The sequence below is a fragment of the Pseudodesulfovibrio nedwellii genome (assembly GCF_027923765.1).
Taxonomy (GTDB): Bacteria; Desulfobacterota; Desulfovibrionia; order Desulfovibrionales; family Desulfovibrionaceae; genus Pseudodesulfovibrio; species Pseudodesulfovibrio nedwellii.
In genome coordinates, this window is sequence record NZ_AP026709.1 from 3315858 (window position 1) to 3372373 (window position 56516).

55 protein-coding genes (1 of these 55 only partly in view) are annotated in these 56516 nt (G+C 50.1%); 25 read left to right on the top strand and 30 right to left on the bottom strand.

All coding sequences use genetic code 11. The features are described from left to right. The 3 genes in view from SYK_RS15455 to wtpA are tightly spaced (at most 5 nt apart) and all read right to left on the bottom strand, a layout consistent with a single transcriptional unit that may run on beyond the window. Window positions 1-520, bottom strand: partial view of an ABC transporter ATP-binding protein gene (locus tag SYK_RS15455; protein ID WP_281761167.1) — the start only. It extends 536 nt beyond the left edge of the window; 520 of the gene's 1056 nt are visible here — the first part of the coding sequence; it begins with the start codon at window positions 518-520; the stop codon falls past the left edge of the window. Then, entirely contained in the window at window positions 517-1347 is an 831-nt protein-coding gene (locus SYK_RS15460; RefSeq protein ID WP_281761168.1) for an ABC transporter permease, read from the bottom strand. The genes SYK_RS15455 and SYK_RS15460 overlap by 4 nt, the downstream gene beginning before the upstream one ends. Before the next feature lie 5 nt (window positions 1348-1352). Continuing rightward, the gene (gene wtpA / locus SYK_RS15465) at window positions 1353-2333 is read right to left on the bottom strand and encodes a tungstate ABC transporter substrate-binding protein WtpA (RefSeq protein ID WP_281761169.1); all 981 of its coding nucleotides are present in this window, start codon (window positions 2331-2333) and stop codon (window positions 1353-1355) included. A gap of 258 nt (window positions 2334-2591) precedes the next feature. Between wtpA and SYK_RS15470 the strand changes: the two genes are divergently transcribed. Together SYK_RS15470 and SYK_RS15475 are read left to right on the top strand one after the other, a co-directional pair. Then, complete coding sequence (locus SYK_RS15470) at window positions 2592-3125, top strand: peroxiredoxin family protein (protein ID WP_281761170.1); 534 nt, start codon at window positions 2592-2594, stop codon at window positions 3123-3125. Between the two features lie 13 nt (window positions 3126-3138). Beyond that, window positions 3139-3720, top strand: coding sequence for a peroxiredoxin (locus SYK_RS15475; RefSeq protein WP_281761171.1), 582 nt, complete (start codon window positions 3139-3141; stop codon window positions 3718-3720). 5 nt (window positions 3721-3725) lie between these two features. Here SYK_RS15475 and SYK_RS15480 read toward each other — a convergent pair whose 3' ends face one another. The 8 genes from SYK_RS15480 to fdhD all read right to left on the bottom strand — a co-directional run bounded on the left by SYK_RS15480 (window position 3726) and on the right by fdhD (window position 15119). Then, window positions 3726-4442: a response regulator gene (locus SYK_RS15480; RefSeq protein WP_281761172.1), complete on the bottom strand. Its 717-nt coding sequence runs from the start codon at window positions 4440-4442 to the stop codon at window positions 3726-3728. Continuing rightward, window positions 4439-6454 (bottom strand): ATP-binding protein, encoded by a 2016-nt coding sequence (locus SYK_RS15485; RefSeq protein WP_281761173.1) that lies wholly within the window; start codon window positions 6452-6454, stop codon window positions 4439-4441. The genes SYK_RS15480 and SYK_RS15485 overlap by 4 nt, the downstream gene beginning before the upstream one ends. Then, on the bottom strand, window positions 6451-7683 hold the full coding sequence (locus SYK_RS15490) for an ABC transporter substrate-binding protein (protein WP_281761174.1): 1233 nt from the start codon (window positions 7681-7683) through the stop codon (window positions 6451-6453). The genes SYK_RS15485 and SYK_RS15490 overlap by 4 nt, the downstream gene beginning before the upstream one ends. Before the next feature lie 270 nt (window positions 7684-7953). Beyond that, on the bottom strand, window positions 7954-8682 hold the full coding sequence (locus SYK_RS15495) for a 4Fe-4S dicluster domain-containing protein (RefSeq protein ID WP_281761175.1): 729 nt from the start codon (window positions 8680-8682) through the stop codon (window positions 7954-7956). 14 nt (window positions 8683-8696) lie between these two features. Next, window positions 8697-11723 carry a formate dehydrogenase-N subunit alpha gene (fdnG, locus tag SYK_RS15500; RefSeq protein WP_281761176.1) on the bottom strand — a complete coding sequence of 1009 codons (3027 nt, stop codon included), beginning with the start codon at window positions 11721-11723 and terminating at the stop codon, window positions 8697-8699. Window positions 11724-12179: 456 nt separating this feature from the next. Continuing rightward, on the bottom strand, window positions 12180-13085 hold the full coding sequence (locus tag SYK_RS15505) for a transposase (RefSeq protein WP_431194136.1): 906 nt from the start codon (window positions 13083-13085) through the stop codon (window positions 12180-12182). A 37-nt stretch (window positions 13086-13122) separates the two neighbouring features. Beyond that, complete coding sequence (locus SYK_RS15510; RefSeq protein ID WP_281761178.1) at window positions 13123-14010, bottom strand: formate dehydrogenase accessory protein FdhE; 888 nt, start codon at window positions 14008-14010, stop codon at window positions 13123-13125. Window positions 14011-14339: 329 nt separating this feature from the next. Continuing rightward, entirely contained in the window at window positions 14340-15119 is a 780-nt protein-coding gene (fdhD, locus tag SYK_RS15515) for a formate dehydrogenase accessory sulfurtransferase FdhD (RefSeq protein WP_281761179.1), read from the bottom strand. A 313-nt stretch (window positions 15120-15432) separates the two neighbouring features. Between fdhD and rbsD the strand changes: the two genes are divergently transcribed. The 6 genes from rbsD to SYK_RS15545 all read left to right on the top strand — a co-directional run bounded on the left by rbsD (window position 15433) and on the right by SYK_RS15545 (window position 21241). Continuing rightward, window positions 15433-15852, top strand: a complete 420-nt coding sequence (gene rbsD, locus SYK_RS15520; protein ID WP_281761180.1) for a D-ribose pyranase — start codon at window positions 15433-15435, stop codon at window positions 15850-15852. Between the two features lie 11 nt (window positions 15853-15863). Then, window positions 15864-17366: a ribose ABC transporter ATP-binding protein RbsA gene (gene rbsA / locus SYK_RS15525; protein ID WP_281761181.1), complete on the top strand. Its 1503-nt coding sequence runs from the start codon at window positions 15864-15866 to the stop codon at window positions 17364-17366. Further along, window positions 17363-18343: a ribose ABC transporter permease gene (gene rbsC / locus SYK_RS15530; RefSeq protein ID WP_281761182.1), complete on the top strand. Its 981-nt coding sequence runs from the start codon at window positions 17363-17365 to the stop codon at window positions 18341-18343. Before rbsA ends, rbsC begins: the two co-directional genes overlap by 4 nt. A 19-nt stretch (window positions 18344-18362) precedes the next feature. Next, on the top strand, window positions 18363-19238 hold the full coding sequence (gene rbsB, locus SYK_RS15535; RefSeq protein WP_281761183.1) for a ribose ABC transporter substrate-binding protein RbsB: 876 nt from the start codon (window positions 18363-18365) through the stop codon (window positions 19236-19238). A gap of 65 nt (window positions 19239-19303) precedes the next feature. Beyond that, window positions 19304-20230: a ribokinase gene (gene rbsK / locus SYK_RS15540; RefSeq protein ID WP_281761184.1), complete on the top strand. Its 927-nt coding sequence runs from the start codon at window positions 19304-19306 to the stop codon at window positions 20228-20230. 6 nt (window positions 20231-20236) lie between these two features. Beyond that, window positions 20237-21241 (top strand): substrate-binding domain-containing protein, encoded by a 1005-nt coding sequence (locus tag SYK_RS15545; RefSeq protein ID WP_281761185.1) that lies wholly within the window; start codon window positions 20237-20239, stop codon window positions 21239-21241. Between the two features lie 192 nt (window positions 21242-21433). On the opposite strand, the gene larB is transcribed toward SYK_RS15545, so the two are convergent. The 7 genes from larB to SYK_RS15580 all read right to left on the bottom strand — a co-directional run bounded on the left by larB (window position 21434) and on the right by SYK_RS15580 (window position 28129). After that, entirely contained in the window at window positions 21434-22186 is a 753-nt protein-coding gene (gene larB / locus SYK_RS15550) for a nickel pincer cofactor biosynthesis protein LarB (protein WP_281761186.1), read from the bottom strand. 9 nt (window positions 22187-22195) lie between these two features. Next, on the bottom strand, window positions 22196-23014 hold the full coding sequence (gene larE / locus SYK_RS15555) for an ATP-dependent sacrificial sulfur transferase LarE (RefSeq protein ID WP_281761187.1): 819 nt from the start codon (window positions 23012-23014) through the stop codon (window positions 22196-22198). Beyond that, a complete protein-coding gene (gene larC, locus SYK_RS15560) occupies window positions 23011-24186 on the bottom strand; it encodes a nickel pincer cofactor biosynthesis protein LarC (protein WP_281761188.1) in 1176 nt (391 codons plus the stop codon). The genes larE and larC overlap by 4 nt, the downstream gene beginning before the upstream one ends. Window positions 24187-24368: 182 nt before the next feature. After that, complete coding sequence (locus SYK_RS15565; protein WP_281761189.1) at window positions 24369-25133, bottom strand: amino acid ABC transporter ATP-binding protein; 765 nt, start codon at window positions 25131-25133, stop codon at window positions 24369-24371. Beyond that, window positions 25133-26146, bottom strand: coding sequence for an ABC transporter permease subunit (locus SYK_RS15570; protein WP_281761190.1), 1014 nt, complete (start codon window positions 26144-26146; stop codon window positions 25133-25135). Before SYK_RS15570 ends, SYK_RS15565 begins: the two co-directional genes overlap by 1 nt. Window positions 26147-26179: 33 nt before the next feature. Next, on the bottom strand, window positions 26180-26971 hold the full coding sequence (locus SYK_RS15575; protein WP_281761191.1) for an amino acid ABC transporter substrate-binding protein: 792 nt from the start codon (window positions 26969-26971) through the stop codon (window positions 26180-26182). Window positions 26972-27115: 144 nt separating this feature from the next. Then, window positions 27116-28129, bottom strand: coding sequence for an AraC family transcriptional regulator (locus SYK_RS15580; RefSeq protein WP_488663689.1), 1014 nt, complete (start codon window positions 28127-28129; stop codon window positions 27116-27118). Window positions 28130-28421: 292 nt separating this feature from the next. Between SYK_RS15580 and SYK_RS15585 the strand changes: the two genes are divergently transcribed. Further along, on the top strand, window positions 28422-30515 hold the full coding sequence (locus tag SYK_RS15585) for a TonB-dependent receptor (RefSeq protein ID WP_281761193.1): 2094 nt from the start codon (window positions 28422-28424) through the stop codon (window positions 30513-30515). 23 nt (window positions 30516-30538) lie between these two features. Then, window positions 30539-31426 (top strand): DUF4198 domain-containing protein, encoded by an 888-nt coding sequence (locus SYK_RS15590; RefSeq protein ID WP_281761194.1) that lies wholly within the window; start codon window positions 30539-30541, stop codon window positions 31424-31426. A gap of 82 nt (window positions 31427-31508) precedes the next feature. Here SYK_RS15590 and SYK_RS15595 read toward each other — a convergent pair whose 3' ends face one another. The 4 genes from SYK_RS15595 to SYK_RS15610 all read right to left on the bottom strand — a co-directional run bounded on the left by SYK_RS15595 (window position 31509) and on the right by SYK_RS15610 (window position 34852). Continuing rightward, window positions 31509-32078: a manganese efflux pump MntP gene (locus SYK_RS15595; protein WP_281761195.1), complete on the bottom strand. Its 570-nt coding sequence runs from the start codon at window positions 32076-32078 to the stop codon at window positions 31509-31511. Window positions 32079-32152: 74 nt separating this feature from the next. After that, on the bottom strand, window positions 32153-32425 hold the full coding sequence (locus SYK_RS15600; protein ID WP_281761196.1) for a hypothetical protein: 273 nt from the start codon (window positions 32423-32425) through the stop codon (window positions 32153-32155). A gap of 289 nt (window positions 32426-32714) precedes the next feature. Further along, on the bottom strand, window positions 32715-33773 hold the full coding sequence (locus tag SYK_RS15605) for an alanine/ornithine racemase family PLP-dependent enzyme (RefSeq protein ID WP_281761197.1): 1059 nt from the start codon (window positions 33771-33773) through the stop codon (window positions 32715-32717). Further along, window positions 33773-34852: an N-acetyltransferase DgcN family protein gene (locus tag SYK_RS15610; protein WP_281761198.1), complete on the bottom strand. Its 1080-nt coding sequence runs from the start codon at window positions 34850-34852 to the stop codon at window positions 33773-33775. Before SYK_RS15610 ends, SYK_RS15605 begins: the two co-directional genes overlap by 1 nt. 514 nt (window positions 34853-35366) lie before the next feature. Here SYK_RS15610 and rbp point away from each other — a divergent pair. Further along, complete coding sequence (rbp, locus tag SYK_RS15615) at window positions 35367-35630, top strand: RNA-binding regulator (RefSeq protein WP_281761199.1); 264 nt, start codon at window positions 35367-35369, stop codon at window positions 35628-35630. Between the two features lie 143 nt (window positions 35631-35773). Here the strand turns inward: rbp and SYK_RS15620 are convergent, their stop codons facing one another. Beyond that, window positions 35774-36292, bottom strand: coding sequence for a Fur family transcriptional regulator (locus tag SYK_RS15620; RefSeq protein ID WP_281761200.1), 519 nt, complete (start codon window positions 36290-36292; stop codon window positions 35774-35776). A 152-nt stretch (window positions 36293-36444) separates the two neighbouring features. Here SYK_RS15620 and SYK_RS15625 point away from each other — a divergent pair, with 152 nt between their 5' ends. The 13 genes from SYK_RS15625 to SYK_RS15685 all read left to right on the top strand — a co-directional run bounded on the left by SYK_RS15625 (window position 36445) and on the right by SYK_RS15685 (window position 48557). Then, the gene (locus tag SYK_RS15625) at window positions 36445-36669 is read left to right on the top strand and encodes a FeoA family protein (protein WP_281761201.1); all 225 of its coding nucleotides are present in this window, start codon (window positions 36445-36447) and stop codon (window positions 36667-36669) included. A 46-nt stretch (window positions 36670-36715) separates the two neighbouring features. Next, window positions 36716-36937 carry a FeoA family protein gene (locus SYK_RS15630; protein WP_281761202.1) on the top strand — a complete coding sequence of 74 codons (222 nt, stop codon included), beginning with the start codon at window positions 36716-36718 and terminating at the stop codon, window positions 36935-36937. Then, window positions 36937-39438 (top strand): ferrous iron transport protein B, encoded by a 2502-nt coding sequence (gene feoB, locus SYK_RS15635; protein ID WP_281761203.1) that lies wholly within the window; start codon window positions 36937-36939, stop codon window positions 39436-39438. Before SYK_RS15630 ends, feoB begins: the two co-directional genes overlap by 1 nt. A 14-nt stretch (window positions 39439-39452) precedes the next feature. Continuing rightward, window positions 39453-39770: a hypothetical protein gene (locus SYK_RS15640; RefSeq protein ID WP_281761204.1), complete on the top strand. Its 318-nt coding sequence runs from the start codon at window positions 39453-39455 to the stop codon at window positions 39768-39770. Window positions 39771-39865: 95 nt separating this feature from the next. After that, the gene (locus SYK_RS15645) at window positions 39866-40693 is read left to right on the top strand and encodes a DUF4198 domain-containing protein (protein WP_281761205.1); all 828 of its coding nucleotides are present in this window, start codon (window positions 39866-39868) and stop codon (window positions 40691-40693) included. A gap of 144 nt (window positions 40694-40837) precedes the next feature. Further along, window positions 40838-41494, top strand: a complete 657-nt coding sequence (locus tag SYK_RS15650; protein ID WP_281761206.1) for a DUF6162 family protein — start codon at window positions 40838-40840, stop codon at window positions 41492-41494. After that, entirely contained in the window at window positions 41494-42408 is a 915-nt protein-coding gene (locus SYK_RS15655) for a metal ABC transporter solute-binding protein, Zn/Mn family (RefSeq protein WP_281761207.1), read from the top strand. Before SYK_RS15650 ends, SYK_RS15655 begins: the two co-directional genes overlap by 1 nt. Window position 42409: 1 nt before the next feature. Further along, window positions 42410-43135, top strand: coding sequence for a metal ABC transporter ATP-binding protein (locus SYK_RS15660; RefSeq protein ID WP_281761208.1), 726 nt, complete (start codon window positions 42410-42412; stop codon window positions 43133-43135). Between the two features lie 4 nt (window positions 43136-43139). Beyond that, window positions 43140-44045: a metal ABC transporter permease gene (locus SYK_RS15665; protein WP_281761209.1), complete on the top strand. Its 906-nt coding sequence runs from the start codon at window positions 43140-43142 to the stop codon at window positions 44043-44045. Further along, window positions 44042-44956 carry a metal ABC transporter substrate-binding protein gene (locus SYK_RS15670; protein ID WP_281761210.1) on the top strand — a complete coding sequence of 305 codons (915 nt, stop codon included), beginning with the start codon at window positions 44042-44044 and terminating at the stop codon, window positions 44954-44956. The genes SYK_RS15665 and SYK_RS15670 overlap by 4 nt, the downstream gene beginning before the upstream one ends. A gap of 219 nt (window positions 44957-45175) precedes the next feature. Continuing rightward, window positions 45176-46039: a DUF4198 domain-containing protein gene (locus SYK_RS15675; RefSeq protein ID WP_281761211.1), complete on the top strand. Its 864-nt coding sequence runs from the start codon at window positions 45176-45178 to the stop codon at window positions 46037-46039. Between the two features lie 426 nt (window positions 46040-46465). Beyond that, entirely contained in the window at window positions 46466-47578 is a 1113-nt protein-coding gene (locus SYK_RS15680) for a transporter (protein WP_281761212.1), read from the top strand. 16 nt (window positions 47579-47594) lie between these two features. Beyond that, a complete protein-coding gene (locus tag SYK_RS15685) occupies window positions 47595-48557 on the top strand; it encodes an ABC transporter substrate-binding protein (RefSeq protein ID WP_281761213.1) in 963 nt (320 codons plus the stop codon). Window positions 48558-48637: 80 nt separating this feature from the next. Here SYK_RS15685 and hydF read toward each other — a convergent pair whose 3' ends face one another. From hydF to SYK_RS15720, 7 genes are all read right to left on the bottom strand, one after another. After that, entirely contained in the window at window positions 48638-49840 is a 1203-nt protein-coding gene (hydF, locus tag SYK_RS15690) for a [FeFe] hydrogenase H-cluster maturation GTPase HydF (RefSeq protein WP_281761214.1), read from the bottom strand. Beyond that, window positions 49758-50837 (bottom strand): [FeFe] hydrogenase H-cluster radical SAM maturase HydE, encoded by a 1080-nt coding sequence (gene hydE, locus SYK_RS15695; protein ID WP_281761215.1) that lies wholly within the window; start codon window positions 50835-50837, stop codon window positions 49758-49760. The genes hydF and hydE overlap by 83 nt, the downstream gene beginning before the upstream one ends. Continuing rightward, window positions 50825-51418: a hypothetical protein gene (locus SYK_RS15700; RefSeq protein ID WP_281761216.1), complete on the bottom strand. Its 594-nt coding sequence runs from the start codon at window positions 51416-51418 to the stop codon at window positions 50825-50827. The genes hydE and SYK_RS15700 overlap by 13 nt, the downstream gene beginning before the upstream one ends. A gap of 233 nt (window positions 51419-51651) precedes the next feature. Beyond that, the gene (hydG, locus tag SYK_RS15705) at window positions 51652-53076 is read right to left on the bottom strand and encodes a [FeFe] hydrogenase H-cluster radical SAM maturase HydG (RefSeq protein ID WP_281761217.1); all 1425 of its coding nucleotides are present in this window, start codon (window positions 53074-53076) and stop codon (window positions 51652-51654) included. 17 nt (window positions 53077-53093) lie between these two features. Then, on the bottom strand, window positions 53094-53357 hold the full coding sequence (locus SYK_RS15710) for a TM1266 family iron-only hydrogenase system putative regulator (protein WP_281761218.1): 264 nt from the start codon (window positions 53355-53357) through the stop codon (window positions 53094-53096). 404 nt (window positions 53358-53761) lie between these two features. Next, window positions 53762-54100 carry an iron hydrogenase small subunit gene (locus SYK_RS15715; RefSeq protein ID WP_281761219.1) on the bottom strand — a complete coding sequence of 113 codons (339 nt, stop codon included), beginning with the start codon at window positions 54098-54100 and terminating at the stop codon, window positions 53762-53764. A gap of 13 nt (window positions 54101-54113) precedes the next feature. Then, complete coding sequence (locus SYK_RS15720) at window positions 54114-55373, bottom strand: [FeFe] hydrogenase, group A (RefSeq protein WP_281761220.1); 1260 nt, start codon at window positions 55371-55373, stop codon at window positions 54114-54116. 459 nt (window positions 55374-55832) lie between these two features. Here SYK_RS15720 and SYK_RS15725 point away from each other — a divergent pair, with 459 nt between their 5' ends. Then, window positions 55833-56489, top strand: a complete 657-nt coding sequence (locus tag SYK_RS15725; RefSeq protein ID WP_281761221.1) for a nitrite/sulfite reductase domain-containing protein — start codon at window positions 55833-55835, stop codon at window positions 56487-56489. Window positions 56490-56516 lie beyond the last annotated feature (27 nt).

The following is a 56516-nucleotide window of genomic DNA, read 5'->3' on the forward strand; positions in this document are numbered from 1 at the left end:
TGAGAGTCTGTCGCAATTCGGCTCTGAATTGGGGGTCCAACGATGACATAGGCTCGTCGAGCAAGAGTACGCGTGGGTGACAGGCAAGGGCGCGGGCAATGGAAACGCGTTGTTTTTCGCCACCGGACAGCTTGTCTGGTTTTCGGTTGACCACGCGGGACAGGCCGAGGCGTTCTAGTAGTTCAAGCGCTTCCCTTTTACCTGTCCGGGCATCGACGCCGTGATACCGTTGACCATAGGTGACATTATCCAAGACGGTCAGGTGCGGAAACAGGGAGTGGTCCTGATAGACAAGGCTGACTTTGCGGCGTTCCGGTGGGAGTTTGGCAACGTCTCGACCATGAACGAGTAAATTACCCGTGCCTTGGGGAGCCAGTCCGGCCAGACTTTCCAGCACAAGGGTTTTGCCAGATCCGGTGGGGCCTATCAATGTGAAAAATTCACCGCGTCGCACATGCAGGTTGATGTCGGTGACGGCAAATCCGGGCAATTGGATGGTCAAGTTACGAATATCAATCATATTCCGCTCCTTTTGGGCAGAGAAAAGGCCCGCAGGAGCAGGAAAAAGAGCATGCTTACCAGAATCAGGATAACGGCTACCGGTTGTGACCAGCCAAGTCCATATGCCGTGAAGCGTTCGTACATGAGTACAGGAGCGGTCATGGGGTGGTAGGCCACGATGATGATTGCGCCGAATTCACTGATGGCGCGGGCCATGCACATGATCATGCCCACGAGCATGTATCGCCATGACAGCGGGAGTGTGATGCGGAAAAATGTGTGTCCACGACCGGCACCCAGAGAGCGGGAAACATTTTCGAGCCGTGGCGGAATGGATTCAATGCCACCCTTAACGGTGTTGACGTAGAAGGGCAGTCCCACGAAAACCAATACCGAGACAATTCCTGTGGTCGTCCCCATGATTTCCACGCCGAGGTCCGAGATGAATGTACCGAACCACGTGTCGCGGCCTGTCAGGCTGAGCAAGGATATACCGACCACCGGATGGGGGATCATGATGGGCAGGTCGATGATACTTTCCACCACGTTTTTCCCCGGAAATTCGTGTCTGGCGAGAATGTAAGCCAGAGGGGTTCCGAAAATGAGAGCAATGAGTGCTGCCATGCCCGAAGTGGACATGGAAAGCCAGATCGACTGGATTACGGCAGGATCGACGAGTGTTTCGACAAGTCGTTCCCAAGTGGGAGCGGCAATAGTCGAGGCCAGCGGTGCCGCAATGAACAACAGGATCAGGACAGACGAGCCCAGAAACCAGAGCTGGAAGAGTGAGCCGGGGAGGCCCCGTAAAACGGAGCCTCCCTGGTATGCGGTGCTGGGTGAAGCCATGGTTATTAGTTGACTTCCACGAGAGTTTTGAGGTTGGCTGGCAGTTTTGCCATGCCGGCTTCGTCAGTGCGAACAGGCTCGAAAGGTGGTTGGCCCATATCCTTCAGGATTTTGAGGCCACCTTCAGGATCGAACATGTATGCCAGGAAAGCCTCGGCGGCTTCCGGGTTCTTGGCGGTATCGAGCATGGTGATGCCGTAAGTGATGGATTTGCCGACGCGTTCGATGAAAGTGCCGGGCTTTTTGCCGGTGACTTTGACACGGGCCTGAGAATAGAAGTCGGTCAACGTGTAGTTGCTCAAGTTCATGTGGTTGTCGATGGTGATGTATTTGAGGCCGTGCTGGACAGCGACAGAAAGGTATTCCCATGCGTAATCCATATGACCGGACTGGAGCAGTGAAATGAGCTCGACAGACTTGGGACGGACATTCTTTTCAGGACGGTTGGCGATGAGAGCATCAGCCAGACCTGGCTTTTTGTAGAATTTCTCAGCCAGTTGCAGGACCATGATGGAACGGTAACCGCATGGGTCGAGGTTGGGATCTGAATGTCCCCAGACAACGCCTTTTTTCTGCAAAATGTCAGTCCAGTTGTCGCTGTTGATTTCTTTGGCGAACTTGGAGTTGTCAGTGTAGCAGAGCACCATCTGGTTGGTGGCGAAGCGCACGTTCCAGGATGCGTACTTGGGCATCAGGTTCTTGTTGATGACCACGTAGTCGGCGGAAGCCATGATATCAGCAGGTTTGCCGACTTCGGAGATAAGGCGGGCCATTTTTGTGGAGCCGCCGGATTCCCGTTGAACATCAACACCGGGGTATTTGGCTTCAAAAGCCTTTTCCATGGCGTCGAAGGGTACGGACAGGCTGCCCGCATGAAAAATAACCAGTTTGCCGGTAGGCTCGGCTGAGGCAGGACTCCACGTACAGAGGACGACTGCTAAACAGACACACAGGGCCAAGGCACATTGATGAGAGAGAGAATGCATAAAACCTCCTAGACATATAGTCATATATTCAATTGATGAGGCTTATATGCTCTCTCTAACATAATTCGTCAACAGAGGAGAAACGGTCCATGGTTTGACACTATAGGCGCGGGAATTCTGTGGGCGGTGTGGAATCATTGCACAGTTTGAAAAAATTGCTTTGGCCTGCCTTTTCGGGCATATTTGAGAGTAGGATAAAGTTATGAAAAAGAGCAGATGAATTGTCTGCATACACACCAGATATCATGAGGAAGACCTATGAAAAAAATGACACTGATCGCTCTGGCTTGGGTGCTTCTGATCGCTGTTCCGGCGCAGGCAGCTGAAACTTTTCCCGATTTGTCCATGACCGCCAAGATGTCTCCAGCCCATATGAAATATCTTTCAGTGACTGGAAGTGAGTTTAAAATATCGGATATCAAGGCGGATTTCGTTCTGCTTGAAGTTTACAGCATGTATTGCCCCATCTGCCAACGTGATGCTCCCAAAATGAATACTTTGTATCAGGAATTGGCCAAGACCGGGCAGGACAAACAGATCAAGGTCCTCGGTGTTGCAGCAGGGAATACGCCGTATGAAGTCGAATTCTATCGCAAGAAGTTCAAGGTAGAGTACCCGCTCGTGGAAGATCCTGATTACGTGCAGCACAAAGCGGTCGGTGAAGTGGGGACCCCGGCGTTTTATCTGTTGGACCTGCGGGAAGGGCGACTGCTTATTCTTTTTTCACAGATTGGTGAGATTGAGGACGTTGACGAATTTGTGAAGATCGTCGTGGAGACGACAGAGAAATAAGCGAGAATAGGATATGAAAAAGAGATTTGTTTTAGTATTTTTTGTGGTGTGTCTTTTGGCTTCGCCTGTCATGGCGGAGAAGATGACGACCTATTCCGCCGGGAAGCTCAAACCGGTGGATTCCGTACTCAAGGTTTCTGAAGGCGATATGGCCCCGGATTTTGAATTGCCGTCCATTGCGGATGCAAAAGTGCGGTTGAGCGATTACCGTGGAAAAAAGAACGTGGTGCTGACCTTTGTCCCTGCGGCATGGACGCCGGTCTGCTCAGATCAGTGGCCAGGATATCGTCTTGCCATGGATTTGTTCAAGGCGAACAATGCGGAACTTATCGGTATCACCGTGGACAATACCCCAACCCAGAAAGCGTGGGTTGATGCCATGGGAGGACTCAATTTCCCTGTGTTGTCCGATTTCTGGCCTCATGGCAAGGTGGCGTCGGAGTATGGTGTGTTGCGCTCGGAAGGTTTTACGGAACGCGCTTTGTTCGTGATTGATATCACAGGCGTGATTCGTTTTATTCATGTAGGCGACATCAACAAGCGCCCGGATTTGGGCATGCTCATGCAGGCTTTGGAAAAGATGAACGCCGAGTAGTCTTTCTACTGTGCAGCTAGTGCTTCTTCCCCATTGTCGAAGAGTTCTGCATAGCGGGTGATGCCCACAGCTTCGAAGACCGACTTGAAATTGCTGGACAGTCCAGCCAGCACGATACGAACGCCTTGCTCCCGGTTTTCCTTGAGCAATTCGGTCAGGCCGGTGATTCCAGCTCCGTTGATGGATGCGTTTTCTTCGAAATCGATGAGCATCACAGGCTTATCAAGAGCTTTGGCTTTGGTCAGGGCGTCTGCCAGGTGCGGAATGGTGTGTGTGGAGACATTGCCACGCACGCCAATGACCACGGCTCCGGGGCGGTCCTCCAGCGAGACCTGACTTTCCTCGTTTTTGGTGATGGCGAGCCTTTCGCCTGCGCGAGTCAGGGCCTTTTCCAATGCCTCGCGTTGGAGTGGCTTGTTGATGAAGTCCGTGGCATCAAGGTTTAGGGCTTGAATGGCCAAATCCATGTCGCCGTGACCGGTTATGACAATAACTTCGGTGTGCGGATTGATTTTCTTTATTTCCTTGAGAGCCTCAATGCCATCCATGATGGGCATTTTGATGTCGGTCATGACCAGACCGGGGCTTTTTTCCTTGAAAATCCTGACCCCTTCCTGTCCGTTTTCCGCTGTGAGAACTTCATACCCGTAAGCTGAAAGCAGGAGTGTGAACATTTTTAGGGTGGGTTGTTCGTCGTCTATGACCAGTACTTTTTCTTTCATGACTTGGTTTCTCCTCGCGTGTTGGCTATCGGGAATTCCATGCGGAAAACCGTGCCTTTGTCGCGTTTACTGTCAATGCGGATGTCTCCACCATAATCCTTGACGATACCATACGTGATGGCCAGACCGAGTCCCATGCCCTGTCCGGCTTCCTTGGTGGTGAAGAACGGTTCGAAAATCTTTCGTTTGTCTTTTTCATCAATACCGGAGCCAGTGTCTTCGACTTCGACATAGACGGTTTTTCCTTCGGCTCCGGTGCGGATCATGATGCGTCGGTTTTCAGCGCCATCAGCCGGGGAAGAAATATCGTTTAGAGCATCCCGGGCATTGGTCACCAGATTGAAGATGACCTGTTGCAATCTGTTCGAATGGGCCATTATTGGTGGCAAATCTTCATCCAGATCAAGGGTGAAACGGATATTGTCCAGCTCGAATTGTCGACGTAGAATGGATAGAACCGCATTGACGGTTTGATTGAGATTGACACGTTCCTCAATGAGGTCGGATTTGCGTCCGAAAGATCGCAATGTGTTGATGATTTCGGCAGCACGGTCAACTTGGGTCGAGATTTCCTTTACGACTTGCAGGAAGTCTTCTCTGGGAACTTCGACGCCTTCTTCTTGCATCATGGAGAGGAATTCACTGCCCATTTTGATGGCATTGAGCGGCTGGTTGACCTCATGGGCCACACCCGCAGACATTTCACCCAAGGATTTCATCTTTCCTGCCTGAATAAGTTGGGCATCCTTTTCAATGAGTTCCGTGATGTCTGTGACCGCGATGATGATAGCGTGCCGTCCTCGATATGAAATGGGGCAGGCGTGCATGTTTACGAAGAACGGTTCGCCACCCTGTTTGTAGTGGAGTAGTTTCGGGAAGTAGACACATCCCCCGCCTCCCTCAACGAAATATTCCAGACAGCCGAGGTTGTGTTCAGGGCCAAGCTTTAGGAATTTCATTCCGATGAGATCTTCCATGGAATATTCATAGAGTTCGACGGTGCGTGGGTTGGCATCTCGGATGATACCGGATTCGCATTCCACGACAAAGATTGGGTCCGGACCGGAGTCGAACAATGACCGATATTTTTCTTCTGATTCGCGCAGTCTGCGACGATAGAGTTTGATGGACCAGACCATGTTGCGGAATGAATCGCCGAGTTGGATGACTTCATCGCCGAGGGAATGCTTGCGATAGAAGGCACAGTCCGCGCATTTGCGATGAGCTTCACCGGGTTTTTCGCCACTTCTTGATTGGTCGAAGTGCCAGCATGGGAGGTCTGTGTTGGTGAAAGCTGGACATCGGGATGTATCCCAGTCTTCGTTCGGCGCGAGGTGTTGGGGAATTTCAAAGTTGCCTCGACTTATTTCGTCGGACAGTCGAGTCAGGTCAGAAATGGGTTTGGTGATGTACTTGGAGAGCCAGGAACTGAGAAAAATGGTGATCAGGACCACGGCGGAGATGAAGCCGAGAAAGGCTACGCGTAATTTACCCACCAAAGAGTCAATGTGACTCTTATTTAGCCCTACGTGGACCGTGCCAATGCGATATAACCCTTCATTGATGGCAGCGGCGAGATCATAGACTTCCAGTCCACCCAGATCGAGTCGTTTGATGGAATCGTGTTTGTCCTTGGGCAGTGTGTTTCCGCGCAGGGTGTCTGGGAGTTTTCGTGTCAACGTGTGGGCCAGAATTTTACCGTTTTGATCTTCGATGAAGATGTAGGCGACCAGATTCTTGCGTTGACGAAGGCGTCCTTCATCGAAAATCAGGGCCAACAACTTGGGCACATCGTTATCCAACAGGTATGAGCCTCCGCGTTCTGCCACAGAGTGGGCAATGGCGAAACCTCGCATTTCCAGTTCGTGGGTCAGGGAACTGACCAGGATATATCTGGAAACTAGTGCAATCGTGATGGAAATGAACAGAATAGCCGCAAGCATTGAAAACAGCAGCTTTTCTCGCAAGCCGATGTTATCGAATCGAGTAGCCAGCTTCTTGGCCATGGTCATGGCTTGACCCCCAATTCTTGTTTCAATCCCTTCCAGTCGGAAAATGGCATGAACTGACCATCTTGAAGGCGGGTGAAGTGGATGGCTTCAAGTCCTTGCCTGTCATATGGTCCATAGGTGATCGACATGCCCGGTCCGAGTTTGAAATCGCGGATGGATTCAATGGCATCGATGAATTTTTCGCGGGTTAGGAATCGTCCGGCCTTTTGCAAACCTTCCACCATGATTCTGGCATTGAGGAATCCTTCCAATCCGACAAAGCTTGGAGTGTCATTGGGGAAATATTGATTCAGGAGCGTTACATATTCGCTGGCAGCGTCAATGTCGTTGTTCAGGTTGATGATCGGCGGTGGCACAACTTGCGACATGAGTACTTTGGCGGGGGCGTTGGTTTTTATGCGTCGGGCCAACTCTTCAGCTCCCACAAAGGAGACCGTGTAAAATGTTGGAGTATAGTCGCGTTCGCCAGCCTTGTTGATGAACCGGGCGCAGGCATCATAAGTGCCGATCATGACAACGGCTTCAGCTTTTGATTTGCGAATTTTTTCCAACCCCTCATCAATATCCTCGGTGCCTCTGATATACCAACCGCGGGCCACAGGTTCGAGATTGAACTCCTTGAGTGTCAATTCCGCGCCGATGAGTCCGTCAAATCCGTAGGTGTCATATTGATAGAAAACTGCGATTTTTTGCAGTCCGAGATCCTTGATCATGTGTCGCACGGCATCTTTTGTTTCTTGATAGTAGGAAGCCCTGATGTTGACGACGTACCGGTTGAAAGGCTGACGCAGGGCGTTGGCTCCTGTGAACATTCCCACAAGAGGTATACGCGCTTCTTCAACCAGTGGCAGGGCTTTGACTGTGGTCGGTGTGCCTACATAGCAGAACAGGGCGAAGACATCGTTGTCGATGATGAATCTTTGCGTATTGGCAAGGCATTTGGGTGGATCATAGGAATCGTCCACGGCCTTGATCTTGATGGAACGACCATGCACGCCGCCGTTGGCGTTGACGGAGCGGATATAGGCTTCAGCCCCGCGTAGGGTTTGTGTGCCGAGATATCCTGCATGACCGGTTAGAGCCAGTGATGAACCGAGAACGATCTGGTTGTTGGTCACTCCGGGAGAAGTCGCTCCCGTGGTTGCGGATTCGTCCGAGGAGTTGCATCCGCTCATGCCCAGAACCAGGGGCAGGCAGAGAAATATGAGTGTCCATAGTCGGGTTTGCATGATTCGGCTCCGTGCTCGACGCTTGTAACAACGTATTGCCACTCTTCGTTACTGGCTTGGCTCCGAAAAGACAAGAAATCCTCATAACCCCACGAAACTGCATCTGTCAGCAGTGTCTTGGAACGGAGTGACCCCGACGCACGGTGAACGTCGGGGCCTGAAAAACTCCGTGCATTGTGTGCCGCAGGTCCGAGCGACATTCTTACGGAGGTGTTCTCCATGAGAGGAGTCCCGGCGCGGGCGTGCAACCCGCGCCGGGGTGGTATGGTGTTATCCGTTCATCCGTTTGAGAGGGCTGGCCAGTTTTGCCAGGAACTGCTTCCTGGACAAGGGGCCCTTTTTTTGGATGGAGGAAGCGTCAGCGGACAGGGACTCATAGTAGCTGTCCGGGTCGGTCTGCACCAGATAGATGACGCGTACGCTGTCTATGTCGACAAGTTCTGCATCAGGGTACTTTTTCAGTGCTTTCTCAAGGTGTTTGTCTGCCAGGGCGAGCATTTCATCCCGATCGCCGAAGTTCATGGCCCCGGTGGGGCAGGTCTGCACGCAGGCGGGCAGCATGCCGGCTTTGACGCGGTCAACGCACATGTCGCATTTGACTACTTGGCCGGTTTCTTCGTTGATGCGGGGGATGTCGTAGGGACAGGACATGCCAAAGGCTTCCTTGTCCGGTTCCTGAGCGGTCAGTTCGGTGTAGATGACTGCACCGGTTTCCTGGTCGTGCACGATGGAGCCGGGAATAGTCATAGCATCCAGACACGGCGGATCGATACAATGGCGGCATTGCTCGGGGAAGAACAGCCAGTCCATGTTGCCGTCGGTTTCTACTTCTTCGAAGCGAACCAGTTTCAGGGTGACGCCCGACAGATCTTTGGGATTCTGGTGGGAACCCCAGTTTTCTGTCTTTTCAGCGGGCAGTTTTTTCCATTGCTTACAGGCAACCTGGCAACCACGGCAGGCCGTACATTTGGTCAGGTCGATGAAGAATGTCTTACTCATGTGTCATTCCTCCTTTACGCCTTGCGGACGTTGACCATAAAGGCCTTGGTTTCAGGGATGCCGGTGTTTGGATCGCCGACGGACGGAGTCAGGATGTTGGCTGTATCGCCGCCGTCCTTGGGCCATGTCCAACCGAAGTGCCAAGGCAGGCCAACCTGATGGATGGTCGTTCCTTGAACTTCGAACGGTTTCAGTCGCTTGGTCACGATAGCTTTGGCCCAGATGGAACCACGGATAGAATCGACCATGACCTTTTCGCCGTTTTCAATACCTCTGAGTTCCGCAAGTTCCGGGCTCATTTCAACGAACACCTGTGGTTCACACTCTGTGAGCCATGCGCAGTTTCTGGTCATCAGACCGGTCTGCCAGTGTTCGGTGACACGATATGTGGTGCCGACGAACGGGTATTTGGGATCGCAGACAGCCTTTTCTTCGGAATCGAAGGTAAGGGCCGTCGGGTTATGCAGTGTGCCGGAGAATGGGTGTGTTTTGACCGGACATTCCAGCGGTTCGTAGTATTCGGGCAGCGGGCCGTCTGCGCGGCCGGGTCCGTACAGCTGGCCGAAGCCATGCTTGCGCATGATGAAGGCGTACTTGGAGCCGGGGGCCCATCCGCCATCAGGCACATCGCCAACCCATTTCTTGCCGTCCCATTCGATAACGGGCTTTTCCGGGTTGTACGGCTTGCCCTGAAGGTCAACGGAAGCGCGGTTGTACAGCACGCGGCGGTTAACCGGCCAGCACCAGGAGAAGTTCGGGTACAAACCGACTTTCGCTTGTTCCGGGGTTTGCGCCAAACTGCGACGAGCGGCCATGTTGCCCTTGTCGGTGTACGAGTTACAGTACAGCCAGTTGCCTGAGGCGGTTGAACCATCGGCCTGGAGGTATGCGAAACTCGGTACGAGGTCGCCTTTCTTGAACTGCTTCCCCTTGACTTCGATGTCACGGGTGAAGTGTCCGTTGATGAGTTTGGCGGTCTTATGCGGATCGAATTCGCCGTCAGTGGCGATGCCGTCCCAAGTGAGTCGAGTGATCGGCTCGGGGTATGCGCCGCCGTCTTTTTTGTAGAGAGCCTGAATTTCATGCATCAATTCATACATGAGGTCGCCGTCTGGCTTGAGGCCATGCGGTGCATCAGGTCCTTTGTAACGCCACTGCATCCAGCGGCCTGAATTGGTGATGGAGCCTTCTTTTTCGATGGAGACTGCGCAGGGCAGGAAGAAGACTTCAGTCTTGATTTCTTCGGGCTTCATGTCGGGACCTTCCCAAAACCAACCGGTTTCATTAGGGAAGATGTTGACATTGACCATCCAGTCGAGGTTGCCCAAGGCACGGCGGCTTTTGTTGGCATTTGCGCCGGAACAAGCCGGATTCATGCCCCATGCGAACAGACCTTTGAACTGTCCCTTTTCCATTTTGTCGAACAGGGTGAGCCAAGAGTATTCGCTGGCAGAACCGGAGTCCAAACGGGGGAGGAATTGGTATGCGTCTGCTGGAGTGTCATCCTGCCACATGGATTTGAGCAGAGATGCGGAGTATTTCGGGTAGTTTTGCCACCAGTTGGCAGACATGGGATCGTTGGAGACCGGAGTGTATGCCTTGTCATATGCTGCCAGCGTATCCTGACCCGCTTTGGGTGTCTTCAGGTAGCCGGGCAGGATGTGGAACAGCAGACAGTGGTCAGTGGAACCCTGAACGTTGGATTCGCCGCGCAGGGCGTTAACGCCGCCACCAGCTATACCAATGTTACCGAGCAGCAACTGGATCATGGCCATGGAGCGGATGTTCTGTACACCAACGGTGTGCTGAGTCCAGCCCATGGCGTACATGATGGTACCGGCCTTGTTGCCTACGCCGGTTGCAGCATAGGTCTCGTACAGGGCGATCAGGTCTTCCTTCTTCATACCGGAGATGGAAGTGACTTGGTCCATGTTGTAGCGTTCATAGTGCTTCTTGAGCATCTGGTAAACGCATTTGGGGTCTTTGAGAGTGGGGTCTTTTTTGGGATTGCCTTCGGCATCCATTGCAAAGGCCCATTTGGATTTGTCGTAGGTCCTGGTTTCCGGGTCGTAACCGGCGAAGATACCATCGTCGAATTTGTAGTCGTCGCCGACGATGAAGGAAGCGTTGGTGTAGTTAACAACGTATTCTTTGAAGATCAGGTCTTTGTCCAGGATGTATTTAATCATGCCACCGAGTACGGCGATATCGGAGCCGGAACGGAGATTGGCATGCATGTCGGCCTTGGCCGAGGTCCTGGTGAAACGGGGATCGACGTGGATCAGGGTTGCACCCTTTTCCTGCGCCTTGGTCACCCACTTGAAAGAGATGGGGTGGTTTTCGGCAGCGTTACTGCCCATTATAAGAATGCAATCGGAGTTCTGGATATCAATCCAGTGATTGGTCATCGCACCGCGTCCGAACGACTCTGCCAGAGCCGCAACAGTTGCGCTGTGTCAAATACGAGCCTGGTGTTCCACATACACCAGACCAAGGCTGCGGAGCATTGTCTGGTAAGCCCAGCACTCCTCGTTGTCGAGAGCGGCGGAACCGACTGAAGCAATACCGTCGCAGCGATTGACCATTTGTCCTTTCGCATTCTTGTAGGTGAAAGTTTCGTCGCGGCTCTTCTTGACGTTGTGGGCGATTTTTTCCAGTGCCCAGCTCAAGGAGACTTTGGTGAATTCTTTGGAATAGGGAGCTCTGTACAGGACGGAATCCGGGCGGCGGTCGTTTTCAGCCAACTGCCAGATGGATGCGCCCTTGGCACACAGAGAACCTTCATTGATGGGATGATCCGGGTCACCTTCAACGTTGATGGCCCGTTTGTCCTTGAGGGACGTGTTGACGACGAGACCGCAACCCACTGCACAGTAGCAGCAGATAGTCGTTGTCTGTTTGCTCCACTTGGGCTTCATGGCTTCGGCGCGATCGGCAATGGGTGCCTTTTTCGCGGTACAGCCAAGCCCGAGTCCGCCAAAAGCCGTGGCCGTGGCCGCGACAGCGGAGAGCTTGAGGAAGTTCCTTCGGTTAGTATGCATTCGACCTCCTAAAGTTGAGTGCGAGTCATCGCCCGCGAATCTCGCAACCTAAAGTCACGAGTAACTCATAGCCGCTTGGCTGCGTGATTTGGTCCGGGGCGGGCAGGTTGGTTCCTGATCTGTCGCGATGACAGAGAGGTGTCAGGACCATTTCCTGCGCCGCCGCATGGACATTGTCCGCGGCAAATCCAAGGCCGTCGAAGGGCATTGGACTTGTCGCGTTTGCAGCCGACGAATGGTTGTGTGAAAAACGCATAAGCGTACCTCTCCCAGTTAATTCCGTTATCCCTGTTATGGGGGATTGGAGGGAACTGTTCAAAGAAAGGATACTTTTCAGAGTTTTCACACAGGGTGAAATGGGGTGTTTTTTACAAACCCACTGGGGTTAGGGCGATTGCGTTATGTCAAAATGGACATAAAATGATATCTGCCCCATGGTTCTGCACCAAAAGGGCATTATTCTTGGGTGGGCACTAGCGCACAAAGGTATGCGGCCAGCATTTCGGCGATGGATTTGTCCCGGTTGTTGAACCGGAATTCGAGTTCTTTCATATAGAGGGGGAACCGCTGGCAGGAGATGCCACGGAATTTCTTGATCCGGGACTGGGCGTAATCCCAGAATTCGTCCTGCACTGCGTCGATGTGCGGCGGCTCGTCATAGCGGCGAATGATTTCATATGGGAGTGAATCGTTGCCACAGAAAATGAGCGTGTCGTAATCCTTGTATCTGTCCGTGTAGACGAGATTACCGGTGCGGATGAGCTTCAGGTGGAAGTTCATGTGGAAATGGAACAACGTTTCTGCTTGAAAGCCCGGCACGAGGTCGATGAACACTATATCGTCACGACGCAGGATGCCGTAGACTGGGATGGTGTCCATGTGCATGTCACGTGGGCCGCCTGTTAGTCGATTGCCCTTGAGGTATGAATCAAGCCCTGTGGCCGAGCTGATGAGTTGCCGTGCATCCAGTGCGTGGCCGAGGATGGCGAACCTGATGGCGGTCAGGGCTTTGTATACCGTATTATAGGACAGGCCGAGCTGGTCCTTCATCTGATGGACCGAACATTCCTGCACGAATAGGACGATGAGTCGTAGCCATTCGGAAGGACTGAGTGCTCCGTTGTTGATCCATCGGCCTGAGAATGGCTGGAAGGTGTATTTGCAACTGGCGCACCGCAGGCGTTCGCCGGACAGGGTGTAGACCTTGCGATGACCACACCGCGGGCAGAAAGGGTCGCCCGTGGGCCATGTCAGCTCAAGCAGGTAGTCACGTGCTTTTTTGTCGTCATGCAGGAGCGCATCGAATCCACCGGCAATGTCCGGCGCACAGTCTGCGGGTATGATATGCGATGTCTTGTGCATGCTGTTTCGGTTCAAGGCTGACATGGTCACCTCTTTGTTAGAATCCCCAGGCGGAGAGTGTTGCGCGCTTGTATCCCTGACCAGCGGCTACATAGTCGAGTGCTAAAGAGTCCAGATCATCAAGAACAGGTACGGCTACGCGGTCCAGATTACGAAAGTCAATGGTCTTGATATACGTTTTGCAGGATTCGCAGACGTCCACGCGGAATCCCGGCTCTTCATCAACGGTAAAGAATGTCAGCTTTTTCTGGTCGTCTTCGCCGCAAACCGGGCAGGCAATGCGCTTGATCCGGTACTCATGGCGACAGAATGAGCAGGTGGCGTGCCGGTATCCTTCTTTTTCTTTGAGACAAGAAATGAGCGGCAGACTGCCACAAATGGGACAGGTGCCTACTTCTGGGACTTTCATGTCAGGTAGTTTTTCAGCCAGAATATCGGCGGCCGCTTCGATGGACGGGCTGAGCGATGCAAAAGCGAGGAACGCAATGGTTTTGGGTGCATCTGGCATGCGTTCAGTCCAGGAAGCGAAAAATTTCGTATCGTCGTTCAAGAATTTATCGAACAACTCTGCCGGGGTGAATTCGTCGTCTTTCATGGCCTTGGCAACAGTTTTGGCTCCGTCGCCCAAGGGACCGCCTGCCTTTTTGAGCAGGGTAATAAGGTCGAACAGCAAATTTGCAGCTTGAGTACTGTCGTGTGGAAAGTTTTCTCGGCCGATCAGAGACATTCCCTGAAACACTGCTTCGGGCGGAGCAAGTTCGCTGTCGTCCGGTAACACCACGGTTGCGTCAATGCGTGCCGTCAGTTGCAGTCGTGCCACGTCGGCCAGCAAGTTCACGAGTTCTTCGGAAATATAGGACTTGCCTTTCAACTGGGTGATCTTCTTTTCAAGCCGTCGTTGATATTGTTCCACATTAAATTCCATGGTGCGTCCTTTTTGATTGTTCGATTACAAAAACAGTATGGACGCCTGTCTATGATGCCAAAGGCTTGAGACTTACTCAAGCTTTGACACAAGAAAGACGCATTGTCATGAAATTATTATTTAATTTCAGTATAATATTATGTCTTTTTGAGCATAAAGCGAGATGAAAAGGTCTACAATTCAGTATGTTCCGAAGAAATGAAAAAAGTCGATAGAAAGGCGGTCTTTCTATAGATTTACCCTATTTCGGGGAAAAATAAGCCCGGAGCACAGTGTGCTGGCAATCAATTTTGAGCCGTTTTTGTCTATAGATGTTCGGTATGAGATGTTTAAAACCCGATAATCCGTTTATTATCATTATACACCCAGAAGCTGTCGTCTTTGATGTTGCCAATAAGCGTAATGCCGGTTTTGCGTGCAAGTTCCACGGAAAAACTCGTGGCTACGGCCGTGGAAGCGAGAATGGGGACGCCGATTCGGATGACCTTGAGCAGAATTTCAGAGGCGATGCGTCCGGTGGACACGATGAGTTTGTCATCCACTGATACATCGTCCAGAAAACACTGGCCGCAGATCATGTCGATGGCATTGTGACGGCCGATATCTTCTCGAAAAAGCAGCATTTCATCCGGTGTGCACAGTGATGAATTGTGGCAGCCACGCGTGGCGTTGTACAGGGTAGAGCGTTCGTGCAGTTGTTTTGCCAGAGAGAGAATCTGTTCAGGTGTGACTTTGACGTTACCGTTTACACGACGTTTGGAAATAGTGGCCGTGTTGCGTCCGAAATTAGTACCTTTGCCACAACCGGAAGTGATGGAACGCTCCAGCACTCGGTTTTTCCACGGGTCGTGACAGGTCTCCACCTCAGCCAGGAGGCGGTCGCCTAGATCTCGTACGGTCATGTCGGTAATCTGGTCCGGGCTGGACAGAAATGCATCGGATTTGAGAAATCCGATAGCCAGGTATTCAGGATGCTTGGCCGTGCACAGCAATGTCACGACCTCTTTTCCGTTGAGGTGAATTGTCAGCGGTACCTCACGGATGGACTTGATTGGTGTCCGAGCAAAGCCCGCTTTGTATTCGTGTATTTCGTAATTGAAAGAATCCATGATTGTTCCTCCCGGTGTTGCGGTATGGGAGCCGCACATCGTTTCCCTTGTATCCTTTCTTTACGGAGGCAATTCGCATGAATCAAATCAATCGCATTTCCCCCGGTTTTCACACTGCTTTCATGGGATCATTTTCACTTTTGAATGAGTATAGTTCAATTTTCAAAAGTGTTTTTTGGGTTTTTTCAAGCAAATCAAGCCGTCACAGATGTGTATTGCTGTCGCCATCGAAACGTTTGCGCAAACGTTTCGATTCGTGTTACAAGCGGGTGACTTTGCACGGCAACCGGCGCATAGGCGCCACGGTGGAAAAATGAAAAATTCAAAACTTATTAACGCCGAAGTATCATATGTCGTGGCCAGTCTCGGTCATTTTGACGGATTGACCATCTGCGACGCAGGGTTACCCATTCCCTCAGACGTACAGCGCATTGACCTGGCGGTGACCGAAGGGGTTCCGTCTTTTATGGATGTGGTCAAAACCATTATTTCTGAAATGGAAGTTCAGGAAGTGGAATTTGCCGAAGAATTTAAGAGCGTCAGTCCTGATTTACATAGGGAATTACTTTATTTTTTGCGTTCTGTTGAGACGGAGCGTGGCAAACCCATTCCTGTGAGTTATGTGAGTCATGAAGTATTCAAGGAAAATACGCGTGAGAGTGTGGCCGTGGTGCGGACGGGAGAGTTTACCCCGTATGCCAATGTCACCATCAAGGCAGGCGTCGCTTTCTAGCGGAGAGAATCATGGACGAATTGCTCAGGCTTGAGAATATCGAAAAGAGTTTTCCCGGCGTCAAGGCCCTGGATGGCGTCAATCTGCGGGTGACTCCCGGCAAGGTTATGGGGCTGGTTGGCGAAAATGGCGCGGGCAAGTCAACGCTCATGAAAGTGCTGACCGGCATCTACAAACGTGACGCTGGCACGCTTCGATATCTGGGTGAAGAATGTACTTTCAGTGGGCCTCGTGCGTCGCAGGCAGCGGGCATTAGTATCATCCATCAGGAACTTAACCTGTTGCCGGAACTCTCCATTGCTGAGAATATATTTTTGGGTCGTGAAAAGGTCGGCTTTCTAGGACATATCCGTTGGAAGGAAATGTTTCGGATGGCGAACGAACTGCTCGCTAAACTCGGGGTGACACGGACTTCGCACACACGGCTTGGTGCGCTGGGGATTGGCGAACAACAGATGGTAGAGATCGCCAAGGCCCTGTCTTTCGAGTCCCGTGTTATCATTATGGATGAGCCAACCGACACTCTGACAGACACCGAAACAAAAGCGTTGTTTTCCGTCATTCGCGAGTTGAGCGAGTCCGGTCATGGCGTGGTCTACATTTCTCACCGTCTCAAGGAAATCTTTGAAATTTGTGATGACGTGACCGTCCTGCGTGACGGGCAGTTTATCGGTGAAAGTTCCGTGGTGGATATCACCGAAGACGAACTCATCGAGATGATGGTTGGACGTCGGTTGGAAGAGCAGTATCCGCGTGTTGATGTGGAATTGGGAGCGGTCAGTCTGGAGGTAAAAGACCTCATCGGACCTCGCCTCGAAGGGCTGTCATTTTCTGTGCGAGAAGGTGAAATCCTTGGAATATCTGGTCTTATGGGCGCAGGGCGTACCGAGCTGATGAAGGCTATTTATGGAGCTTATCCCATGGATGGTGGTCAAATCTTCATGGGCGGAAAGCAACTTGATATTAAGACTCCCGGCGATGCCCTTCACGCTGGCATTGCCTATATCAGTGAAGATCGAAAGGCGGACGGTTTGATTCTTGGCCTGTCGGTCAAGGAGAATATGACATTGACTGCGCTGACGGGGTTTTGTTCCGGCATAGGTCATATCGACCAAATCAATGAACGTCGGGCCGCAGACGAGTATATCAAAGCTTTCAATATCAGAACGCCTTCCCGTAGGCAGGAGGTTGGCAATTTATCCGGCGGCAACCAGCAGAAGGTCGCCATTGCCAAGGGACTCATGGACCGCCCCAAGGTGCTTATTCTCGATGAGCCGACACGGGGTGTGGACGTAGGTGCCAAAAAGGAAATTTATCAGTTGATTAATTCCTTCAAGTCGGAAGGTATGAGTATTATTCTTATTTCATCAGAAATGCCGGAAATTCTCGGTATGAGTGATCGTATTGCCGTCATGCACGAAGGCCGTTTCTGCGGTGAATTCACGGCGCAGGAAGCGGATCAGGAAAAACTTATGGCCTGTGCTATCGGCAGGGCGCGCAAGGAGGCTGCATGAGCGCAGCAAAAAACATGTCAAATGGACAGGAGCAATCCGTATCCATCAAGGAACGGTTGATTCAGCAGAAATCTCTCATTGCGCTTGTTGTGATGATTGTCATTGTTTCCTTTTTGAATCCCAATTTTTTTACCACGGGCAATATCCTTAACATTCTGCGGCAGACGGCCATCAACGCCATTATGGCCGTGGGTATGACGCTGGTCATTTTGACGGCTGGCATTGATCTGTCCGTCGGGTCGGTGTTGGCCCTGTGCGGAGCCATCGGGGCGAGTCTTATCGCCGCAGAAATGCCTGTCGTATTGGCCGTGGGAGTGGCTCTTGGAGCCGGTGCGCTGCTCGGCGCAGCCAGTGGCATTATCATAGCCAAGGGTAAGGTGCAGGCGTTTATCGCTACATTGGTTTCCATGACCATGGTTCGAGGGCTGACGCTTGTCTATACTGATGGTCGACCCATATCCACTGGGTTCACTGATGTTGCTGACGCTTTCGCCTACATTGGAACCGGCTATTTGTTCGGCATTCCCGTCCCCATTTGGATTATGGCCGTCACGTTTGCCGGAGCGTGGTACCTGCTCAATCACACCCGTCTGGGCCGGTATATCTATGCCCTTGGTGGGAATGAATCCGCTACTCGTTTGTCTGGTATCAACGTGGATACCATCAAGATCACGGTTTATGCCATCGCCGGTTTTCTTTCGGCATTGTCTGGTCTGATCGTGACCTCCCGTCTTTCGTCCGCCCAGCCCACAGCAGGGTATGGATATGAACTCGACGCCATCGCGGCGGTTGTGCTTGGTGGCACCAGCCTTATGGGCGGCAAGGGAACCATTATGGGAACCCTGCTCGGTGCTCTTATTATTGGATTTCTCAATAATGCATTGAACTTGCTTGATGTATCTTCCTATTATCAGATGATCGCCAAGGCGCTGGTCATCCTGTTAGCGGTCCTGGTTGATACGAAAAGCAAGGAGTAAACAACATAAGGAGTGTATGATGAAAAAACTTTTGACCCTCGCCTTGGCCTTGGTGTTGACCATGGCTCTTGGTGTCTCTGCTCAGGCAAAGGACACCATCGCCCTGGTGGTTTCCACGCTGAACAACCCATTTTTCGTGACCCTGAAAGACGGTGCAGTGAAGAAAGCCAATGAGATGGGCTACGAGCTGATCGTTTTGGATTCCCAGAATGACCCGTCCAAAGAGCTTGCCAATGTAGAAGATCTGACCGTTCGTGGCGTCAAGGCTATTCTGATCAATCCCACTGATTCCGATGCTGTTTCCAACGCCATTCGTTTGATCAACACTGCCGGTATTCCGGTCTTGACCCTTGATCGCGGCGCTTCTCATGGTAAAGTGGCTTCTCACATCGCTTCCGATAACGTCGCAGGTGGTAAGATGGCCGGTGATTTCATGGCTGAAAAGCTTGGCAAGGGTGCCATGGTTATTCAGCTCGAAGGTCTGCCTGGTACTTCCGCCGCCCGTGATCGTGGTGCTGGTTTCGAACAGGCTGTCAAGGCCAATGGTTTTAAGGTTCTGGCTTCCCAGCCTGCCGACTTTGACCGTACCAAGGGCTTGAACGTTATGGAAAACCTGCTTGCCAACTACGGTGATGTGCAGGGTGTCTTCGCCCAGAACGATGAAATGGCCCTCGGTGCCATGCGTGCTCTTCAGGCCGCAGGCAAGAAGGTCGTTATTGTTGGTTTTGACGGCACAGATGATGGCGTTGCCGCTGTCAAGCGTGGCGACATGGCCGGTACCATTGCCCAGCAGCCTGCTTTGATCGGTTCTCTCGGTGTTGAGACAGCCGACAAGGTCCTCAAAGGCCAGAAGGTTGAAGCAAATATTCCCGTTCCCCTGATGGTTGTCCAATAACTCGATATGTCTGGCGCACTGAGCAGTCTCGGTGCGCCTTTTTTCGAATTAAGAGAGTATTTTTTATGGCTTCACCGAAACTGATTGTCCTCGGCAGTGTTAATGCCGACCACGTCCTGCAAGTGGATGATTTCCCCCGTCCCGGTGAAACCGTCACGGGACACGGGTATCAGGTTATTCCCGGCGGCAAGGGTGCGAATCAGGCCGTGGCAGCCGCACGTCTTGGCGCGAATGTCGGTTTTATTGCCTGTGTCGGTGATGATGATTTTGGCCGTTACATGATCGATAGATTTCAGGCGGACGGCATGGATACCACTGGTGTTATGACTGTGGATGACACGCCTACTGGCATCGCGCTTATTCAGATTGCGGCCAGTGGTGAGAATTCCATTTCCATATCTCCTGAAGCTAATGCGGCGTTGACCCCTGCACGACTTGAGCCGCACCTGTCTCTTTTGCAGGCGGCAGATACTTTGCTCATGCAATTGGAAAGCCCGTTGGAAAGCGTGCTTCTGGCTGCCCGAAAAGCCTGTGCGGCTGGGATACGTGTGATTTTGAACCCGGCTCCGGCCTGTGCCTTGCCGGATTCTTTGCTTGCTGATCTTGCCATGATTACCCCCAATGAGACAGAGGCCGAGGTTTTGACCGGTATCACGGTCAACTTAGAAAGTGATGCACGTAAAGTGGCAGAAATTTTACATGACAAAGGCGTTGAAACCGTCTTAATTACGCTCGGGAGTCAAGGTGCTTATTTGAGTTCCCCAGATGCTTCCGAGTTGATTCCCGGTTATCAAGTCGATCCTGTGGATACCACGGCAGCGGGTGATACTTTCAATGGCGCATTGGTCGCGGCCCTTCAAGAAGGGCAGGACATGCGTTCGGCAATCAAATTTTCCCATGCGGCGGCGGCCCTGTCTGTGACACGGTTGGGCGCACAAACATCCATACCGACCCTTAAAGAGGTCCACGCGTTTATGAAAGCGAACGCATAAAATACTATGGCAACGATCAAAGACGTAGCAAAGCTTGCTGGAGTGTCGACATCAACCGTGTCGCATGTCTTGAATAAGACTCGGTTTGTCAGGGAAGATACCTGCGATCGGGTGAAGAAGGCCGTGCGAGAGTTGAACTATCGGCCGTCTTCCATCGCGCGCAGTCTCAAGGGGCAGAAGACCCGAACGCTCGGGATGCTCGTTACGACCAGTCGAAATCCGTTTTTTGCTGAAGTTGTACATGGTGTAGAGCGGCGATGTTACGAGCGTGGTTACACTTTATTTCTCTGCAATACAGAAGGGGACATCCATCGAATGGAGACCAACCTCGACGCTTTGGAAGAAAAGCGCGTGGATGGGCTGCTTTTGTTGTGCAGCGAGGTCAACGATGACGTGATCAAGTTGCTTGAAGCCGAGCGCAGTGTACCCATTGTGGTTTTTGATTGGGGACCGGAATCCGACAACGTGGATCGTATTTACGACAACTCTCCCTATGGAGCGCGATTGGCGACTGAACATCTCATTTCCATGGGGCACACGGCCATTGGATGCGTGACCGGGCCCATGGGCAGGCGGTCTGCCGAAGAACGGTTGGAAGGATTTCGGAGTTCCATGCATGATGCCGGATTGGTTGTGCGAGAAGAGTGGATTGTGGAAGGAGATTACGAGTGCGAAGGTGGTGTTCGAGCCATGCAGCGTTTAAATGATCTCGCCGACCGTCCTACAGCCCTTTTCGTGTGCAACGACATGATGACTCTTGGTATTATTAGTGAAGCTTCTCGTATGGGAATCAACGTCCCTGGCGATCTGTCACTTATCGGATACGATGATATTTATATCGCGCAACATGCCGCACCGCCTTTGACGACCATTCATCAGCCCAAGGATGAAATTGCGGCCATGGCCGTGGATACCCTTATCGATAGGCTGGATAGCAAACGCACCAAGGGTAAGGTCATCAAGATCGAACCCACGCTGGTGGAACGCCGCTCCGTTCGTAAGATCGGGTAGGGAGTGCCTCCAGCCCCCCTTATCTCATCCTTTTTCAAAACTTTTTGTGTCGCTTCGCGAGGAGGGAGATGGAAATGGGTGTGTTATTTAAAGGAATCAATTCGCCGAAGGCGATAGTGGGAATCCAAAGGGTGTTACCCTTTGGCCGTCGGAGACGAAATCACCTGATAATTCCACCGAAGGTGGTATCTGCTATTTTTCAATAAGTCTGGCTATTTTACAGGCAGCGCAGGCTGCTCCGAAACCGTTGTCGATATTGACCACGGTCACGCCGCTGGCACAGGACGTGAGCATGCCGAGCAGGGCGGACAGGCCTGAGAAATTGGCACCGTATCCGACAGAGGTTGGCACTGCGATGATCGGTTGATCCACCAGCCCGCCGATAACGCTGGCGAGCGCACCTTCCATACCCGCGATGACGATGAGCACGGAAGCCTTGCGGATGTCCTCCATACGGTCGAACAGACGATGTATACCGGCAACGCCAACATCCGAGAGGATCGAGGCTCGCGTGCCAAGTATCTCGCAGGTGACTTTGGCTTCCTCGGCCACGGGCAGGTCTGAAGTCCCGGCTGTGATAATGGCGATTTCAGTGGTGCCGTAGCTGATTGCGTTCTTGACCCATGTGAGGGTGCGGGCCGTGGCGTTGTATTGGACTTCCGGGAATTGTGCGCAGACATGTTCGGCTGTTTTCTCGGTAATGCGAGTGGCCAAAACATTGCCGTGTTCCTGCATGTGCGCGAAAATATTTGCCACCTGTTCAGGTGTTTTACCGGAACCGTAGATGACCTCCGGGAAACCGTTGCGCAGGGATCGATGCAGGTCGATCTTGGTATGACCGATGTCCAGAAACGGAAGATCGCGAAGCTTATCCAGTCCTTGATCAATGGGCAAAGTACCGTCTTGCACACCTTGCAGAATACTTTTTAACATGTTGTTATTCATGGTCTTCACCTACTCGGACGGACGGTTGAGACTGCCCATGGAATATCCGGCCAGATCCACGGCTACGTGACGGTAGCCAAGTTCTCGGAGTCTGGCATTGATGTGGTGACCGTGTGAGACGAGAGTGGCAATTTGATCGTGTGGAACTTCGATGCGAGCGACGTCACCGTGATGGCGTACACGGACTGCTGGGAATCCGTTTTTCATGAGGTAGATTTCGGCTTGCTCTACTCGTGTCAGTGCGGATTCGGTGACCCGTTTGTTGACCGGCATACGTGAGAGTAAACAGGCAAAGGCTGGTTTATCCCATGTTGGCAGATTGAAGTGGTGGGATAGCTCCCGTATGTCCTGTTTGGACAATTCGGCTTCCATCAGCGGACTCATGACACCCAGTTCGCGCAGTGCTTTCAAGCCGGGGCGGTAGTCGCCCAGGTCATCAAGGTTCGTGCCGTCGAGAACACTGGATAGCCCCCGATCCATCGCCACTTTGAGTAACATGCTAAATAGGGCTTTTTTGCAGGTGTAGCAATGATCCGGCGGGTTCATGCGCAATGCTTCGGGGAAAGGGAGGTCAATCTCACTGTACTTTACGCCGATGGATGCGGCGAATTTTCGTGCCTCCGTGATTTCCCATTTGGGAGTGTAAGGGGTGGAGATGGTGGCAGCCATGGCTTTGTCTCCGAGAGCTTCTTTGGTTGCGTACAGAAGCAGCGTGCTGTCAACACCGCCGGAAAAAGCTACGAGTGCGCTTGTTGTGTCGGTTAATAGGCTGAGGAGTGTCTGATACCGTTGTATGGCGCCGGGGGAAACCACGATGTTCGTTGTCATTTCGAGCGTGCCTTGTTGATTGCGAGATAAACGTCACTGAGGGGAATATTGTATTTATGGGCGAGTGTGCGACAGTCTTCAAATTCCGGCTTGGAGCGGAGGACCTGTCCGTCGAGATGCGCATTTTTTATGGTCACAGTGCCGAGCGGTGTCTCCAGTTTTTCAAATGAAATATTGAGCTCTGTTTTGTCCAGTGGAATGGATTTAATACCCAGCGTTGTGGTGTGTGTGAAAAGCAGACGCTTGAATTTCTCTTCGTCTTCGATGCCGCAAAGTACCGAAAGAGTTGTGGCTGGACGGCTCTTTTTCATGATTATGGGGGTGAAGTGGACGTCCATAGCCCCGTCATCCATGAGTTGGTCAAGGGCCGCGCCGAGCATTTCACCGGTCATGTCGTCGATGTTGCACTGGAGCAATCGCGCCGGGATAGTTTTTAGGCCCATTGGCTCTTCAACGACAGAAGCCAGATGCACCCGCAGAACATTGGGAATGTCCGTGTTCCGATGGCCTATGCCGTATCCTGTCTTTTCGACAATCATAGCCGGTGTGTCCGTGAAGTGATCGACAAGTGTGACGAGAATGGCCGCGCCGGTTGGGGTCGTTGTTTCTTTTTTTACGGCTCCATGAGTGGTTGGATGGCCGTGCAGGATTTCGACGGTGGCTGGTGCTGGTACAGGGATGGTGCCGTGAGAACATGTGACAAAGCCGCCGCCCAGTTCTATGGAAGAACACCAGACAGCATCGATTTTCAAGAGGTCAAAACAGATGGCCGCGCCCACAATATCTACAATGGCGTCAGTTGCACCGACTTCGTGGAAATGGACTTCATACACATCCTTGTCGTGAACAGTGGCTTCGGCTTCAGCCAGACAACGGAATATGGCAAGGCTGGTTGCCTTGATCGATTCTTTGAGCGAACTCGTGGCTATGATTGTTTCGATGTCTTCAAGATTTCGGTGTTTATGCAAGTGCTCTTTGAGAATCACCTCGACACGGGTGCCGTGGATACCCTTGCGGGAATCGTTAATTATTTCGAGGGAAAATTCGTCATCAAGGCCAAGCCGTGAAAGTGCTTTCGTCAGGGAATGCGGTTCCACGCCGAGCGCGATCATGGCGGCAAGATTCATGTCTCCGCTGATGCCGGAGAAGCAGTCATAATAGAGTATGTTCATTGTCTTCCCTGATGGTGACGGGAGCAAAGTGCCCGATGATTCATTCATTGAGGCTACCGCAAATGATGGCGTGAAGTCGATAGTAATCTGGCTGGCATTTTAATGGAAATGGATAAGCAAACGGCCCGGAAGGATATTCTACCGAGCCGTTGAAATAGCTATTGTTCGTCGATGTGTGAATTTTAGAAAATTCGATCAATAAAACTCTGGATGCGCGGGTCTTCACATTGTTTGGAGAAGAAGTCATCCGGTGCGCCCTTGGCCAGAAACGAACCGTTTTCCATGAATACGACATGATCTGCAACTTCACGGGCAAAGCCCATGTTGTGGGTGACGATGATCATGGTCATGCCGTCGTCAGCCAATTGTTTGATGGCGGCAAATACTTCTCCAACCAGTTCCGGGTCTAGTGCCGATGTCGGTTCGTCGAAGAGCATTAGTTTCGGCTTCATGGATAGGGCGCGGGCAATGGCGGCACGTTGTTTTTGTCCGCCAGAAAGCGAGGCCGGGAAACGGTCTGCAAAGCTGCTCATACCGACTTTTTCCAGCATGCTCATGGCAACAGCCCGGGCTTCTGCCTTGGGGATGCCGAGGACGGTGACCTGACCTTCCATGGCGTTTTCAATTACAGTCATGTGCGGGAACAGGTTGAAGTGCTGAAAGACCATACCGATTTGGGTGCGTAGTTTGCAGATGTTCTTGGGTTTGTCGAGCACCTGCTTGCCCTTGACCTGACGATACCCCACGTCGTTGCCTTCAAACAGAATGGAGCCGGAATCGATGGTTTCCAGTATGTTGATGGCTCGTAGCAAGGTGGATTTTCCTGAACCGGAAGGACCGATGATAACGGTCTTTTCTCCAGCCTGCATTGTAAGGTCGATGTTATCCACGGCTCGGTGAGTGCCGAAAGTCTTGACGATATTTTTGAGTTCCAAAAGCGGTTGCATCAGCGTTTCTCGTATGCGCCCACGCGCTCTTCAAGTCGTTCGAAGGTGAAGGTGAAGACGGTGGTGAAAAGAAGGTAGATAACAGCGGCCAACCCCAGCACGGTGATGTTGAATGAGGCATTGAACAGCTGGTCTGCCGTGCGCATCAATTCGACCATGGCGATGGTGGAGACCAATGCAGTATCCTTGATGAGAGCGATGAATTCATTGCCCACGGGCGGCAGAATGACGCGGTATGTCTGCGGGATGATAATCCGGCGCATGGCCTGCCAGTTGGACATGCCCATGGCTTCGGCGGCTTCCATCTGTCCTTGGTCGATGGACTGGATGCCGCTACGGATAATTTCCGCGAGGTAGGCCGAGTAGTTCAGACCAAGCCCGATGAGTGCCGCCGGAATGGGTTTCAATGTGATACCGATGGCGGGCAACCCATAATAGATGAAGAAAAGTTGGAGTAGAAGCGGGGTGCCGCGGAACAGCCAGATAATGAACCAACACAGTCTGTTTATGGCCTTGAAATCACCTATCCGGCCAAGCGCGATAAGCAGTCCGCCGATGGGGGAGAGTATCATGGTAAAGACCACGAGCAACAGGGTCATGAGACTGCCCTTCAGAAGATGCGGCATGAATTTTATCGTGTCGTTCATCAACCGTTTCCACTGGGGCAACATGGCTTCTTTTACGGAGTCGCGGAATTGGAGTGCTTCGATATTGTCCGGGTAGACGGCTAAAAGCTCTTCTACGACAGCAATGGCGGCAGGGTAGTCCTTGACCGCGAATTCGAGACGGGCGGCTTGCATGCGGCTAGAAGCAAATTGTCCTTCATCACCTTCCGGGCCAGGGGCCGGGATTTGCAGATAGATGGTGATGGCAGCTTCAAGGTCGCCTGTGACCATGACATCGTTGGCCTTGCGTATGAGCGCGTCGGCATTTTCTGTCGCGGTGGAAGCAGCCTGCGCACCGAGGGCGAGCAGGGAAATGACGAGGAGCGCCGCAATAACGGCGCTCCTCAATATTGAGTCAATCGTTGTTTTCACGACAGTCGACTACCACTTGGCAGGGTTGGTGACATCTTCACCGAACCACTTGCGGGAGATCTTGCCCATGGTGCCATCGGCAATCATCTCGTCAATAGCCTTCTGGATCATGCCGCGCAGAGCAGCGTCTTCCATGCGGTAAGCAACGCCGAAAGCTTCCTTGGTGATGTAACCGGGCAGAGCGCGGAACTCGCCGGGACGGGAAGCCATGTAATAACGGCCGGTCACGTTGTCGACAACAACGGAATCCAGACGATCAGCTTCGAGGTCAAGGAAGGCCTTGGGGTTGGTATCGTATTCGCGAATTTCACCAGCTGCGTTGGGCAGCTTTTTGGCAGCTTCAAGAGCGGGGGAACCGGCCTGAACGCCGATCTTCTTGCCGCCAAGAGCTTCGAAAGTTTTGATTTCCTTTTCATCCATGCGAACGGTGGCGATTTGACCATCCATCAGGTACGGCTTGGAAAAGGCGACTTTTTTCTGGCGTTCGGGAGTGATGGTCATGCCGTTCCAGATACAGTCAAATTTCTTGGCGTACAGGGAGTTGATAACGCCCTTCCATTCGGTGGGCTGCCACATGATTTTGATGCCCAGGCGTTTGCCGACTTCTTCGGCAGTGTCCACGTCAAGACCGACGAGTGTGCCGTTGTCGTCGCGGAAACCCATGGGCGGGAAGGCGTCGTCCAGACCAATAACCAACTGGCCGGCACTCTTGACGCGTTCCCATGAACCGTCAGCGGCGAAGGCAGAGGCGGCGCACAGACACAGAGCCATAACCATAAGAGCAGTGAGTAAGCGTTTCATCCTAGAATCCTCGTGTTAGTTCAAAAAATGAGTACCTCAAGACATGTGGGGATAACAAGATTCCTGCGGATGTGGCAATGAGAAAAACGGCTGGCATTTTGTTCAATCGTAATACTCTGGGGCGCTTATTCCTGTGAGATTTTTTTAGTTTGGGTTAGAGATATGGTTTTTTGAGGCAAGAGAGTAAGGCGTTTGTTTTCTGCATGAACTTGGCGTCATGCCGTGTTGATCCAAAAATGCCCGTGAAAAGGTTGAGATGCTGTTGTAACCGACAGCCAGAGAGGCTTCCGTGACATTTGTTTTACCGTCTTCCAAAAGAGAACGCGCTTTTTTCAAACGTATTCGGCGAAGATACCCAAATACAGTTGTTCCAAAAGCGTGGCGGAATTCTTGATTCAGGGTGACGTGAGATGTGTTGAGCATCCGGGCCAATGTTGACAGGGATGGTGGACTTTCCATTGAGTGAGCCAATATTTCCGCAGCCTGATATACTCGTTCAGGGTTTAAGCAATTTGTTGGATTTGATTGATCTGGGGTTTTGTTTCCAAAGCGGTTTATGCATACGGCAAGGAGCTCATATGTCTTGCTTTTATAATAAATATGGCTGTCTTCAAGTCCTTTTTCCGGGGTCAGAATCTGGTTGAGAATATTCATGGATGTAGCGTCTATGGATCTTGTGTCGATGAATTCGTTGTCGATCAATCCATTGGCTGCAAGTTGGAGATGGAGCGGCATTTTCATTTGTTCGTGGCGGGTTATGTCATGGAAGGTCTCTGGGGAAACGACAATGGCCAGAGAGAGTCTGTAGCTTTGGGCTTTGTCAATCACGGTGACCTGTTTTCTTTGTCTGTACATCATTGTGCAATTTCCTGTCTCAACGGTTATTCCAGGAATATCCACATCTCCCATTCCCGAAAGGCAGAAACCAATTTCAAACGCCGGTTTCCCCATGCAAACATGCGAAAGTATTGATGTTTGCACACTGTATTTTGTGATGAACAGATCAATACCCTTTTGAATGTGGATTTGTTGCAGCGACCCATGCCCGAATGATTTTGGAATTTCGTATGACTGAGCGAAGGGCTGTCCAAAGGAGTCGGTTGCCTTGAGTTTGCATGGGGTACTCCGTGTCATCGGGTTTGAGAGAGTGAATTCCATGAACTGTTCCTCGCGTTGCGCTGTTGATTGTCCGGTCTCACATAAAAAAAGAGGGCTATGAGATACTGTCGTCAATTACCTTATTAAAAATGAAAATCAATTTCAAGTGCCTTGTCGAAGCCCCGCCATTCCTTTCATTTCCGACAAATCATAAATCATATGGGAAAGGCATATTGAAGGTGGCAGGTATATCGTGCCTCAGTTTGAAGTGAGATTTCGGTCTATTTATATCTTCTGATGAAGTCGTTGACGACGACTCATTGGCGGCAAGAGATGATGAGGAGTGTTGTATATGATTTCCATTTTTCGAAAAGGTCTGTTGGCAGCATTTTTTATGCTGTTTGCCATGGCTTTGGTGAGTCCGGCGGTTGCGCAGGACAAGGATGAGGTTGAGAAGAAGGATTCCCAACCGGTTACTCTCGGTGCGACTGTGGTCACCGCTCAAAAGCGGGAGGAAAATGTACAGGATGTTCCGATCAGCATGGATGTGTTCAGTGGTATGGATATTGACGATGCGGGTATCGGGGATTTGAGTGAACTCACACTCTTTTCTCCCAATGTCTATGCGAAGCAGAGCACGAATCAGCAAATGATTATTATGCGTGGACTGTCATCCCATAATGTCGTTTTGAACACCCCAGCCGGGCTGTTTGTCGATGACATTTGTTACCCTTTGACGTTTATGCAGAACCCGGAACTGCTTGATATTGAACGTATAGAAGTACTGAGAGGTCCTCAGGGAACTTTGTATGGGCATAACACCGAGGCTGGGGCAATCAGGATTATCACTCGTCAGCCTGACAATACGGTGCGGGGAAAAGTCTTTATTGAACCCGGATTTTACAATTCTTCTGAAAGAGATAGCTGGTTGTATACTGCAGGAGCGTCGCTCAGTGGTCCTTTGGTTGAGGATCTCCTCTATATGGGCGGTTCATTTTTGACCAAGGGGACACCCGGCTACATGGAGAACATCTATGATGGAGACAAGCGTGCGGCGAAAGAAGAGTCTCAAAATGGGCAAATCAAGCTTCGTTGGACGCCTAGTGATCCTTGGGACATCTCTCTACTGGTCAATGCATCTCATAAGGATAATGGCTATGGCTATATGCATTATGTCGATGGCCCGCTCGCTTCCGATAAATACACCATCAATTGGGATGGGGCGAATAGTTGGGTTGATGAGAGCAACGGCCAATCCCTTCATGTGAAATATAAGGCCAACTGGGCGGATGTTACTTCCATAACCACACGTAACAATTATAACACCAGATTTAAAAATGATGGTGAGTTCGGCCCACTTGTTTTCCCGGATCAAAAATTCAAATTTATCAATGAATCATACAGCCAGGAAGTTCGTTTTAATTCCATTGAAAGCGAGAATCCTTTTGAATGGCTGGGTGGTGTTTTTGTTTCATATGATGACAACGATGCCAAAGCGGCCTTTTTTGGGCAGTCGCGGGACACTTCATTTGAAAACACCAACTATGCTGTTTTCGGACAGATGGCGTACACCTTTTTTGATGCCTTGAAGTTGTCCGTCGGATTGCGTTTTGATCATCAACAGTCTGATGGAGAGCAGGACCTGACAAGTGCGGGGCAGTCCTACGACAAGAGCATTGTGCATGATGACGTTTTGCCGAAAGTCTCCCTTTCATATGATGTGAATGATCATTTCATGACGTATGCCTCTTTTTCCAAGGGATTACTCGCCGGAGGGTATAATTACGCGTTTGCAACGGATTCGGATACGCTGACATTTGGACCGGAAACCACATGGAACTATGAGCTTGGCATGAAGTCCGATTGGTTTGGCAACAAGCTCACGTTCAATGCTGCCGGTTATTATATCGATATAAAAGACAAACAGGTTGAAGAGTTTTTGAGCGGTCCTGCTGTTCGTAGTGTGACCAATGCCGCCGAAGCTTCTTCACGTGGTTTTGAGATGGAGATGGAATATCGCCCGGCGCATGGATGGTTCCTTTTCGGGAATTATGGATACGCCGATGCCCGGATTGACCAATGGGTATCTGATGAAATGGGCGGTGGTACCTTTGACTACAAAGACAAAAAACTCCCCCACGCACCAGAGTATACGTATAATATAGGTGCCGAATATGTCCATGATACCGGATATTTCGGCAGATTGGATTTGTTGGGTGTTGGTGGTTTCTATACGGATGCAAAAAATACGACCTGGGTGAGTCCGTATGAAGTTGTCAACGTGCGCGCAGGGCGTCGCATGGAATCATGGGATGTCTCGGTGTGGTGCAAGAACCTTTTGAACCGTGAGTATTATTTGGACAAGGGCGTATATATTGGTGGCAATGAAATTGCGAGCGATGGAGCCCCTCGGTCTGTAGGCGTTAATCTGACATATCACTTTTAATTGAATATATACGGAGTCGAAAAATGAAACGGATACTTGCTGTTCTTACTCTTTCTTTGGGATTGATATTCCCCGGAGCCGCTTTTGCTCATACTCTTTGGGTGAACGTCTACGAGTCGTTTGTCCATAAGCCGGGCCATGTTATTGCATCGCTTGGTTGGGGGCACGTCGTGCCGATGGATGATGTCTTTGAGCACTTTGACCTTGCGTCCTACTATTTGGTTGATCCGGATATGAGTCGAGTGGACTTTCCTTTGCCCGCATTAATAAAAAAGATGGACGGTGAAAGTGAGGTGCAGAAATCCCTTCGCATAGTGGGTGGGGACACGGGAGTGCACAAGATGACTCTGAAAGATGATGCCAAGAAGGGCACCTATCAGGTCGCTGCAGTTTCACGGGATAATTTTTACAGTACGTATATTGATTTGAAAGGGCGTCACAAGTGGGCGCACACCACTATGGACAAGGTCAAGAATGTCAAGAAAGTGATTGAAGGCATGAAATTCACGACCTACGCCAAGTCTTTCTTTACGGTTGGCAAGTGGACTCAGCCGAGTGCGTTGGGCTTTGATCTGGAGATCCTTCCGTTGACTGACCTCAGCCGAGTGCGAGCGGGAGAAATGGTGGAATTCGATGTGAAGCTTTTGGGACGTTCGTTGAATACGATACCAGAACGGGCTTTTGAATATATGACATTGACAAGTAACACGTTTGGAGGGCCAGACGGTTTTACCTTGGCAACGCTTGTGTATAACGGGAAGGCTTCTTTCCGTATTCCCACAGCGGGCCAGTGGGTCGCTAATATCTATACCCGTCAGGCAGTCACACCGGATGGGCCTTTGAAGGCGCTGGTCGGTAAATGCACTAACGTCTTGTATGCGGCTACGGTCAGTTTTAATGTGAATCCTTAAGTTTGAAAAAAGCCGTTCACATGAAAATCATGTGAACGGCTTTTGCTTGTAGGCAAATATGTCTATTCGTGTGAGTGGTTTTTTATATCGTAAGTGCCCCATGTTCCCACAGGATTTTGAGACCGATGCAAATCAGCACGGAGCCTCCGAGAAGTTCTGCGTATTTCCCGATACTCTGTGCTTTGGCAGCGGTTTTCCCGAATTGTAGGCCGACAACGGTGAAGAGTGTGGCGACGATGCCGATGATCAGTGAAGGCCACCATACGGAAATACCCAGCATTGAGAGGCTGAGACCGACTGCGAGTGCGTCGATGCTGGTTGCAACGGACAGCACCACCAGTGACATCCCTTTGGTCGGGTCATTCTGACATTCTCCTTCATCTTCGAAGGCTTCACGGATCATTTTGTATCCGATGTAGCCAAGCAGGCCAAAAGCGATCCAGTGGTCGTATGCTTCAATATAGGAGCTGACTGTTCTTCCAAGATACCAACCAAGTATGGGCATGAGTGCCTGAAACAGGCCAAAGTGCCACGCCAGACGAAAGGTCTGTCGAGGGCTGACGCATTTGAGCGAGACACCGGTGGCAATAGCAACGGCAAAGGCATCCATGGCGAGGGCAATGGCAATGGTGACGAGTTCGATATTTCCCACATTGGCTCCTTGGATTCGAAGGAATTGGTAGCGTGCTTTGTTGAATCCCTCAAGCCTTTTAGGGGAGGGGCATTCTACCAATTGTCGTCTGAAATATAGTCGAGGTCGTTTTCGACGGTGAAGTTTAGGACTTTGATGCGTAATTCTTCATCATTTTCTATGATGGTACCAGTGACGGTTACCCATTTTTCGACATGTGCAGTGAGGCTTTCTGCATTTTCATCGTGTTCAACGATAAATTCTTCTTCTCCATCTACAAGAATCAAGACTCCTGAAACAGTGTCTCCATTCCAATTTGATGGGAGGACCTGCCCGTATAAGGAGTCCTCATAAATATCCAAAGCCATTTTTATCTCCGTTGATTGCCTGTGCTGTTGCTCCTTATCGTCGAGGTTTCTATTCAATTGGTAGAACATACCCCCGGCGATGGGAGCGAAATGTTTTCAAATTGTATTCTGTATCAAAGAGTATGCCTTATAAAAAAGGCTCGTACTTTTTTGGCTGCAGAAGTTTCCGGGAGAAGCTTCTACTGCTAAGTGACAGAATATACAACGTAAAAAATAAGCGGAGGGTTCGATTTTTGGTGCTGAGGATGTATCGTGCGGTCCAAGTAACAAGGATCGCTTTGAGGGGAGTTTATGTAAATACACTTCCAACGAATGGAGATGTCATGGATGATAGGAATGCCGTATAGTTTACACTGAATCGGACATGATCGCCAACTTGCAATGGGGTTCTCGTGGCGTCGAGTATGACGTGATCACTGCTTGAGCCCAAAATATCGACATCGATTAATGGTATAAGGCCTGCCACATGAACATCCTGTTTTCCCAACGCTACAATTGTTCTGAGTATTTTACCTTTGTCTTCAACGTGAGGCGTATTGCCAAAGGCATCCAGGCCTGTTTCCCCTTCAGGGAGTGACGGCTTGATTTTGGATTCTATGACTTCTGCAACCAGAGAAATCGCATCAAGGTGAAGCCCTTCAATGTGTTTTCTTGACAAAGATTCTCTCCCAAGAAGGAGGGATTCGCCCAGTCGAACGTTGTTTGTTCTGCCAGTGTTGTCATTTTGAAGCATCCAATCAAAGTTTGCAGAATTTCCTCCAGAAATTATATGAAAATTGATGCCGTATTTCTTTTCACAGGTGTCTGCCAGACTGGAGAAATGATCCATGTTGGTTTTTGTTGGTTTGACTCCATTTAGGCACGCCATGTTTGTCCCTAAACCGATGAGTCGAACGCCTTTCATTTGGCGTACTTCTTCAATTGTTTTGTTGAGATCCTGACGAAGTATTCCTTCCCGAAGATCCCCCATCTCCACCATAAGAATAATGTCGTGGACAAGATCTTTTTCAAGGGCCGATTTGGAAAGCTCTTCAATGACAAATAGTTCAGTGTTGAGGCTTCCGTCCGCATAGGTGACGACGTCACGAGATTCACTAGCAGAGGGTGTCCTGATCAGGAGGAACTGTGCTTGAACACCAGCTTTTTTCATACGGATTATATTTTCGATCCGTGAATCTCCGAGAGAAGAAATGCCTGCGGAAACAAAACAGTTGGCAATTTGGGGCTCCCCGAGAAAACTCTTGGTGACAGCCGTAATTTGAATGCCTTTGGCTCCGAACATGGAAATTAGTTCTTTTGCGTTACTGTGTAATTTTGAGAGGTTTATTTCAAGATAAGGTGTCTTCATCAAGCCAACTTGGCTTGAAGCTGTGGGAAGGTGAGTAATATATTTTTAATTAGTGAATTGCAGCCGAACTTGAGGACGTCTGTAGCGGGTATTCCAAATTGTTTTTGATATGCACTCATTGTTTCATCAATATCTGAATCGGACATGTCCTCATGATTAATGGTGATGCCAATGACAGGAGACTGCGCGAAAACTTCAATGAGTTCGATTTCGTCTTCCAAGCGAGGCATCTTAATGGCTGGATAATCGCCCAGGTGTTCTCGTTTCGGTGGATGCTGGACAATGATCGCTTCAGGTTGTCCTCCTCTAATAATGAAGCACGAGCTTAAATAGGCCGGATGGCTGAGTGAGCCTTGGCCCTCTATAACAATAATGTCCGGTTTTTTGGTTTCCCATGCCTCGACAACAGCCTTTTCCATCTCGCCTGAAATGAATTGTTCTTTGAGGGCGTCAAGAGGAACACCAAATTTTGCTCCCTGAATAACGCCTGTCTGCCCTGTGGCTATCATTACAGTATTAAGACCGAGGGCTTTAAGGGCTTGGGTCAGGATAACTGATGTCGTGCGTTTGCCAACCGCGCTGTCCGTCCCGAGAATGGCTATTTTTGGACATTCAACTTTGCTGATGTCTCCGGTAAACACCCGTCTTTGTATATCCTTTTGTTGTTTTCTGATGTCGTGCAACTGAACATTGCATTCTGCAGCTTTCTGAACGAAGGCTTCATCGTCGGTCAAAAAATCATGAAGGCCGTTGATGATGTCGAGATTTTTCTCCATTGCATAAAACATCACGTCGCGGTCATCAGAAGAGAATGCACCGGATAATGGAGCCATTCCATAAATAAAGGCTTTGACCAAGTCTCCTGTCTCTTCCAGGGCTTCGTGTATATCTTTGTAGATGGTGATTCCATTGGCTGCATTATCAAGCACTTCTCCGGCATCCAGATGAGCCTTGGTACTGTCGATGATGCCTGCAATTTCATATCTATCTGAATAACGAGTTAATCCATTGGCTGTTTTACCATCCATTTTCCCAAAGAAACCTTCACAGTATACGACTGCATGCTCTTTGTTTATCATAGTAAATCCTTAGTAAAAGATTGATTCAGTAAATTGATTTTTTAGTAATTTTGTTTATATTTTGATGTATTATTGAGTCGTATCAATTTACTAAAGTAAAAAATTAAAGCGGTTCAACAGAAATACATACCATGAAATTTGTTTTTAAAGTCGATAATCTATTTTTATTTTTTTTATTTGTTGAATTTTGTGATTTTTATTTGAGTGCTTTTCGTAATTCAGCGCGTCAATCAGGTTTTTTGTCATTCATGTTTGTCACTTACTGTTTTTGAAATTGCCTGAGGAATGGGCAAAATTAATATTTGTGTTTTTTTTAAAAAAGCGCTTGACTTCTTTTTGGAAGTAGGCGAGTAAGTCTCTTAACACCAGCCGCACCCGTGAAGGCGCGGTCTTACTGTGACCAGCGCTGGTTTGAATTTTACAAGTCTATCGAGGAGCCGTGTACGCATCTTGTACACGGCTCCTTTTTTTTGGCGCACGGGCGCTATACTTTATCACTTTTTGGAGAATTTGAATGTCTAAGAATCTTTATGTCGGCAACTTGTCCTGGTCCTCTACTGAAGACGAAGTTCGTGCAGCTTTCGAAGCATACGGCGAAGTTACTTCTGTCAAGCTGATCGAAGACCGTGAGACCGGCCGTCCCCGTGGTTTTGGTTTTGTTGAAATGGATGACAACGGTGCTCGCGAAGCTATCGCAGCCCTGGACGGCAAAGACTTCGGTGGCCGTAACATCAAGGTCAACGAAGCTAAGGCTCGCGAAGAACGCCCCCGCTGGTAGTCTTCGGATCTAAGCCTTTATCGGCATCCTGCGCCTGTCTCTCATTTGAGAGGCAGGCGTTTTTTTTGTTGTTTTTTCTGCAACTTTGTTTGCTTTGAGAAAGGCTGTTCATGTCATTTAAAAAAAGTCACTCATCATTTTATTCATCCGGATGGTTTGGTTTTCGCTGATTGTAAAGCTTCAGTGCATTCGCTGCAAAGTCCGTAGAATGTTGTCGTGTAACGATACAGGGTGAATCCCTGCTGGCGGGCTGTCTCCTGTTGCAGGCATTGTATGTATGGGTTTCGGATCGGGATGATTTTGCCACATCTTTCGCAGAGCATATGACTGGTATGGTCACCTGATGGTTCGTAGTGGGTGGAGCCGTCGCTGTGATGGGTGCACCGGGCAATGCCTGCGTGATGAAAATGTTTGATGGTTCGGTACACCGTTGAGCGACTGACGGCAGTGTCGATGGTCTGAACCGCGTTAAGAAGTTTTTCTGAGCTCATCTCACCGCCTTCGCTCAAAAAGACTTTGAGGATCAGGAGCCGTTGTTGGGTCAGTTTGAGTGTATTATCTGCCAAATATTTTTTGAATGATTTGAGTGCTTCCTGCATTTTTTTGATCTTCACGCATGCGTATTTTTGAGTTTTGAGGCCCTTGTTGACCTTGAGTCTCATTGAGACGGATATTTTATCAATTTTTATGAGTTAAATGACCTTGAGTCTCAACAAGACTTTTTTGTTGACCTCTTGTTGTGTCGGGTCTATTGCTGATATCGAAATTCATTATCAATTGCAACAAGTGGTTTTTTCAACGAGGGGAGGTTCGCATGTTTTCTCACAAAACTCTTAAATCCATGGCGCCGGGAGAGACCGCTTTTGTAGTGGCTATCAACGCTGGTTGCAAGGCCAGAACAAGGCTGGAGTCCATCGGTATTATCCCCGGAATTGAGGTTGATGTTTTGAATAACAGCCGAGGTCCAATGCTTGTTTCCGTGGGAGAGGGGCGAGTGATGGTTGAGCGCGGCATCGCACAAAAGGTTTTGGTGGCCTAATACGGCATGCCGTGTCGGGAATACACATATCAAGGAAGTGACAATAATGACTCTTGACGAATTAAATCCAGGGACTCGGTGCGTGATGAAAGACATCACAACAGATGGTGCCTTGGGACAACGGCTGATGGACCTGGGGTTTTACCCCGGTGCCGAGATCGAAATTGTTCGGAATGCCCCACTGGTTGATCCCGTGGAATTGCATCTTGACGGCTATCATGTCTCCATTAGACATACCGAAGCTCGGCATATTCAGGTGGGCGACTAATGGCTTCGAAAGAACTCGTCGTTGCTTTGGCTGGGCAACCAAACTGCGGAAAATCCACTGTTTTCAATATGTTGACAGGCGCACGTCAGCATGTCGCCAACTATCCGGGCGTTACTGTTGAGAAAAAGACCGGATCGTTTAAATTGGGTGATTCCCGTGTGGAGTTGGTTGACCTGCCGGGTACATACAGTCTGACATCCTACTCTTTGGAAGAGCGCGTTGCTCGTGATTTCCTGTTGGGTGACAATCCCGACGTTGTCATTGATGTGGCCGATGGTTCCAATCTTAAACGCAACCTGTACCTGACTCTTCAAATTTTGGAGATGGAAGTTCCTGCACTTCTTAATCTCAACATGATGGATGTGGTGGAGCGTCGTGGACATGCCGTGGATGTCGAAAAGCTGGAAGATATTCTCGGTATCCCGGTTGTGCCGACTACTGCCAAAAAAGGAGTTGGTCGGGAAGCTCTCAAAACCGCGATGCAGGCCTTGGCTCACGGGCGTAAGGAAGATGTTTTCAAGGTTGATTATGGTCCGCTTGAGCCATTTATTGCCGAACTTGAGGTGGTGTTGGTCGAGGACCCTGTTTCTTGTCTTCGCTACCCTGTGCGTTGGCTTGCAATCAAGCTGCTCGAAGGTGACGCAGAGGCTGGAAAGCAGCTCACGTTGAATCATCCTGACAGCGAGCAGGTTCTTGCCAAAGTGGAATCTTGCAGAGAGCGCTTTGCGAAAGAGAATCCGAATGGAGCGGACAGGCATATTGCTTTTACCCGTCATGCCGTATGCGCGAAGATTGCCAAAGACGTGGTGACCTTGCCGCGTGAACGTGGTCACAACCTGTCGGATACCGTTGATAAGTATGTCTGCAATCGCTATTGGGGGCCGATTATTCTGGTAGCCATTCTGGTGGTGTTGTATCAAATCTCCATTGTTTTTGGTGGCTGGCTTGCCTTGAAAGTCTGGCCGGTTTGGGGGGCCCTTGAAGATTTGGCCGGAGATATTTTGCCGCAAGCCGGGTTCATGACAGATCCGTTGTTGCGTTCGCTTGGCGTATGGGTGGTGAAATCCATCACGGCAATTTTGAATTATCTTCCCATCTTTTTCCTGTTGTTCGCCCTTATCGCTATCCTTGAAGACAGCGGATACATGCCGCGAATGGCCTTTTTGCTGGACCGGTTGTTCCGTCGTTTCGGATTGCATGGTCAGTCTACACTGCCCATGATTCTCGGTGGTGTGTATGTGGGTGGATGCGCTATTCCCGGTGTTATGGCGACCAAAGCCATTCCTGACGAACGGGCTCGTTTGGCGACCATTCTCATTATTCCCATGATGAACTGCCTGGCGAAGGTGCCGCTCTATCTGATTCTTATCGGGGCATATTTTGCCGATGTTGCAGGGTGGGCCATGTTCTTTATCGCCACAGTGACCTTGTTCATGGCCTTACCTGTTGCAAAATTGCTTTCGCTGACCGTGCTTCGGAAGCATGACAGTGCTCCGTTTATCATGGAGATGCCGCCGTACCATTTGCCGACCATTTCTGGCATATTGCGGCGTGCGTTTGAACGAATTTGGCTGTTTATGAAGAAGATCGTCACTGTGGTTGCAGCCGTAGCCGTGGTCGTCTTTGTGCTGATCAACTTCCCGGGGCTATCTGAAGAAAAAATGGCGCATTACGCTTCCATGCAAGATAAAGCTGTGGCGGGTTTTGTTCAGAAAGTGGACGCAACCCAGTATGCCGGACAGATTACTTCCGAAAATACGACTGCAGTCATCCTGTTTGGCGAAGCTTTGAAGCAGGCTAAACGAGGTGTGAAAGACAAGGAAACATCCGCTGCCATCAATGAGGATTTTCAGGCAAAGAACCCGATTTATTATGCCGTTGTCAAACGCGTTGGTAAGGATGGTAAAAAGCTGAATCGGGAACTGAAAAAAGTCATCAAGGTCCGTAAGAAAATACGGCGCGAAATGCGTGGTGAGCGCTTTGAAAACAGTTTTCTTGGTTCCATGGGCAAGGCTCTCGAACCTGTGACTCAGTGGGCCGGGTTTAACTGGCGTATTAATATCGCACTGTTGTCAGCCTTTGCGGCTAAGGAAAACAGTGCGGCAACCCTCGGGGCCATCTATGGCATCGATGATTCCGGCCAGTCTGTTCAAGAGAGTATGAAGGCGAATGAAGGCGGGTTTACCCCCTTGCATGCGTTGGCTCTGATGCTGTTCATGGCTTTGTATCCACCCTGCGTTCCTACATCCATCATGGTGAGAAGCCAGTCCAATTCAACGGGCTGGATGCTGTTTTCCATCGGTTATCAGACTGTACTGGGCTTGTTTGTCGCCAGCTTGGTCTTTACCGGTGGCACTGTGCTCGGATTGACCGGCTGGCAAACAATGTGGGCATTTTATGGACTGTGCCTTGCCGCAACCATCGGCATGGCAATGATCCCAACACCTGAAGAAAAGGAAGCGGCTGTGTCCGCTCCTACGTATAATAAAGAATGCTCTTAAGGAGGAGTATACACATGAAAAAAATGATGATTGTTTTGACTTTGGCGGCATTGCTTGGTTTCTCCGGAATGGCTTTTGCCCATAGCCCTTTGATGAGCTGCTTTGATAACGGCGATGGTACTGTCACTTGCGAAGGTGGGTATTCTGATGGTTCTTCTGCATCCGGTACCAAGATGCACCTCAAGAGCGAGGACGGGAAAAGCATACTTGAAGGCAAGATGAACGAAGACAGCGAATACTCTTTTACTAAGCCTGAGGGTGGCTACCTGGTCATTTTTGATGGTGGTGAAGGTCATACCGTGGAAGTTAACGGCGCAGACATCGTTGAATAGAGATGTATGATGCAAGGTATGGCTTACCTGCCTTGCATTTTTTTTAATGGATATATTGAGAATAATATTCAATTTCAATCGAGAGGAGTTTTTTGATGATGAAACGGTTTATCCCCCTTATGGCTGCGGCATGCGTGTTGACTTTGGTTGGTTCTGCATTTGCCCATTTCATGGTTGTTTACACCCCGGAAATTGCTTTGCAAGAAAGCAAAAATCTGGACATGCGCATAATGTTTACCCATCCAGCAGAAGCTGGTCACATGATGGATATGGGTGGCATTGAAGAATTTTATGTTCTGAGCCAGCGCGGTGATTCCAAAGTGAAGAAGACCGACCTCAAAGGATATCTGAAAGATATCGTATGGAAGAATCCCGAAGCGCAGGCACCGGCCTTTTCTGCCATGATTCCCAAGAAAGTAGTGCGTTCCATGGGCGACTACGTTTTTGTCATGAAGCCCGGTTACTACTTTGAAAAAGAAGAAGGTCTGTACATGCAGCAGATCACCAAGTTGATCCTGAATGTTGGCGGCGTACCTGGCAACTGGGCTGAGCCTGTTGGTCTTCCTTGCGAAATCGTTCCCCTGATCAAACCGTATGGTCTGTGGACTGGTAACGTCTTCAAGGCACTGGTCCTGTCCGATGGCAAGCCCGTAGCCGGTGCTGAAGTTGAAGTCGAGTACATGAGCCATATGCCCAACCTGAAAACCAACTCCATGCCCGCAGAGTCCACAGTAACATATCCGCAGGGTTCCTTTGTCACCCAGACCATCTTCACTGATGCTGATGGTTACATCACCTTTGGTATCCCCAAGGCTGGTTGGTGGGGTTTTGCAGCTCTCGGTGTTGGCCCCGAAAAGGAATACAAAGGCAAGGAACTTGGTCAGGACGCAGTTATCTGGGTCAAGGCCGAAGACATGAAATAGAATGGTATTCCCCCTCTAGATAGTGAGAATCATACCCTCCCAGCAGGTGCGGCGGCTTGTCTAAGAGCCGCCGCACCGACCTGCGGATAGCGGACTGTGATGGACTTTTTGTGCGTGAGAGCTTGACGAGACGGGAGTGTGCATATGGACGAAAAAATACGGGTGACGCAATGCGAGGTGGTTGTTCCACCCGCTGGCGGAACTTTTGAAACTCAGCTCGTCGTGATTGTTGCATTTGTGACCATTGTTTTGTGCGGATGCGGCATCCTTTTACGAAGCTCCGGGGCAGAGGAATATACGGTCCCTGCGTGGCAGGTTGATGCTTTCAGCGATCTTCAACCTGAAGAGCTCGCTATTTTCAATGCGCTTCTTACATCAGCTCCTGAGATTGAAATGATTCATGAAGATGAGTTTGATTGGCCGTCGGTGACGGAATTGGCTGAGGCTCAGCTGCCTCCGTTTGTTCAGGATTCATCGTGGCGTAGTGACGGGAGTTATCATTGGATACGGAACATTATCAGTACAGAGGATAAACATATTGTTCTGTATATGGGAAATCCTGGTGATGACATCAAAACAGGCTCTTTTCTGTTGGTGATGCTGCATGATCATATCAAGAAACAAGGGAATGCGGGAGTGGCCAGTCACGTTCCCTTTGAAGTTTGGATTCATCCTTCTTCCTCTCCTTCGTTTCCGGGAATGAGCACGGATCAGGCATTGATCAATGGTGGATGGCGAGAAGTGGTTGCTCGGAAGGGTGAGCGTGAGATGAAAAAATCTCGAGGCGAGGATTACTTCTAATGATTCGTAAGTTACTATATAGTATCGTTTTTGGTTTGTTTATGGTGAGTGCTGCGTGCCCCGCTGAAGATATTCCTCGCATTGGTGTGACACTGCATCCGTACTATAGCTTTGTGAAAGCTATCGTCGGCGATACTGCCGAAGTCGTTCCTCTCATTGGTGAAGGGTTTAATCCTCATAATTACCGGCCTCAGCCCGAGGATATCAAGAAATGCATGACGTTGGATGTCATGGTCGTCAACGGCATCGGGCATGATGAATTTGCCTTTGAAAGCATCGAAGCAGCCAATTTGAAAGGAAAACTCCCGCTTATTTTCGCCAACAAGGACGTTTCACTTATTCCGGTGAGTGGACATCTAGATGGCAAGAAAGTTGTCAATCCCCACACATTTGTCTCTGTGACCGCCTCGGTTCGCCAAGTTTATACTATTGCCAAGGAGCTGGGAGAACTGTTCCCTGAGAACGCCTCCCTATACCGAAAGAATGGACGGAAATATGCGGCTCGGCTTCGTCGGATGAAAGCCGAATACATGGAGCGTATAGCCGATCTGCCGGATTTGGATTTCCGTTGCGCCACTATTCACGGCGGATATGATTACCTTTTTCAGGATTTTGGATTACAGGTGACCGCTGTTATCGAGCCGGGGCATGGGCTGAAGCCTGCAGCCAGCCAGCTTGCCCGAATTATAGATGAAATCAAAAGACTCGGCGTGAATGTTATTTTTACTGAGATGGCGTTTCCCGACAAATATGTGGACACCATCCATGAGGAGACCGGTATTCGGATTCGTCATTTGTCACATTTGACCAATGGCGAATATACGGAAGAGGGGTTTGAGAAGGGATTGCGAGCCAATCTTGAAGCCCTGACAAATGCCCTTGTAGACGCAAAAACTGCCAAACAGGGAGGCTGATATGTCTAAAGTGACTTTGTTGACAAAAGGTCCCACCGTTCACTTTGAGCATTTGGGACTGCGTCTTGGCGGCAATACCATTCTTTCGGATGTGAATTTTACGATTCAACCTGGTTCGATTCATTGCATAATTGGTCCCAATGGAGGCGGCAAGACTTCTCTTATTCGTTCAATGCTCGGACAGATGCCCCACACCGGCGATATTCGCATTTGCTGGGGTGGGCCGACAACGATCGGCTATGTCCCCCAGTCGTTGGATTATGACGATACCTTGCCCATGACGGTCTTGGATTTCATGGCAATGCTTTGCCAACGAAGGCCTGCCTTCCTCGGTTTGAAGCATAGTAAGCGGTCCTTGATTAATGATGTGTTGCAACGTGTCGGTATGGATTCAAAAATTAACCGGCCATTTGGCTCTCTGTCCGGGGGGGAACGTCAAAGAATTTTGTTTGCACAAGCATTAATGCCCCGTCCAAAGTTGCTTATTCTGGACGAACCGACAACCGGTTTGGATCAGGCCGGTACAGCGATTATGCATGATGTGCTGGAAGAGTTGCGCCGGGAAGGGACAACGATCCTTTGTATCCATCATGATCTCTCGGTTGTTCGTGAAATGGGTGATGTTGTGACGTGTATCAATCGGCAATTGTTGTTTTCAGGGCCTCCGGTCGAGGAATTGACTCCTGAGCGTGTATTTTCTGTTTTTTCTTCAGTCAAGGCGGCCTGATTTGATGGATTTTATTTACGACTTTATTCGACTTCCGCTCATGGAGATGGGCAAGGCCGGGGTGTTGCCTGAATTTTTTCAATACGCTTTTGTTATCAACGCCCTGTTATGCGCATTGGTGGCCGGACCGCTTCTTGGTGGAATCGGTACCATGGTGGTTTCAAAGCGGTTGGCCTTTTTCTCCCAGGCAGTGGGGCAGGCTGCCCTGACAGGCGTGGCGCTCGGCGTGCTGCTTGGTGAACCCGTGACCGCCCCGTATGTATCCCTGTTTGGGTTTTGTATCCTGTTCGCACTGACTATGAATTACACCCGTAATCGTATGCGCATGAAGCAGGATATTGTTATCGGTGTTTTTCTTTCGGTCTCGTTGGCAGTGGGGGCCTGTGTTCTTTTGTATGTCACGGCCAAGGTGAATATGCATGTGTTGGACAATATTTTATTTGGTTCCGTTCTTACGGTGAATAACACTGACATGAACGTTTTGATTGTCATTGCCGGGTTATGCGTTGCCGTGGGTATCCCTACCTATAACAAAATGTTGCTTGCCAGTTTTAATCCCAGCCTCGCTCAGGTTCGCGGTATCAATGCCAAATTGTATGACTATGTGTTCGTGCTCATGATTACGGTTATTACTGTTGCCTGCCTGAAAATTGTGGGGGCGGTGCTTGTGGAAGCATTGCTCATTATTCCGGCGGCGGCTGCGAGAAACGTCAGTCGTTCTGTGCGTGGTTTTTTCTTTTATAGTGTGGCCTTCGCCACCGTGAGTTGCATGCTTGGCATCATTATCCCGATGCAATTTGAAATCCCGGTGCCGTCTGGCGGTGCCATTATACTCGTCGCTTCCATCGTCTTCATGATGACAGCCGGAGTGCGCATGGTCTCCGGCTCTTTCAAGGAGGCTGCGGTATGAAGAAGTGCCTTATTATTGGTATGCTGGTGACATTTGTTTTTCTTTGGGCAAGGGCTGGTATTGCCGCGGATGCTTCAGAAAAAACCGTTGTTCTGACATCCATCGGCGCAGTGCAGGCCATGGCTGAAGTCCTGACTGAAAATACATCCATCACGGTGATGAACAGCATCCCGCAAGGATATTCCATGCGAGGACAGGATGCTTATTTCAAAAAGCATAGGGAAGCGTTTTTTCAATCGGCAGCCAAAGCAGACGCGGTGCTTACCGTCGGATCAGCTTGGCCGGCTGACCCTTTGTACAAATGGGCCAGACGAAGCAACATCCGAGTGGTCAATATCGACGCGACCAGACCTTTGGACGAATATGGCGCGGGTGTGCCGTTGGTGACGGTGCAAGGAAAGAACGTTCCGTTTGTCTGGCGTAGCCCCGCCAATATGACTCGTATGGGGGCCATTACAGCCGATGACCTTTCGCGTCTTGTCCCTGCGGAAGCTTCGACGATCAAGGCCAATCTCAAGAGAATGCAGTCCGTTCTGTTCAGAATCCGGTCAAAGTATGAAGCGGCGTTTACTGACCTTGAGAGTGTGGACATTGCTGCGCTGACTGGTGCGTATACCCCATTAATCGATGAATTTGGATTGGATGTCATTGCCTACGCCCTTAAGCCTGAAGTCGAGTGGACGGAAAATGATGCAAAGGGTTTTGCCGAACAGTTGAAATCCGGCGATATTAAAGCCGTTGCCTGTGCATGGGAGCCGGATGAAAAGGTACGAAAGGTTATTGTGAAGAGTGGTGCTGTTCCGGTGGTACTGGAGAAGTTCGTTCGCGAATCAGATGTCGATCCGATCATTTCCTTGAGCAATTGGTATGAACGCAACTTGTCCCGTCTTCTTGCGGCGCTACAGGATTAACCTCGGAGGAAGTCATGGATACCATCTTTGCGATTGTAATCATTGTCGTGGCTGTGGCCTATTTGCTTAAGCGCAGGTTTGCCGGGCGGAACAGCGGGAAAGGGAGTTCTACCTGCGGGTGCTCCGGGTGCGATTGCACCTCGTGCGGAGGGCGTGGTGCTGGCGAGGATAGTCAATCTTCTCTTAAAAGAAAATAACCAACGTGGACGGGGGTTCATAATGTCTTTTTGTAAACCGAAAATTATGTATGTGAGTTTGCTCTTTGTCGTAGCCATGATGATCACTGCCTTGGGCGTTGACATTGCGTCGGCTCATTCAATGTTTATTCAATCTGGTCGCCACAGGGTGGATGAGGGCAAGAAAACACCGCTCTTTTTTTGTTATGGACATCATTTCCCTGTAGATGACGGTGTGCGTCGGAATAAGCTTGCATCGGTGAATGTTTTTGATCCGTCCGGGCAGGCAACCGCAATTCAGCTACGCGATGAAACCTGTCTGCATTCTTACATGGTCGAGTACGACAAGCCCGGTGTCTATGTGTTGGCCGCAGAGACCAATCCTGGTTTTTACACCAAGTGGGTAGATAAAAAAGGGCGTAATCGCAGTACCATCAAGCCCATGAGCGCTGTTGTGGACAAGGCTTCAAAGATCGAGAAATCCCTGTACAGCAAACAGTATGCAAAAACATATGTTCGTTGTGGTGCTTCTGATGGTCTTTATCAGGCCCACGTGGGGCTGCCGCTTGAGCTGGTTCCCATGCAAGACCCGACGACATTGAAGCCTGGTGATGTTCTGTCCTTGAAAATTTTTCGTGATGGAAAACGGTACTTTGGTTCTGGGGCTTGGGATGCCACTTATGCGGGATTTTCTACGGAATCAGAGGACCTGTATCATCCAAGAGCCACTGCAGCCGGTGATACCATTAAGGTTTCCCTCGACCAACCGGGACGGTGGTTTATTCGGTACTTCATCAAGACCGACGCCACACCTGAAAACAAGGATAAATATCTGCAACAGAAGCAGACAGCCACACTTGTGGTTCTCGTCCCCAACGAGCGCAAACAACCCGTGGCTCATCATTAGGCACTTTAGGTGACCTCAGGGCGTGGGGGATCGTTGGAGTGCGTCCTCGAACTCCAGTGGATAGGCGATCTTCCACGCCCTTTAGGAATGCTGACGTATATATCTTTTATATATAATTCTGTTGGGCGTTTGAGATTCAGGATCACTAGAATTTCTTTCTCATCAGAAACTCTTAATAGTGTGTTTGTGCGGACGGGTAGCAAGAAAGAATATTTTGCTCGTAAGTCTATAGAATTGAAGATTTATATATCTATTTCGAGTAGAAGCAAGAAGATGCAGATAGTTGCGGCTTCTTTTTGATTATTTTTACATTTTGAGACGGGATTTCAATTCCTACTATATACTACCTTTTCGGTATTAAATTATTGAAAATTAATGTGTTGACGTTATATTTTTTAATCGGCTATGCACTTCGCTACATTGAAAATGAATTTCATAATCAACGATTCGCTCGGGATTGAGAAGGCCGACGGAGAAAAGGAAAAGGAGGTCGTTTTGAAACGCCTTTTGGCAATTATGGCTGTTGTTACATGTTTGATTTTGGGTGAAGGAGCCTCTTTGGTGCACGCCGGACCTGTTATGGGCGGGGGGAGTGATTCCGAAGCAGCTTTGAAGGATCGGCCCGATACAAAACCTGTCAAATGCGTGGGCTTGATCAACATGTCAAACGGGATAGTTCTTCCTAAAGGGAAAGTGACCGCCAGCATCAAATATCGATACGTTCACAAAGATTCTTTGTATGACGGAAGCGAGGAAAAGCATGGAAATTACGGGGGTAAATACGATCGTGTAAATCAAGGGTTGCAGTTTACGGCCAAGGCTGGATTGTTCGAGGATTTTGAAGCCCGTGTCATGGTTCCGTTTTGGGATAAGGAACTTAAACGCAAGGCTGGCAATCCTCCAACATCCACTGGGACCGATTCAGTAAGTGGTTTGGGTGATGTCGTGGTTATGGGGCGGTACGCACTCATGAGCCAGCGGAAGGGCGATTGGATGAGCGTGGCTTTAGGAGCGGGAATAAAATTGCCTACAGGTGACCCTGATCACGAGAATGACTTTCCGTTTTCCAATGCGCATAAATACATCGGCCCGGGTGGTCAGCTTGGTACCGGTTCCTGGGATCCAAAGATTGAATTAGGTGCTACCAAGTTTGTGGATCGTTCACGGTTTGACATGCATTTTATGTACACCATCCCCGGAGATGGAGCGCATGGTTCCCGCAAGGGCAAACAGTTCAAGTATAACTTTGGGTATGGGTATGCCCTGAATAAGTATTTCGACCTTGAACTCGAATTGAACGGTGTCGAGCAGGAACGTCATCGCTACGATAACGAAATCGCCAAATCAACCGGTGGGCATACCATCTATATTACCCCCGGTATTCATTGGAAGATGGCCGAAAAATGCCATTTGTCATTGGGCGTTCCCGTAGTCGTCTACCGTGACCTTAATGGCTATTCAGCCGACCCTGATCGCAACAGCCGGTATGGGCTGGGTGAAGACTTTCAGGTTGTGACCCGTCTTGCTTTCAGCTTCTAATTATTTGGAGATAAAAATGAAAAAAATACGTTTGCTTTTGATTGTGACATGCCTGTCCTGCATGGCGATTCTCTTTGGACTGACCTGCGCCAATGCCACTCCGTACAAGGCACCGGAGAAGATCAAAGCCGTCATGGTCGGTGACAGGTTGGTGGATGTGGCCTTGAAGCTTGGTGTTGTCGCAGAAGGGATGGCTGTGCGAGCATCCATGTGGCCCAAAGCCGATGAGATCAAAATGGCTTCTCAGCTTTTGGGGTGCCCCAACTATGTCACGGTCAAACATCCTGAGACCATTGCCAATTTCATGAAGGAGCGGGGCATTACTCGGCTCATCTTGGAAAAAAGCGTTAAGTTTTGTTTGTACAAGAAAAAAGTGAATCCTGTGAAAGTGGCTGAGTTGGTCAAGGATGTCCCCGGTATCACCATTGAGTATGTGGATTTCAGCAGTGGCGTCGTCCCTGCCATCTCACAGATTGCCGAGTTGTTTGGTAAGCAGGAGCAGGGACATCAAGTGGCTGCCTCGTATGCAAAAGCCATGAAGAAGGTCGAAGCTTCTTTGACCAAGCAGAAAACCGGCAAACGAGTTCTCGTACTCAACGGCCATTATCTCGCATCGGGTAAAACCTTTATCCGCGTGGAAGCTCCTGGTGGTTATTCTGATCAGTACATCCTGAATCCGCTTGGGTGCAAAAACGTGGCAGAAGCCATGATGACCGACACGATGAAGGTCAGCAAAGGTCATGTCTCTGGTGGGCGTTTGGGTTGGTTAGACAAGGTCAAACCTGACGTGATCGTTGCCACAGGTGACGGATTTGCCGTGCAACTGGCACTGCACAAGGCTTTGCAGAAGAATCCGGCTTTGGCTGATGTCCCGGCCATCAAAACCGGTTCGGTGTATTCGCTGCCTTTTTATGGTGATTCCAGCGTCCTTGAGTATCCGCAGATATTCAAGCAGTGGAGTGCCGCTTTAGGGCAGTAACTTCAAAGACTCCTGACGACGATACTCAAGAGGGACTGCATGTAGTGGCAGTCCCTCTTTTTTCTCGTTTGAAAGAGAATTTATAGTGCAAATGGCGTGAGAATCCTCTCAAGTACTCCCTGTACTTTGGAGATGGCTACGCCGTAGTTGGTCACTGGAACTCCACGGCGCGAACATTCATTCATGCGGCGTAACATCTCGGTTCGGTTCAACATGCAGGCACCGCAGTGGATGGCGAGTTTGAATCGTTCCAAATCTTCAGGGAAGTCGTGGCCTGAATAGGTCTCGAAGTTCAGGTTTTTCCCTGTGTATTGTGTGACCCAGTGCGGAATTTTGATCCGGCCTATGTCATCTTCCACCGGATGATGGGAACAGGCTTCGCCGATGAGTATTGTGTCACCTTCACTCAGGGTATCAATGGCTTTCGCGCCATGCACAAGTGTTGGAAGGTCTCCTTTGTAACGGGCGAACAGGGTCGAAAAAGTGGTCAATGGGACATCGGTCGGGACGACTTTGGCCACATTGTGTACGACTTGAGAATCCGTGATAACCAGTGCGGGCTTGTGGTTCAGGCCGGACAAAGCCTCTTCGAGTTCTGATTCCTTGGTGGTTAACGCCAAAGCGTCACCGTCTAGGATCTCTCGCAAGATTTGCACCTGAGGCAGGATGAGCCGTCCTTTGGGAGCGGAAAGGTCTATCGGCACGACGCAGACGACCCATTCCCCTTTTTTGAAGAGGTCGCCAGCCAGTACCGGGTCACGCTTCATTTCCGGCGGTGCGATGTCGATGATCGCCTGTTTTATTTCGTCGATATTTGTTTCGTCTTTGGCCGAGGTGGTCAGGAACCGAAATCCCTTTTTTTGACAGTATGCGCGGTCTTCGGCTGATGGTTCCCTGATGTCACTTTTGTTGAAAGCGATGATGAATGGGATGTCCAGTTCGATGATGTCTTCGATTATTTTCAGTTCATGTGGCGTGAGCCCTGCCTCGCCGACAACGACTATTGCCACATCCGAACGCCAGAGGACTTTTCGTGTTGCCTTGATTCGCAACTCCCCAAGTTCGCCAGAGTCATCGAGTCCGGCTGTGTCGTAGAATGTGACAGGGCCGAGCGGAAGCAATTCGTAATGCTTGGCAACCGGGTCCGTTGTCGTCCCCGGCATATCCGAGACAATGGCTATTTTTTGATCCGTTATGGCGTTAACCAGTGATGACTTGCCTGCATTCCTTTGTCCGGCGAGGGTTATGACCAGTCGTATTCCGCGGGGTGCTTTGTTGGACATTGTTTCTCCTTGGAGAGAATCCTTTGGATGATGACGGCACAAGGCCGAGGGAGCGGATCATGCTTTTGGCATGTGTCAGAGAATCCGTGATATCAATGTTCGATGCGTTTTTTCCGGGATAGATGGTGTAATCTGCGCGATGGTCCTCCGGGGTCATGGAGGGCATGATGACATTGCATCCACGAGTCAGTGCAAGCCTTTGAGACTCTGGTTCCAAAGCGCTCAAAGCGGATGTAGCCGGGATGTTGGCGTGTGGATTGAGGATACGTAAGATGGCCGTCACCCTGTGTGATAACTCAATGCTGCCGGGTGCAACCTGTGCCAGTGGTGTTTGAGGATGCGGAATGAATGGGCCAACAGCGATCATGTCCAGGTCGAGGGCAGTGAGGAACAGAATGTCTTGGAGCGTGGAAATGAGGTTTGAGTCAGGGAGGTCGGTGATAACACCTGATCCAACTTCATAGCCGAGATGCCGGAGGGATTCGACTCTATGCAATCTTGACGAAAACTCCTCGCCATCCCTGAGTCGTTTATAAAGACGTGGGTTGGTGGTCTCCAGTTTGAGCAGACAACGGTCTGCCCCACACTCGCGCCAGAATGCATATTCATCCACACCTCGGTCGCCTAATGAGAGCGTTACGGCCACGTCGTGCTGTGTTTTGATTTCCTTGATCAGCGTACCAATGGACTGTGTGGAATAGCTGAAATCATCGCCGGACTGGAGTACGATGGTCCCGGCTCCTTGAGAAACGGCCAGTGAAGCGGCGTTCAATATTGTCTCATTTCCCATCCGGTAACGGGTTATTCCCTTATTGGGAGCACGTAGACCGCAATAGTGGCATTTCTTATTGCAGACGTTGGAAAATTCAATGATGGCACGAAGGTATATTCCGTTACCAAACTCCTGTGATTGAGTCGCGTTGGCGCGTCCAAAGAGTTCTTTGTCATTTGCGCCTGTGAGGTACGTGAGAATGTCGTGTTCTTTTAAGGTGTACATCGTGTCCGTGGGGTAAGGGTTGTATTCATTGCTCGGACACATTCGTTGATGAGTCGAAACGAGGCGATTTCTTTATTTGTGGCATTGGTCGGAGCCTTGCCTGTTTGGGTCCATTCCATCAGCTTTTCGACGTCCGTATTGATTTTACCCCAGAAGCCATGGGGCGCGTGTTCTCCAGCATGCGCGTATTGACCGAATACGATCGTGTTGTCGGCAACGATTATGGGAAGACAGGGCAGTCTGCGGGCTGGGTGGAGATGGATTTTGTCAGGATGTTGTGCAGCCAGTTTTGTCAGGAATTGGTGCGATGATGCGATTTCATCGGTAATTCCTTGAATGGATATGCCGAATCTGAGTGCCTTGAGAAAGGAGAATGTCCATTTTGAACCGTGCTCTGGATCAATGGTGATGATATCCAATCGTTTAAATTCCGGTTTACGGATGGCTGTCTTGAGGCCGTTGCGATGGGCTTTTGACTTTGCAAACGCGCCATATACGGCTGCATGGAGGATGATTCTCCTTTTTGCAGCAGCAAACAGTCCCGGCGTGTTCAATGCGTCGATTCCTGCGACGATTTCCATTTCTTTTTCACCTCACGGTATGCGTTCGGTTGGCAATGACCTCGTCATTGAAAATTCCGAACTCGACCTCCATGGATGCTCTTGCGAAAGCGGCCCTCAAAAAGGGAAGGTGTGTGCCGCTTGCATCCTGCAGATGCAGTGATAGGCGCTGGCTATTTTTTTTGTTCGCCGATCACATCGCGTTTGCTTTGCATGGAGGAAGAGTCCGGGGTCTTCATCAATCGTTGTCTTAGTTAGAGATACAAGTCTCTTTCACCTGCTTCGATACGAGTGAGCCTGTCCGTAAGTACTTTTTTCTGTTTGAGATCAGCGTATCCTTCAATTTCACGGGCAATGAGAGCTTCTCCCGCTTTTTTGGTCTCTTCGGAAGCGTAATCCATAAGGTATTCTTTGAAGGTGAGTATCCCGTTCGGCAGACAGAAGTTCTGGATGAAACCTGTTTTTGCCAGTTCCATGAAATGCTCACCTGTGCGGCCCAGGCGATAACAGGCTGTACACCAGGACGGGACATAGTCGTGTTCACCTGCGATGGAACGGATGACTTCATCCAGACTGCGACTGTCACCAACACAGAATTGCTGGACGCCGGGTCTGTCATATTCCGGGTCGCTGTATGCGCCGGGGTAGGTGCGGGAACCTGCGGAAATCTGAGAAACACCCATTTGCAAGAGTTCGGCTCGGAATTCGGCAGTTTCGCGGGTGGTCAGTATCAGGCCGGTATACGGGACGGCTATGCGAAGGACGGCCACGATTTTCTTGAATTCATGGTCAGTGGTCGGATACGGCGGGTTGTAGGACATATCCGATCCAAGGGCTGGCTCTAGTCTAGGGAAGGAGATAGTGTGAGGCCCGACTCCCCAATCCCTTTCAAGCTGAAGGGCATGATGGAGAAGTCCCAGAACTTCGTACGTGGTGTCATACAGTCCGAAAAGCGCACCCATACCGACATCGTCAATACCGGCCTCCTGAGCGCGGTGCATGGCGTGCAATCTCCACAGATAGTCCGTCTTGCGACCTGCCATGTGGACCTTTTCATATGTTGGTACGTGGTATGTTTCTTGAAAACACTGGTAGGTGCCAATACCGACTTCATGCAGCGTTTTGAAGCCTTCAACATCCAGCGGCGCACAGTTGATATTGACCCGGCGGATTTCACCGCTTTTTGCCGAGGTCACGGAGTAAACGTCGCGAACAGTCTGGGCAATCCACTCGGCATTGTATTTGGGGTGCTCGCCGTACACGAGTAACAGGCGTTTGTGCCCTTGATCTTCCAGAACTGTCACTTCCTCATGGATTGCTTCGGGTGTAAGTGTCCTGCGCTCCAGATCCTTGTTAGTGGCCTTGAAACCACAATATGCGCACTGATTGACACATTCATTCGAAATGTACAGAGGGGCGAAAAGCACCAGTCGGTTACCATAAATGCCCTTTTTAATTGTCATGGCGGTTTGGAAAATTTCCTCATCCAGTTCTTTGTTCGTGTTCTTTAACAAAACAGCGGCTTCAAACGGGGTGAGTCCTTTGCGCTCCAACCCTTTGGCAAGAATATCCCGGACCAGTCCCGGATCGGGGTTTTCCGCTTTTTCCATTTCGGAACGGATAACGGTATCGTCGATAAAATTTTCCAAACCGGTGCCTAACGTACTGTCCTGTTTCATGGCCCTTACTCCCTTGGTTATACCAATAGTGATTTGACTTGAACGCCATCGAGCATGCCGAGTTTGCCCGTCAGGGCTCCAACTTCGTCGGTGGTCGCTTCAATGATCAGATCGATGATGTTCACGCCTCTGTCTTTGAAAGGCAGGCCCATGCGTCCAACGATAATTTCTCCATGGTCGCTGAGTATATCGTTTACCGCTGGGGCTGCTTTGAACCTGTCTTTGATGATGATGCCGATAATTCCCAATCGCTTTTCCATACGAATTCCTTTTTCGGTCATTGATCTCACAGTGCAGGAGAAAGCCCGGCTTAGCACTTCCGGGCGATCTGCAGACGGGGGATAGGGGGGAGCTTTAAGACGTCGGTCTGCTTGTGGAAAGCGGGTAGAGTCTCGATGGCTCCACCCTGTGGTTCAGGCTAACCCTTACCGCAGGCAGATTTTCTCCGATTGGAGGTGTTCTGGAAAGAAGTGATAAGAGAAAAAAGGACACGAATCAAGAAAAAGTTGCACTTAGTGTATAACTTTTTTAAAATAGTATTACGAAATTTAGACAAAAAGAATGCCCAAGGAAAGGGACTGTTCTCAAGAGAGGCGTCAAATGGTGTGGGAAAAAAAGATGAGAAAAAGAAGCGTGTGCCCTTGGATCAGAGATATCCTAGCCGCAGGTTAACGCTGTTGGCGTTTTAGAAGTTTAACTTGAAGCCTTTATCTTTGAGGATGGCAATCTTTGCGCTACGATCAATATAATGCGTGTGCAGTAGGTGGTGGGACATGTGTCCACACGGGCCTTCGTGCAGGAAGCCGTCTTTCTTGTCGTAGATTTTCTTGATCATGGGATTGTCCTGAGACTTCCTGATCGCGTAAATCTTGGAGTTGGCGTCAGCATCATATACGGATTTTTGGCGCAGTCCTACGAAACTCATGGAGCTAGCTACAGCTTCTTTTGTGATGTTCATCCCAAGTACGGCGTATCCGGTCATGATACCGCAGGCTTTGATGAAACCGCGTCTGTTCATTATCATATCTTGTTTCTCCTTATGCCGTGACCTTACGTGCTCGGAAGCGTTTATTAATCTGGGCTACCGTGCTTCTGAACAGGGAGGCCTGAATTTCTGGATCAAGAGGCTGACCTCCACCGTTCACACAACCGCCGGGACAGGTCATGATTTCAATGAAGTGGTATGGCGATTTGCCGGCCCTGACTTCATCGCAGAGCTTGGCGGCGTTATCGAGTCCACTTGCCACGGCGATTTTTACGGTGCCGAAACCGGGTACCTTGACGTCAGCGGTGTTGATGCCTTCGTGGGTACGAACGACCTTGATGTTTGGGTCGCTCAATTTCTTGCCGGAAAGCACTTCATAGGCCAGCCTGAGGGCCGCTTCCATGACGCCGCCGCTGGTGCCGAAAATGGTGGCTGCGCCGGTGGAGTCGCCCAGAACCGCATCGGGTTTCTGATCTGGCAGGCTGTTGAAGTTGATGCCCGCAGTCTTGATCATGTACGCCAGTTCGCGGGTATTGATGGTAGCATCAGTGTCCCGGAAGCCACTGTCGGCCAGTTCCGGTCTGAGGCCTTCATATTTCTTGGCGATACAGGGCATGATGGATACCGTGTAGATCTTCTTGGCTTCGGTGTGCGTTTCATGTGCGCCGTATGTCTTGGCCAGAGGTCCCAACATGCCGATGGGTGATTTACAACTGGACAGATTTGGCATCAGGTCCGGGTAGAAGGTTTCGGTGAACTTGACCCAACCGGGACAGCAGGACGTGAACTGAGGCAGGGGGCGTGCGCCTTCCTTGCCCTGTTCCTGAACACGCTGAATGAGTTCGGTGCCTTCTTCCATGATGGTCACGTCAGCGGTAAACTCGTTATCCCAGATGTAGTTGAAGCCGAGCTGGCGTAATGCCGTGTGCATTTTCCCGCCGACATAGGTACCGGTCGCAGCGCCAAAGCACTCACCCAGACCATAGCGAACGGCCGGAGCGGGCATGGACACGACGATAGTGTCAGGGGCTTTGAGTTTTTCAAAGACTTCGTCGACATATGAAACGCCTTCGTAGATGGCGCCATACGGACAACTGGTCAGGCACTGTCCGCAGTTCATGCAGGCTGCCGGATCAACAACTTGACGAATACCGTCTTCATTAATGGATTGGATTGCACCAGTGGCGCAAACTTCTTCGCATGAACCGCAGGCTTCACACTTTGTGGCATCAACTTGGACAAAGTAGATGCTGTCCGGGTCGACCCCCTTGGGTGCGTTGTTTTGGTACATGACGCCTTCAATCAGTTTCATTGTTCCCTCCTTGTTCGGGTGGACTGAAGAAAGGTCGACCGGTGTAACGACCGGTGACGACTTTGGTGTGCATCCAGACATTGGATACCCTCCTTTGTTAACAAGGGTATAAAATACCTTTATTAACACGAAATTAGAAATAGTAACACTATACGGCTACTATTTTAAAAAACATAGTCATGTCAAGGCTCGTGTTTTTGGCTGAATGCAAAAGTGGTGTGTTTGCGTACATTTTGCGAGGCGGTTTCTTTTTGATACCGTTAAAAACATGTAAAACGGTCTAGAAGTGCTCGGAGATTTGCGTACACTCCGCATGCACGTTTTGTGAGGACTTTGTTTGAAAGGTGATTCATTTAAATTTTGATTATCTTCACTCTGGCTAGAGACCGGTTTCGTTATATTGGTGAAGTCGTTGTTCGGGTCAGGGGATTAAATACCATTTAGAGGAAGGAGATTTTAATGACTTCTATAGTTTCTGAACCAGTGACTGTTATGCCCATAGAGCGGAAGGACGGTACCTATGCCCTCCGTCTTTGTCTTAATCAGGGGTTGCTGACTCCCGGTATGACCAGAAGTGTTATGGAAATCATGGAGACGTATCCCGGTGTGACGCTTCGCGCCACCACCGGCCAGCGTATGAATTTGGAAGGAGTTCCCAAGGGAAAACTTGACGAAATCGTGTCCACTCTCGGCGTGTCGATTCCCAAGTGTCCCCCCGGTGTTTCTGTTTGTCCGGGCGGTGAACTGTGTAAATATGGTCAGCAGAATACCCGTGAGATGGGCGACCGTCTGCTTGAGGTGGTCAAGGCCAATGGCCCGTATCCTTTCAAGGTAAAGAGTGGCGTTTCGGGTTGTGGCATGGCCTGTAGCTTGAGCTTTGTGCGTGATATCGGTCTTGTGGGAATTGCCAAGGGGTGGAACGTTATTTATGGCGGTTCTGCTCGCCACCGTGCTGCCCCCGGCTTGCGCCTCGCTAAAGGGGTTTCGGACGATGAAGCATTGGCTATCATCGCAAAAGCACTGGTTTATTATCGTGATACCGCCAAAAAAGGTGAACGCATCGGGATGATGGTACGTCGATTGGGTCACGATGTTGTGGCTGACGCCCTGAAATAACTGACAGCTTCAGAAAACAAGAAACGC

Excerpts from the sequence above, each read along its gene's own strand:
- SYK_RS15460 (WP_281761168.1), bottom strand. The coding sequence starts at position 1,347 with ATGGCTTCACCCAGCACCGCATACCAGGGAGGCTCCGTTTTACGGGGC.
- wtpA (WP_281761169.1), bottom strand. The coding sequence starts at position 2,333 with ATGCATTCTCTCTCTCATCAATGTGCCTTGGCCCTGTGTGTCTGTTTA.
- SYK_RS15470 (WP_281761170.1), top strand. The coding sequence starts at position 2,592 with ATGAAAAAAATGACACTGATCGCTCTGGCTTGGGTGCTTCTGATCGCT.
- SYK_RS15475 (WP_281761171.1), top strand. The coding sequence starts at position 3,139 with ATGAAAAAGAGATTTGTTTTAGTATTTTTTGTGGTGTGTCTTTTGGCT.
- SYK_RS15480 (WP_281761172.1), bottom strand. The coding sequence starts at position 4,442 with ATGAAAGAAAAAGTACTGGTCATAGACGACGAACAACCCACCCTAAAA.
- SYK_RS15485 (WP_281761173.1), bottom strand. The coding sequence starts at position 6,454 with ATGACCATGGCCAAGAAGCTGGCTACTCGATTCGATAACATCGGCTTG.
- SYK_RS15490 (WP_281761174.1), bottom strand. The coding sequence starts at position 7,683 with ATGCAAACCCGACTATGGACACTCATATTTCTCTGCCTGCCCCTGGTT.
- SYK_RS15495 (WP_281761175.1), bottom strand. The coding sequence starts at position 8,682 with ATGAGTAAGACATTCTTCATCGACCTGACCAAATGTACGGCCTGCCGT.
- SYK_RS15505 (WP_431194136.1), bottom strand. The coding sequence starts at position 13,085 with ATGCACAAGACATCGCATATCATACCCGCAGACTGTGCGCCGGACATT.
- SYK_RS15510 (WP_281761178.1), bottom strand. The coding sequence starts at position 14,010 with ATGGAATTTAATGTGGAACAATATCAACGACGGCTTGAAAAGAAGATC.
- fdhD (WP_281761179.1), bottom strand. The coding sequence starts at position 15,119 with ATGGATTCTTTCAATTACGAAATACACGAATACAAAGCGGGCTTTGCT.
- rbsD (WP_281761180.1), top strand. The coding sequence starts at position 15,433 with ATGAAAAATTCAAAACTTATTAACGCCGAAGTATCATATGTCGTGGCC.
- rbsA (WP_281761181.1), top strand. The coding sequence starts at position 15,864 with ATGGACGAATTGCTCAGGCTTGAGAATATCGAAAAGAGTTTTCCCGGC.
- rbsC (WP_281761182.1), top strand. The coding sequence starts at position 17,363 with ATGAGCGCAGCAAAAAACATGTCAAATGGACAGGAGCAATCCGTATCC.
- rbsB (WP_281761183.1), top strand. The coding sequence starts at position 18,363 with ATGAAAAAACTTTTGACCCTCGCCTTGGCCTTGGTGTTGACCATGGCT.
- rbsK (WP_281761184.1), top strand. The coding sequence starts at position 19,304 with ATGGCTTCACCGAAACTGATTGTCCTCGGCAGTGTTAATGCCGACCAC.
- SYK_RS15545 (WP_281761185.1), top strand. The coding sequence starts at position 20,237 with ATGGCAACGATCAAAGACGTAGCAAAGCTTGCTGGAGTGTCGACATCA.
- larB (WP_281761186.1), bottom strand. The coding sequence starts at position 22,186 with ATGAATAACAACATGTTAAAAAGTATTCTGCAAGGTGTGCAAGACGGT.
- larE (WP_281761187.1), bottom strand. The coding sequence starts at position 23,014 with ATGACAACGAACATCGTGGTTTCCCCCGGCGCCATACAACGGTATCAG.
- larC (WP_281761188.1), bottom strand. The coding sequence starts at position 24,186 with ATGAACATACTCTATTATGACTGCTTCTCCGGCATCAGCGGAGACATG.
- SYK_RS15565 (WP_281761189.1), bottom strand. The coding sequence starts at position 25,133 with ATGCAACCGCTTTTGGAACTCAAAAATATCGTCAAGACTTTCGGCACT.
- SYK_RS15575 (WP_281761191.1), bottom strand. The coding sequence starts at position 26,971 with ATGAAACGCTTACTCACTGCTCTTATGGTTATGGCTCTGTGTCTGTGC.
- SYK_RS15580 (WP_488663689.1), bottom strand. The coding sequence starts at position 28,129 with ATGGAATTCACTCTCTCAAACCCGATGACACGGAGTACCCCATGCAAA.
- SYK_RS15585 (WP_281761193.1), top strand. The coding sequence starts at position 28,422 with ATGATTTCCATTTTTCGAAAAGGTCTGTTGGCAGCATTTTTTATGCTG.
- SYK_RS15590 (WP_281761194.1), top strand. The coding sequence starts at position 30,539 with ATGAAACGGATACTTGCTGTTCTTACTCTTTCTTTGGGATTGATATTC.
- SYK_RS15600 (WP_281761196.1), bottom strand. The coding sequence starts at position 32,425 with ATGGCTTTGGATATTTATGAGGACTCCTTATACGGGCAGGTCCTCCCA.
- SYK_RS15605 (WP_281761197.1), bottom strand. The coding sequence starts at position 33,773 with ATGAAGACACCTTATCTTGAAATAAACCTCTCAAAATTACACAGTAAC.
- SYK_RS15610 (WP_281761198.1), bottom strand. The coding sequence starts at position 34,852 with ATGATAAACAAAGAGCATGCAGTCGTATACTGTGAAGGTTTCTTTGGG.
- rbp (WP_281761199.1), top strand. The coding sequence starts at position 35,367 with ATGTCTAAGAATCTTTATGTCGGCAACTTGTCCTGGTCCTCTACTGAA.
- SYK_RS15620 (WP_281761200.1), bottom strand. The coding sequence starts at position 36,292 with ATGAGACTCAAGGTCAACAAGGGCCTCAAAACTCAAAAATACGCATGC.
- SYK_RS15625 (WP_281761201.1), top strand. The coding sequence starts at position 36,445 with ATGTTTTCTCACAAAACTCTTAAATCCATGGCGCCGGGAGAGACCGCT.
- SYK_RS15630 (WP_281761202.1), top strand. The coding sequence starts at position 36,716 with ATGACTCTTGACGAATTAAATCCAGGGACTCGGTGCGTGATGAAAGAC.
- feoB (WP_281761203.1), top strand. The coding sequence starts at position 36,937 with ATGGCTTCGAAAGAACTCGTCGTTGCTTTGGCTGGGCAACCAAACTGC.
- SYK_RS15640 (WP_281761204.1), top strand. The coding sequence starts at position 39,453 with ATGAAAAAAATGATGATTGTTTTGACTTTGGCGGCATTGCTTGGTTTC.
- SYK_RS15645 (WP_281761205.1), top strand. The coding sequence starts at position 39,866 with ATGATGAAACGGTTTATCCCCCTTATGGCTGCGGCATGCGTGTTGACT.
- SYK_RS15650 (WP_281761206.1), top strand. The coding sequence starts at position 40,838 with ATGGACGAAAAAATACGGGTGACGCAATGCGAGGTGGTTGTTCCACCC.
- SYK_RS15655 (WP_281761207.1), top strand. The coding sequence starts at position 41,494 with ATGATTCGTAAGTTACTATATAGTATCGTTTTTGGTTTGTTTATGGTG.
- SYK_RS15660 (WP_281761208.1), top strand. The coding sequence starts at position 42,410 with ATGTCTAAAGTGACTTTGTTGACAAAAGGTCCCACCGTTCACTTTGAG.
- SYK_RS15665 (WP_281761209.1), top strand. The coding sequence starts at position 43,140 with ATGGATTTTATTTACGACTTTATTCGACTTCCGCTCATGGAGATGGGC.
- SYK_RS15670 (WP_281761210.1), top strand. The coding sequence starts at position 44,042 with ATGAAGAAGTGCCTTATTATTGGTATGCTGGTGACATTTGTTTTTCTT.
- SYK_RS15675 (WP_281761211.1), top strand. The coding sequence starts at position 45,176 with ATGTCTTTTTGTAAACCGAAAATTATGTATGTGAGTTTGCTCTTTGTC.
- SYK_RS15680 (WP_281761212.1), top strand. The coding sequence starts at position 46,466 with ATGAATTTCATAATCAACGATTCGCTCGGGATTGAGAAGGCCGACGGA.
- SYK_RS15685 (WP_281761213.1), top strand. The coding sequence starts at position 47,595 with ATGAAAAAAATACGTTTGCTTTTGATTGTGACATGCCTGTCCTGCATG.
- hydF (WP_281761214.1), bottom strand. The coding sequence starts at position 49,840 with ATGTCCAACAAAGCACCCCGCGGAATACGACTGGTCATAACCCTCGCC.
- hydE (WP_281761215.1), bottom strand. The coding sequence starts at position 50,837 with ATGTACACCTTAAAAGAACACGACATTCTCACGTACCTCACAGGCGCA.
- SYK_RS15700 (WP_281761216.1), bottom strand. The coding sequence starts at position 51,418 with ATGGAAATCGTCGCAGGAATCGACGCATTGAACACGCCGGGACTGTTT.
- hydG (WP_281761217.1), bottom strand. The coding sequence starts at position 53,076 with ATGAAACAGGACAGTACGTTAGGCACCGGTTTGGAAAATTTTATCGAC.
- SYK_RS15710 (WP_281761218.1), bottom strand. The coding sequence starts at position 53,357 with ATGACCGAAAAAGGAATTCGTATGGAAAAGCGATTGGGAATTATCGGC.
- SYK_RS15715 (WP_281761219.1), bottom strand. The coding sequence starts at position 54,100 with ATGATAATGAACAGACGCGGTTTCATCAAAGCCTGCGGTATCATGACC.
- SYK_RS15720 (WP_281761220.1), bottom strand. The coding sequence starts at position 55,373 with ATGAAACTGATTGAAGGCGTCATGTACCAAAACAACGCACCCAAGGGG.
- SYK_RS15725 (WP_281761221.1), top strand. The coding sequence starts at position 55,833 with ATGACTTCTATAGTTTCTGAACCAGTGACTGTTATGCCCATAGAGCGG.